Annotated in this window: 52 protein-coding genes and 4 pseudogenes; 34 read left to right on the top strand and 22 right to left on the bottom strand. The window is 60.0% G+C overall.

The window, feature by feature from the left end; translation table 11 throughout:
• Window positions 1-52 precede the first annotated feature (52 nt).
• From NKI79_RS28620 to NKI79_RS28600, 5 genes are all read left to right on the top strand, one after another.
• Window positions 53-1,342 (top strand): RsmB/NOP family class I SAM-dependent RNA methyltransferase, encoded by a 1,290-nt coding sequence (locus NKI79_RS28620; protein ID WP_352806371.1) that lies wholly within the window; start codon window positions 53-55, stop codon window positions 1,340-1,342.
• Between the two features lie 124 nt (window positions 1,343-1,466).
• A complete protein-coding gene (locus NKI79_RS28615) occupies window positions 1,467-1,925 on the top strand; it encodes a PaaI family thioesterase (RefSeq protein ID WP_023677140.1) in 459 nt (152 codons plus the stop codon).
• A 152-nt stretch (window positions 1,926-2,077) separates the two neighbouring features.
• A complete protein-coding gene (locus NKI79_RS28610; RefSeq protein ID WP_352806369.1) occupies window positions 2,078-2,746 on the top strand; it encodes a 5'-methylthioadenosine/S-adenosylhomocysteine nucleosidase in 669 nt (222 codons plus the stop codon).
• 55 nt (window positions 2,747-2,801) lie between these two features.
• Window positions 2,802-4,364: a glutamine-hydrolyzing GMP synthase gene (guaA, locus tag NKI79_RS28605; protein WP_254819336.1), complete on the top strand. Its 1,563-nt coding sequence runs from the start codon at window positions 2,802-2,804 to the stop codon at window positions 4,362-4,364.
• Window positions 4,365-4,658: 294 nt separating this feature from the next.
• On the top strand, window positions 4,659-5,915 hold the full coding sequence (locus NKI79_RS28600; RefSeq protein WP_352806366.1) for a tyrosine-type recombinase/integrase: 1,257 nt from the start codon (window positions 4,659-4,661) through the stop codon (window positions 5,913-5,915).
• Here NKI79_RS28600 and NKI79_RS28595 read toward each other — a convergent pair.
• Window positions 5,869-6,165: a helix-turn-helix transcriptional regulator gene (locus NKI79_RS28595; protein WP_352806363.1), complete on the bottom strand. Its 297-nt coding sequence runs from the start codon at window positions 6,163-6,165 to the stop codon at window positions 5,869-5,871. The two genes, NKI79_RS28600 and NKI79_RS28595, sit on opposite strands and share 47 nt — an antisense overlap.
• Before the next feature lie 370 nt (window positions 6,166-6,535).
• Between NKI79_RS28595 and NKI79_RS28590 the strand changes: the two are divergent.
• Window positions 6,536-6,682, top strand: a pseudogene (locus NKI79_RS28590) (IS5/IS1182 family transposase); the annotation flags it as partial.
• Here the strand turns inward: NKI79_RS28590 and dinB are convergent.
• Window positions 6,635-7,446, bottom strand: a pseudogene (dinB, locus tag NKI79_RS28585) (DNA polymerase IV); the annotation flags it as partial. The pseudogenes NKI79_RS28590 and dinB overlap by 48 nt on opposite strands.
• 236 nt (window positions 7,447-7,682) lie before the next feature.
• Entirely contained in the window at window positions 7,683-9,002 is a 1,320-nt protein-coding gene (locus NKI79_RS28580; RefSeq protein ID WP_352806360.1) for a DUF2130 domain-containing protein, read from the bottom strand.
• A 446-nt stretch (window positions 9,003-9,448) separates the two neighbouring features.
• On the opposite strand from NKI79_RS28580, the pseudogene NKI79_RS33350 reads away from it, so the two are divergent.
• The 4 genes and pseudogenes from NKI79_RS33350 to NKI79_RS28565 form a co-directional block, all read left to right on the top strand.
• A pseudogene (locus NKI79_RS33350) lies at window positions 9,449-9,608 on the top strand (TetR/AcrR family transcriptional regulator); the annotation flags it as partial.
• A gap of 138 nt (window positions 9,609-9,746) precedes the next feature.
• Window positions 9,747-10,733, top strand: a complete 987-nt coding sequence (locus NKI79_RS28575) for a methyltransferase (RefSeq protein WP_352806357.1) — start codon at window positions 9,747-9,749, stop codon at window positions 10,731-10,733.
• Window positions 10,734-11,566: 833 nt separating this feature from the next.
• Window positions 11,567-12,205: a response regulator transcription factor gene (locus NKI79_RS28570; RefSeq protein ID WP_352806355.1), complete on the top strand. Its 639-nt coding sequence runs from the start codon at window positions 11,567-11,569 to the stop codon at window positions 12,203-12,205.
• A 123-nt stretch (window positions 12,206-12,328) separates the two neighbouring features.
• Window positions 12,329-14,170 carry a PAS domain-containing sensor histidine kinase gene (locus tag NKI79_RS28565; protein ID WP_352806352.1) on the top strand — a complete coding sequence of 614 codons (1,842 nt, stop codon included), beginning with the start codon at window positions 12,329-12,331 and terminating at the stop codon, window positions 14,168-14,170.
• 10 nt (window positions 14,171-14,180) lie between these two features.
• Here NKI79_RS28565 and NKI79_RS28560 read toward each other — a convergent pair whose 3' ends face one another.
• The 5 genes from NKI79_RS28560 to NKI79_RS28540 all read right to left on the bottom strand — a co-directional run bounded on the left by NKI79_RS28560 (window position 14,181) and on the right by NKI79_RS28540 (window position 19,859).
• On the bottom strand, window positions 14,181-15,170 hold the full coding sequence (locus NKI79_RS28560) for an ABC transporter permease (RefSeq protein WP_352806350.1): 990 nt from the start codon (window positions 15,168-15,170) through the stop codon (window positions 14,181-14,183).
• On the bottom strand, window positions 15,171-15,911 hold the full coding sequence (locus tag NKI79_RS28555; RefSeq protein WP_352806347.1) for an ABC transporter permease: 741 nt from the start codon (window positions 15,909-15,911) through the stop codon (window positions 15,171-15,173).
• Window positions 15,912-16,033: 122 nt separating this feature from the next.
• Window positions 16,034-17,833, bottom strand: coding sequence for an oligopeptide/dipeptide ABC transporter ATP-binding protein (locus tag NKI79_RS28550; protein ID WP_352806396.1), 1,800 nt, complete (start codon window positions 17,831-17,833; stop codon window positions 16,034-16,036).
• Window positions 17,834-17,882: 49 nt separating this feature from the next.
• Entirely contained in the window at window positions 17,883-19,307 is a 1,425-nt protein-coding gene (locus tag NKI79_RS28545) for an ABC transporter substrate-binding protein (protein ID WP_352806344.1), read from the bottom strand.
• Between the two features lie 351 nt (window positions 19,308-19,658).
• Complete coding sequence (locus tag NKI79_RS28540) at window positions 19,659-19,859, bottom strand: hypothetical protein (RefSeq protein ID WP_352806341.1); 201 nt, start codon at window positions 19,857-19,859, stop codon at window positions 19,659-19,661.
• 359 nt (window positions 19,860-20,218) lie between these two features.
• On the opposite strand from NKI79_RS28540, the gene NKI79_RS28535 reads away from it, so the two are divergent.
• From NKI79_RS28535 to NKI79_RS28520, 4 genes are read left to right on the top strand one after another with little or no spacing between them, the layout of a single operon-like run.
• Window positions 20,219-22,657: a sensor histidine kinase gene (locus NKI79_RS28535; RefSeq protein WP_352806339.1), complete on the top strand. Its 2,439-nt coding sequence runs from the start codon at window positions 20,219-20,221 to the stop codon at window positions 22,655-22,657.
• Window positions 22,654-22,797, top strand: a complete 144-nt coding sequence (locus NKI79_RS28530) for a hypothetical protein (protein WP_352806336.1) — start codon at window positions 22,654-22,656, stop codon at window positions 22,795-22,797. The genes NKI79_RS28535 and NKI79_RS28530 overlap by 4 nt, the downstream gene beginning before the upstream one ends.
• 2 nt (window positions 22,798-22,799) lie before the next feature.
• Window positions 22,800-23,177, top strand: coding sequence for a response regulator transcription factor (locus NKI79_RS28525; RefSeq protein ID WP_352806333.1), 378 nt, complete (start codon window positions 22,800-22,802; stop codon window positions 23,175-23,177).
• Window positions 23,178-23,179: 2 nt separating this feature from the next.
• The gene (locus NKI79_RS28520) at window positions 23,180-23,908 is read left to right on the top strand and encodes a response regulator transcription factor (RefSeq protein WP_352806330.1); all 729 of its coding nucleotides are present in this window, start codon (window positions 23,180-23,182) and stop codon (window positions 23,906-23,908) included.
• A 605-nt stretch (window positions 23,909-24,513) separates the two neighbouring features.
• On the opposite strand, the gene NKI79_RS28515 is transcribed toward NKI79_RS28520, so the two are convergent.
• Complete coding sequence (locus tag NKI79_RS28515; protein WP_352806327.1) at window positions 24,514-25,350, bottom strand: alpha/beta fold hydrolase; 837 nt, start codon at window positions 25,348-25,350, stop codon at window positions 24,514-24,516.
• Window positions 25,351-25,588: 238 nt separating this feature from the next.
• Window positions 25,589-25,906 (bottom strand): hypothetical protein, encoded by a 318-nt coding sequence (locus NKI79_RS28510; protein WP_352806324.1) that lies wholly within the window; start codon window positions 25,904-25,906, stop codon window positions 25,589-25,591.
• 749 nt (window positions 25,907-26,655) lie between these two features.
• Here NKI79_RS28510 and NKI79_RS28505 point away from each other — a divergent pair.
• The 4 genes from NKI79_RS28505 (at window position 26,656) to NKI79_RS28490 (ending at window position 30,420) form a co-directional block, all read left to right on the top strand.
• The gene (locus NKI79_RS28505; RefSeq protein WP_352806321.1) at window positions 26,656-28,059 is read left to right on the top strand and encodes a cytochrome ubiquinol oxidase subunit I; all 1,404 of its coding nucleotides are present in this window, start codon (window positions 26,656-26,658) and stop codon (window positions 28,057-28,059) included.
• On the top strand, window positions 28,056-29,066 hold the full coding sequence (cydB, locus tag NKI79_RS28500) for a cytochrome d ubiquinol oxidase subunit II (RefSeq protein WP_352806318.1): 1,011 nt from the start codon (window positions 28,056-28,058) through the stop codon (window positions 29,064-29,066). The genes NKI79_RS28505 and cydB overlap by 4 nt, the downstream gene beginning before the upstream one ends.
• Before the next feature lie 321 nt (window positions 29,067-29,387).
• Entirely contained in the window at window positions 29,388-29,561 is a 174-nt protein-coding gene (locus tag NKI79_RS28495; RefSeq protein ID WP_352806315.1) for a hypothetical protein, read from the top strand.
• Window positions 29,562-29,598: 37 nt separating this feature from the next.
• Window positions 29,599-30,420: an alpha/beta fold hydrolase gene (locus tag NKI79_RS28490; protein WP_352806312.1), complete on the top strand. Its 822-nt coding sequence runs from the start codon at window positions 29,599-29,601 to the stop codon at window positions 30,418-30,420.
• A 427-nt stretch (window positions 30,421-30,847) separates the two neighbouring features.
• On the opposite strand, the gene NKI79_RS28485 is transcribed toward NKI79_RS28490, so the two are convergent.
• Complete coding sequence (locus NKI79_RS28485) at window positions 30,848-31,063, bottom strand: DUF680 domain-containing protein (RefSeq protein ID WP_352806393.1); 216 nt, start codon at window positions 31,061-31,063, stop codon at window positions 30,848-30,850.
• Between the two features lie 755 nt (window positions 31,064-31,818).
• Here NKI79_RS28485 and NKI79_RS28480 point away from each other — a divergent pair.
• From NKI79_RS28480 to NKI79_RS28455, 6 genes are all read left to right on the top strand, one after another.
• Entirely contained in the window at window positions 31,819-32,577 is a 759-nt protein-coding gene (locus NKI79_RS28480; protein ID WP_352476718.1) for an SDR family oxidoreductase, read from the top strand.
• Window positions 32,578-32,658: 81 nt separating this feature from the next.
• Window positions 32,659-33,060 (top strand): cupin domain-containing protein, encoded by a 402-nt coding sequence (locus NKI79_RS28475; protein ID WP_352806308.1) that lies wholly within the window; start codon window positions 32,659-32,661, stop codon window positions 33,058-33,060.
• A 48-nt stretch (window positions 33,061-33,108) separates the two neighbouring features.
• Window positions 33,109-33,756, top strand: coding sequence for an HD domain-containing protein (locus NKI79_RS28470; protein ID WP_352806305.1), 648 nt, complete (start codon window positions 33,109-33,111; stop codon window positions 33,754-33,756).
• Between the two features lie 59 nt (window positions 33,757-33,815).
• The gene (locus NKI79_RS28465) at window positions 33,816-34,253 is read left to right on the top strand and encodes a CBS domain-containing protein (protein WP_352806302.1); all 438 of its coding nucleotides are present in this window, start codon (window positions 33,816-33,818) and stop codon (window positions 34,251-34,253) included.
• Window positions 34,254-34,469: 216 nt separating this feature from the next.
• A complete protein-coding gene (locus tag NKI79_RS28460; protein ID WP_352806299.1) occupies window positions 34,470-35,204 on the top strand; it encodes a sensor histidine kinase in 735 nt (244 codons plus the stop codon).
• 53 nt (window positions 35,205-35,257) lie between these two features.
• Window positions 35,258-35,689 carry a DUF1810 domain-containing protein gene (locus tag NKI79_RS28455; RefSeq protein WP_352806296.1) on the top strand — a complete coding sequence of 144 codons (432 nt, stop codon included), beginning with the start codon at window positions 35,258-35,260 and terminating at the stop codon, window positions 35,687-35,689.
• Between the two features lie 352 nt (window positions 35,690-36,041).
• On the opposite strand, the gene NKI79_RS28450 is transcribed toward NKI79_RS28455, so the two are convergent.
• Complete coding sequence (locus tag NKI79_RS28450; RefSeq protein WP_352806293.1) at window positions 36,042-36,287, bottom strand: hypothetical protein; 246 nt, start codon at window positions 36,285-36,287, stop codon at window positions 36,042-36,044.
• A gap of 11 nt (window positions 36,288-36,298) precedes the next feature.
• Window positions 36,299-37,327, bottom strand: coding sequence for a PIN domain-containing protein (locus NKI79_RS28445; RefSeq protein WP_352806291.1), 1,029 nt, complete (start codon window positions 37,325-37,327; stop codon window positions 36,299-36,301).
• Between the two features lie 250 nt (window positions 37,328-37,577).
• On the opposite strand from NKI79_RS28445, the gene NKI79_RS28440 reads away from it, so the two are divergent.
• Window positions 37,578-38,171 carry an SOS response-associated peptidase gene (locus NKI79_RS28440; protein WP_352806288.1) on the top strand — a complete coding sequence of 198 codons (594 nt, stop codon included), beginning with the start codon at window positions 37,578-37,580 and terminating at the stop codon, window positions 38,169-38,171.
• 1 nt (window position 38,172) lies between these two features.
• On the opposite strand, the gene NKI79_RS28435 is transcribed toward NKI79_RS28440, so the two are convergent.
• Together NKI79_RS28435 and NKI79_RS28430 are read right to left on the bottom strand one after the other, a co-directional pair.
• The gene (locus NKI79_RS28435) at window positions 38,173-38,448 is read right to left on the bottom strand and encodes a hypothetical protein (protein ID WP_352806286.1); all 276 of its coding nucleotides are present in this window, start codon (window positions 38,446-38,448) and stop codon (window positions 38,173-38,175) included.
• Window positions 38,449-38,552: 104 nt separating this feature from the next.
• Window positions 38,553-39,308, bottom strand: coding sequence for a hypothetical protein (locus NKI79_RS28430; protein ID WP_352806283.1), 756 nt, complete (start codon window positions 39,306-39,308; stop codon window positions 38,553-38,555).
• Between the two features lie 127 nt (window positions 39,309-39,435).
• On the opposite strand from NKI79_RS28430, the gene NKI79_RS28425 reads away from it, so the two are divergent.
• Window positions 39,436-39,927: a hypothetical protein gene (locus tag NKI79_RS28425; protein WP_352806281.1), complete on the top strand. Its 492-nt coding sequence runs from the start codon at window positions 39,436-39,438 to the stop codon at window positions 39,925-39,927.
• Window positions 39,928-40,345: 418 nt separating this feature from the next.
• Here the strand turns inward: NKI79_RS28425 and NKI79_RS28420 are convergent, their stop codons facing one another.
• Window positions 40,346-40,636, bottom strand: coding sequence for a hypothetical protein (locus tag NKI79_RS28420; RefSeq protein WP_352806278.1), 291 nt, complete (start codon window positions 40,634-40,636; stop codon window positions 40,346-40,348).
• Between the two features lie 805 nt (window positions 40,637-41,441).
• On the opposite strand from NKI79_RS28420, the gene hxsB reads away from it, so the two are divergent.
• From hxsB to NKI79_RS28395, 5 genes are read left to right on the top strand one after another with little or no spacing between them, the layout of a single operon-like run.
• Window positions 41,442-42,851 (top strand): His-Xaa-Ser system radical SAM maturase HxsB, encoded by a 1,410-nt coding sequence (gene hxsB, locus NKI79_RS28415; protein ID WP_352806276.1) that lies wholly within the window; start codon window positions 41,442-41,444, stop codon window positions 42,849-42,851.
• Window positions 42,848-43,948: a His-Xaa-Ser system radical SAM maturase HxsC gene (gene hxsC, locus NKI79_RS28410; protein WP_352806273.1), complete on the top strand. Its 1,101-nt coding sequence runs from the start codon at window positions 42,848-42,850 to the stop codon at window positions 43,946-43,948. The genes hxsB and hxsC overlap by 4 nt, the downstream gene beginning before the upstream one ends.
• Complete coding sequence (gene hxsA / locus NKI79_RS28405; protein WP_352806270.1) at window positions 43,945-44,490, top strand: His-Xaa-Ser repeat protein HxsA; 546 nt, start codon at window positions 43,945-43,947, stop codon at window positions 44,488-44,490. Before hxsC ends, hxsA begins: the two co-directional genes overlap by 4 nt.
• Before the next feature lie 35 nt (window positions 44,491-44,525).
• On the top strand, window positions 44,526-45,149 hold the full coding sequence (locus NKI79_RS28400) for a hypothetical protein (RefSeq protein WP_352806267.1): 624 nt from the start codon (window positions 44,526-44,528) through the stop codon (window positions 45,147-45,149).
• 4 nt (window positions 45,150-45,153) lie between these two features.
• Entirely contained in the window at window positions 45,154-46,167 is a 1,014-nt protein-coding gene (locus NKI79_RS28395) for a phosphoadenosine phosphosulfate reductase domain-containing protein (RefSeq protein WP_352806391.1), read from the top strand.
• Window positions 46,168-46,269: 102 nt separating this feature from the next.
• Here the strand turns inward: NKI79_RS28395 and NKI79_RS28390 are convergent, their stop codons facing one another.
• The 6 genes from NKI79_RS28390 to NKI79_RS28365 form a co-directional block, all read right to left on the bottom strand.
• Entirely contained in the window at window positions 46,270-48,489 is a 2,220-nt protein-coding gene (locus tag NKI79_RS28390; protein ID WP_352806264.1) for a S8 family peptidase, read from the bottom strand.
• Window positions 48,486-49,631, bottom strand: coding sequence for an AAA family ATPase (locus NKI79_RS28385; protein WP_352806262.1), 1,146 nt, complete (start codon window positions 49,629-49,631; stop codon window positions 48,486-48,488). Before NKI79_RS28385 ends, NKI79_RS28390 begins: the two co-directional genes overlap by 4 nt.
• Before the next feature lie 176 nt (window positions 49,632-49,807).
• A complete protein-coding gene (locus tag NKI79_RS28380; RefSeq protein ID WP_352806259.1) occupies window positions 49,808-50,713 on the bottom strand; it encodes a HesA/MoeB/ThiF family protein in 906 nt (301 codons plus the stop codon).
• Window positions 50,710-51,213 carry a hypothetical protein gene (locus NKI79_RS28375; RefSeq protein WP_352806256.1) on the bottom strand — a complete coding sequence of 168 codons (504 nt, stop codon included), beginning with the start codon at window positions 51,211-51,213 and terminating at the stop codon, window positions 50,710-50,712. Before NKI79_RS28375 ends, NKI79_RS28380 begins: the two co-directional genes overlap by 4 nt.
• On the bottom strand, window positions 51,210-51,542 hold the full coding sequence (locus tag NKI79_RS28370) for a hypothetical protein (protein ID WP_352806253.1): 333 nt from the start codon (window positions 51,540-51,542) through the stop codon (window positions 51,210-51,212). Before NKI79_RS28370 ends, NKI79_RS28375 begins: the two co-directional genes overlap by 4 nt.
• Window positions 51,539-52,243, bottom strand: coding sequence for a multiubiquitin domain-containing protein (locus NKI79_RS28365; protein WP_352806250.1), 705 nt, complete (start codon window positions 52,241-52,243; stop codon window positions 51,539-51,541). The genes NKI79_RS28370 and NKI79_RS28365 overlap by 4 nt, the downstream gene beginning before the upstream one ends.
• 160 nt (window positions 52,244-52,403) lie before the next feature.
• Here NKI79_RS28365 and NKI79_RS28360 point away from each other — a divergent pair, with 160 nt between their 5' ends.
• The 3 genes and pseudogenes from NKI79_RS28360 (at window position 52,404) to NKI79_RS28350 (ending at window position 56,242) form a co-directional block, all read left to right on the top strand.
• Window positions 52,404-52,808: a helix-turn-helix domain-containing protein gene (locus NKI79_RS28360; protein WP_352806247.1), complete on the top strand. Its 405-nt coding sequence runs from the start codon at window positions 52,404-52,406 to the stop codon at window positions 52,806-52,808.
• The gene (locus NKI79_RS28355; RefSeq protein ID WP_352806245.1) at window positions 52,789-53,700 is read left to right on the top strand and encodes an ImmA/IrrE family metallo-endopeptidase; all 912 of its coding nucleotides are present in this window, start codon (window positions 52,789-52,791) and stop codon (window positions 53,698-53,700) included. Before NKI79_RS28360 ends, NKI79_RS28355 begins: the two co-directional genes overlap by 20 nt.
• Window positions 53,701-54,150: 450 nt before the next feature.
• A pseudogene (locus NKI79_RS28350) lies at window positions 54,151-56,242 on the top strand (ParB/RepB/Spo0J family partition protein).
• Window positions 56,243-56,402: the final 160 nt, after the last annotated feature.

Here is a 56,402-nt window from a genome sequence, read left to right as displayed (position 1 = left end):
AAAGCTCTAAGAGCAGGGCCGGATTTGTTTTGCTGAGTAATGGAAGACGACAATGAGACTGGGCGGGCGGCTGGCGGCAGCCATTGAAGTGCTTGACGACATTGGCCGGCGCCACCGTCCGGTTGCCGATGCGCTGAAGGACTGGGGCCTGTCGCACCGCTTCGCAGGTGGCGGCGACCGCGCCGCGATCGGCAACATCGTCTACGACGCGCTGCGTCGCAAGCGCTCGGCCGGCTGGCTGCTCGGCGAGGACACGCCGCGCGCCATCGGCTTCGGCGCGCTGCTGCTCGAATGGGGCCAGACGGCGCAGTCGCTGAACGAGGCGCTCGAGGGCGACAAGTTCGCGCCGCCACTGCTTACCGCCGACGAACTGGCAACGCTCGGCGGTCGCCGGCTCGCCGATGCGCCGCCGGCTGTCAGGGCAGACATCCCCGACTGGTGCATGCCGCTGTTCGAACGGGCGTTCAGCACGGCCTGGGTGGAAGAGGGTGCCGCGCTGGCGACACGCCCGCCGCTCGACCTCAGGGTTAATACGCTCAAGGCCGATCGCGGCAAGGTGCTGGCCGAGTTGGCGGAGACCGGCGCCAAGCCTGCGCGGATCGCGCCGCACGGCATCCGCATCCCGCCGATCGAAGGCGACGGCAGGCATCCGAACGTGCAAGCCGAGCCGGCCTTCCAGAAAGGCTGGTTCGAGGTTCAGGACGAGGGTTCGCAGATTGCGGCCGAACTGGCCGGCGCCGAACCTGGAATGCAGGTGCTCGATTTTTGCGCCGGCGCCGGCGGCAAGACGCTGGCGCTGTCCGCGGCGATGGACAATCGCGGCCAGATCTTCGCCCACGACGCCGAGAAGGCCAGGCTGGCGCCGATCTTCGACCGCATCCGCCGCTCGGAAAACCGCAATGTGCAGATCGTCACCAGGCCGGCCGAACTCGCGCCGCTCGGCAGGCATATGGACATCGTCCTGATCGATGCGCCCTGCACCGGCAGCGGCACGTGGCGGCGCCGGCCGGATGCCAAATGGCGGCTGACACAGAGGCAACTCGACGCCCGCAAGGGCGAGCAGGAGACGATACTCGATGCCGCCAGCGACTTCGTCAAACCCGGCGGCCTGCTGGTCTACATCACCTGTTCGGTGTTCGACGAGGAAAATGGCGACCAGGTTTCGGCGTTCCGGGACCGCCATCCCGGTTTTGTCCCGGTCGATCACCGCCGGCTTTGGGACAGCCGTTTTGCGAGCCACGAAGCGGCCATGCGGATAGGCGCTGCGGGCGGCATTTCGCTGTCACCGTTGCTGAGCGGCACCGACGGTTTCTATTTCTGTGCGCTGCGCCGCGCCGGTTGAACCATTGCCATGGACACAGAACCGGGCTGAATGCTGCAGTGCAGCATTTGCGATTGCCTGCCGCCCACCCCTCTGCGATAAATGACTGTGCAAAAGATTTGTCGAGAAACGAAGGGCGACGGCCATGGCAGCAAAGATCGTTCCTGCCCCCGATTATGAGGACCGCGTCAGGACGTCCTTTGCGCGCCAGAACGCGATGATGACGATTGGCGCCGAGCTGACGCTGGTGACGCCCGGCATCATCGAGATCGAAATGCCCTATTCGGCGGCTCTGACGCAGCAGCATGGCTTTCTCCATGCTGGCGTCATTTCGACGGCTCTCGACTCGGCCTGCGGCTATGCGGCATTCTCGCTGATGCCGGAAAATTCCGGCGTGCTGACCATCGAGTTCAAGGTCAATCTGCTGGCGCCGGGCCGGGGCGAGCGCTTCCTGTTCCGCGGCTCGGTAACCAAGCCTGGCCGCACCATCATCGTCGCCGACGGACAAGCCTATGCGTTCGCCGTCGATGGCGAGGCCAAGCTGATCGCCACGATGACCGGAACGATGATGACAGTGCTCGGCCGCGACGGCATCGAGGGGTGAGGAGCGGTTCGCGCAGCGGACGAAAAGCCCCTAAATGGGCTTTTCGAGCGACGAACGCCCGGAGCCATAGCGAAGGGCCGGGGGTCGGTGAGGGCACGTCGCCCTTCTGACCTTCCGGCTCCGATGGTAGGGCCAGAAAGGAGTAGATCGTCGTGACCGGTAAAGTGTCTCGCCTGTCCGGCAAATCCGTTCTCTTCGTCATGGCGGCCGAGGCCGAATACGGTCCACACCTGCAGCGGCTGTTCACGCCGCTGATGACCGGCGTCGGACCGGTCGAGGCCGGCGTCGGACTTAGCGCCGAACTGTCCCGGCTGAAGACCGAAAAGGCGCTGCCCGATCTCGTCGTATCGCTCGGGTCGGCGGGCAGCCGGACGCTGGAGCAGACGGAAATCTACCAGGCCGTTTCAGTCGCCTACCGCGACATGGACGCCTCGCCTCTGGGGTTCGAGAAGGGCGCCACGCCGTTCCTCGATCTGCCTGTCAGCGTGCCGCTGCCGTTCAGAGTTCCTGGCATCGGGCAAGCGACGCTGTCGACCGGTGCGGCAATCGTCACCGGCGCCGCCTACGACGCGATCGCCGCCGACATGGTCGATATGGAGACCTTCGCCTGCCTGCGCGCCTGCCAACTGTTCGACGTGCCGCTTATCGGCCTGCGAGGCATTTCCGACGGGGCAGCCGATCTGAGGCATGTCGGCGACTGGACCGAATATCTGCACGTCATCGACGAGAAGCTGGCCGCGGCGGTGCAACTGCTGGAACAGGCGATCGCCTCCGGCGCGATCGAGTTTGATCTGTCGCGTGAAGATGCGGAATCGGAATGAGGGAGAGGCCTCGCAACCCATTGCGCCGACTCGTTTCTTTCTCTAAACGCTCGCCATGAAAACAGCCAATCATCCCGACACCGTCCTGATTGTCGATTTCGGCAGCCAGTTTACCCAGCTGATCGCCCGCCGCATCCGCGAGGCCGGCGTCTTTTCCGAGATCGTGCCCTTCCAGTCGGCCGAGGCGGCGTTCAAGCGCATCAATCCGAGGGCGGTGATCCTGTCCGGCGGCCCGGCCTCGACCGCCGACATCGGCAGTCCGCGGGCGCCGCAGATCGTCTTCGACGCCGGCGTGCCGGTGCTCGGCATCTGCTATGGCCAGATGGCGATGTGCGTGCAGATGGGCGGCGTCGCCGAAAGCTCCGATCATCGCGAATTCGGCCGCGCCTTCGTCGAGATCGCCAAGGACAGCCCGTTGTTCGAGGGCCTGTGGGCGCCCGGCCAGCGCCACCAGGTGTGGATGAGCCATGGCGACCGCGTCATCTCCCTGCCCAAGGGGTTCGAGGTGCTCGGAAAATCGGAGGGCTCGCCCTTCGCCATTTTCGGCAATGTCGAGCGCAAGATGTACGGCCTCATGTTCCACCCCGAAGTGGTGCATACGCCGGACGGCGCCAGACTGCTCCAAAACTTCGTCCACAACATCGCCGGTATTGAGGGCGATTGGACGATGCGCGCTTACCGCGAGCACGCGGTCGAGACGATCCGTAAGCAGGTCGGCAAGGGCAAGGTGATCTGCGCGCTTTCAGGCGGCGTCGATTCCTCTGTCGCAGCACTCCTGATCCACGAGGCGGTCGGCGACCAGCTTACCTGCATCCTCGTCGACCATGGGCTGATGCGCAAGGACGAGGCATCAGGCGTGGTGGAGATGTTTCGCCAGCATTACAATCTGCCGCTGATCCTGGTCGACGCTGCGGACCGTTTCATCGGCGCGCTCGAGGGCGAGTCGGACCCCGAGAAGAAGCGCAAGACCATCGGGCGGCTGTTCATCGAGGTGTTCGAGGAGGAGGCCGAGAAGCTCGGCGGCGCCGATTTCCTGGCGCAAGGCACCCTCTATCCCGACGTCATCGAAAGCGTCTCTTTCAGCGGCGGCCCGTCGGTAACGATCAAGTCGCACCATAATGTCGGCGGCTTGCCCGAACGCATGAACATGCAGCTGGTCGAGCCGCTGCGCGAATTGTTCAAGGACGAGGTGAGGGCGCTCGGCAAGGAGCTCGGCCTGCCCGACAGCTTCATCGGCCGGCATCCGTTCCCCGGTCCCGGTCTCGCCATCCGCTGCCCGGGCGGCATCACCCGCGAAAAGCTGGAGATCCTGCGCGAGGCCGACGCCATCTATCTCGACGAGATCCGCAAGGCCGGTCTCTACGACGCCATCTGGCAGGCCTTCGCCGTGCTGCTGCCGGTGCAGACCGTCGGCGTGATGGGCGACGGCCGCACCTACGAGTTCGTCTGCGCGCTGCGCGCTGTCACCTCGGTCGACGGCATGACAGCGGATTTCTACCACTACGACATGGCCTTCCTCGGTGCCGCCGCTACGCGCATCATCAATGAAGTGCGCGGCATCAACCGCGTCGTCTACGACGTGACGAGCAAGCCCCCAGGTACAATCGAGTGGGAATGATTCACGCCCACTCAAACGCCGCCGAACATACGCCGATCTGCGACGTAACATACTGAAAACAAAAATAAATCCTTTCAAGGACAATCAGCGACAGTCGGTACGCAGAGATTGGCTTTGACGGACCGCTTGACGGGCCTTCCGCATATTGCCCACCCGGATTTTTCTGAGTACCGTCAGAGTCAATGAGGCTCGTGACGGTACTTTTTTGTGCCTTAAGGCATTCAAGAAAAAAGGAATTTCGTTTCACGCAGCCTCGAAATTGTACTGACGGTACTTTTCAGGAGGCAGGCGGGTATGCTGACGGATGCCGCCCTTAAGGCGCTGAAACCAAAAGAAAAGATCTACAAGATTGCCGACCGTGACGGCATGTACGTCCGCGTTATGCCCAGTGGCGCGATCTCGTTTCGGCTGGATTACAGGCTAAATGGCCGCCGTGAGACGGTCTATTTAGGCAGATATGGCAGGGACGGGATCTCGCTCGCGTTGGCCCGAGAGAAGTGCCTGGACGCGAAGCGCGCTATCGGCGAGGGGCGATCGCCGGCGATCGAGAAGCAGCGCGACAAGCGCCGCCTGAAAGAGGCAAAGAGTTTTGGCGAATTCGGTGAGAAATGGCTCACAGCCGCGCCGATGGCAGACAGCACGCGCGCCATGCGACGCGCCATCTTCGGACGGGAGCTTCTTCCGGTCTGGCGCAACCGCCTCCTGCCGGAGATCACGCCGGACGACCTAAGGGCCTTATGCGCTGGGATCGTTGAACGCGGTGCTCCGGCGACAGCTATTCATGTACGAGATATCGTGAAGCAGATTTACGGCTTCGCGATCCTGCATGGGGAGAAGGTCACCAATCCGGCTGACGAAGTCGGACCAGCGTCAATCGCTACGTTCGTGCCAAAGGATCGTTCGCTCTCGCCCTCAGAAATCCGGGTGATGCTGAAGCAGCTTGAGCACATTCCCACACTTCCCACGATCCGTTTGGGAATGCGGCTTTATCTGCTTACGATGGTGCGCAAGAGCGAGCTGCAGGACGCGGTGTGGGACGAGGTCGATTTCGAAAATGCGGTATGGACCATTCCAAAGGAACGCATGAAGCGTTCGAAGGCGCACAACGTTTACCTGTCACGCCAAGCGCTCGACATCATGATTGCTCTGAAGACCTGTGCGGGAAATTCCAGATACCTCCTTCCATCGCGGTACGATGCGGATGCTCCGATGTCGCGCGCCACGTTTAACCGCGTCACCTACGCGGTCGTCGAGCGGGCGAAGGCCGAGGGGCTGCCTCTGGAGCCGTTTACGGTTCATGACCTGCGGCGAACGGGCTCGACCCTGTTGAATGAACTTGGCTTCAACAGCGACTGGATCGAAAAATGCCTGGCCCACGAGGACGGGCGCTCGTCGCGCGGTGTCTACAACAAGGCCGAATACGAGATGCAGCGCCGCCACATGATGCAGGAATGGTCGGACATCATCGACGCCTGGGTGGTTGGCAGGAAGTTCGTCCCGACGCTCATCCCGCCGATGATGCCGCTCCTGCAGCCTGATCCGGCTCTCTAATCGACCGCGCTCTGCGCTGCTTCAGGTCCGGTTTGGGGGCGCGGAGAATTGGCTTTGAGCGGCGTGCCGCGAGCCATGCTTGAACCTCGCCCAGATCCCAAACCACGCATCTTGGAGTCAAGGCGAAGCGTCGCGGGAATTCGCCCCGCTGTTCCATTTCGTAGATCGTACTGTCTGCAAGCGGCACGATCTCGCGCAGTTGCTGCCTTCGGATTGTACGGTTCAGGGGTTGCTCATGCGATCGGGCCATCTCGAACTCCTCAACGATGAGCCAAGATTGAAGGCGATTGTCTTCGATGAGAAAAGAGCTTCAGGCGAGGTGTCGCGTTATCGGCGGTTTCGACCTGCGAGAAGGACAGTCCACCTACGCTGATGTGTCGACTGAAATGAAAGCATGACCGCTTTTTTCGTGATGTTGAGGGGGGATCCCTTCGCCGGTCGGGGGTTGGTAGCGGGAGAGCGCTACGGCCTTTCCCCCCACTCATCAGAGCGGCGGTTCCTGCTCCGTTGTCTTGGATGAAGCTCGAATTTTAATTGGCTCGTATACTACCCAGGACCTACTAAAATGCTTGTGGCGGTCTCAATTGGCTGATTCATTGGCGGCACGAGGAGGCGCTGGGATGAGTGATTTGATCTGGCTGTCGGAGGCTCCGATGCGGCGGATCGAGCCGCATTTCCCGCTGTCTCACGGTGTGCCGAGGGTCGATGATCGGCGGATTGTCAGCGGCATCATCTTCGTGATTAGGGACGGTCGGTGGCGCGACGCGCACGCGATCAGGCTGCACCGGTCGCTCGTCGATGCCACGCGCTATCCAGTAATAATACGGTCCGGCCTTGCCGAAATGTTCCCGCAGGAACGGCAATGTCTGCGCCCGCAGATCGGCGCCGGTGCGGATTCCGAGCCGTTCCATCTTCAAATTGGTGGCAGGGCCGATGCCGTGGAATTTCTTCACCGGCAGCACTTCGACGAAGCTCGGCCCCATCTTCGGCGTGATAACAAATAGCCCGTCGGGCTTGCCCTGATCGGAGGCCATCTTGGCGAGGAACTTGTTGTAGCTGACGCCGGCTGAGGCGGTAAGGCCGGTCTTCGCCTTGATCTTCGCCCGGATCGCTTCGGCGATCTCGGTCGCCGTGGCCATCCCGCGCATGTTTTCGGTCACGTCGAGATAGGCCTCGTCCAGCGAAAGCGGTTCGATCAGCGGCGTGTACTCGGCGAAGATCTCCCGGATTTGCTGCGAGACCGCCTTGTAGACGTCGAACCGGGGTTTGACGAAAATCAGATCAGGGCACTTGCGCCTCGCCGTCACGGAAGGCATCGCCGAGTGAACGCCGAACTTGCGAGCCTCATAGCTCGCAGCTGCAATCACGCCACGTTCAAGGGCGTGCCCGACGGCGACCGGTTTGCCCCGCAGTTCCGGTCGGTCGCGCTGCTCTACCGAAGCGTAAAACGCGTCCAATCGACATGAATGATCTTGCGCTGCAGCGCACGCTTCTCAGCCCCAGCAGCTTCGCTTGTGACGGCGTCTTCCATGACTCGTCCGCCTTGATTACCGGCTCACGTCCACATGCCTCTCATCCACGCGCCGACATCGATCCTCACCTGCCATGCCTCCGCGCGGTCTGGCTAGTTGCAACGATCGGCCGACGACGTTTTCCTCAGGTGCGGCAGGCTTCTTTGCCTACGCCATCCGAAGGAGTTGATGGTTAGGTCTGGGAAAGTCGCTCCAGATTGCCAATCGTTTTCCTGCTGAGCTGCATACCGATTGCCTATTCGGCACCGGGCGGAGCTACTTCAATAGCCAGGACCTCCAAGCCCTCAATTTCTTGCATCACCTTTCCAGCGATGCCTTGCAAATCGCCGTACATCCCGACGGTCGACTCGATCACGCCTTGTATTTGAGCCTCCCGCTTGGCCCACAGGCGTGTTGTGGCCTTGCGTTCCCTGGCGAGGTCCTCCTGCATATCAGAGAACTTCTCGACGATGGCCTCGACGCGATGGCGGAACCTGGGACCGGTCAGATAACCATAGACCTGCTCCATTTTGGTGGCCTGGCCGACCTGCGCGAGGCGGGAGTTCGCCAGCTCGATGAGGGATTGCCGGAGCATGATGGCGATCGGCATCGCGCATTTGGGATGGGCGACATAGACGCCGTCCAGAAGATCGAAGGTTTCCACGCCGGCAGGCAGCGCTTCGGAGATCATCAGCGCGATATCCGCCTTGGCGGCTCGTTGATCTGCCCTGAGCTTGCCCAGCCAACCCTGGCTCCAGTTCTTGGTGCGTTTCGATTCCCACAAAATGGCGCCGCATGGCTGGCCGGCCGGTCCGACCACGCGGTGCAGGACGTCTCCGCCGAACTCACCCTTGGCAACCGGTTCAATGACGTCCATCGGGAACCGGCCGGCAATGAGGGCTTCCAGCTCGAGCTCCAGCACCTCGCCCTGCAGCTGCTGGGAACCCTGTTCCGCACGGCGCTTCAGCTCCTCAATCTGACGCTGCATGCCGGCGATCTGTTCTTCTTTCTCCGCAACCTTCATTTTAAGGCCGTCTTCGGCTTCCGACCTCGCCTTGACGCGAACGGCGTCCAGTCCCTCCTGGATCTTCCTTTCGATGGTCAGCGCCATCTCGCGCTTTTCGTCGTCAAGCGCACGCTGCTTTTTCAGGAATTCCGCCTGTTGCTGCTGGGCCTCGGTGAGCTTTTCGTCGCGCGCCTTCAACGTCGCCTCCAGCTCGGCAAGCTTCTTATCCTTGTCCTCCAGGTCTACCGATAGCAGCAGCCTTGCCTTGCGGGCCTCCTCGACCGCAATTCCGGCACGTTCAAGCTTGATTTGCTCAGCCACCTGGTTGGCGATGTCCTCTTTGGCGGCGGCGATCTCGGCCTGCTGGTGCTTAAGCTCCTCTTCTCTGGCAGCCATCGATGCCTTGTTCTGCGCCAGGCGCATTTCGTATTCTTCACGCGTGGCGGCAATCAAAGGACCCGCGAGCGACTCATTGAGCTTGATTTCCGTCTTGCAGCTTGGGCAGCTGATTGTCGGCTCATTGAGAATCCTGTCCCCCTGCAGCATGGTATTGGTGGGCTGGACGGTCATTGGCGCGCTGCCTCCCTGAGGAATCTGTTCGAGGACACGCCAGACTATATCTCGCCAGGCGTTTTCGGAAAAGAACAAAGAGTGAACTTGTGAGTTATCCCCGCCGCAAGCGAGGAGAGGCGCTTCTTACACTTGTTTTGCGGAATGATCGCCTGCGCGAGCGGCGGCAACTCAGCCTCGACTCGATTCGAGAGAGTATTTTGACCAGTTCTCGGACGGTCCGAGGGCCTGCTAGGTAGGGCGCCAGGGTACGGACGCAAAATCCTGAGACCTGCGTCGAAGGCCCGCAATCTGGCTCCCCGACGGCAGAAGCGGTCAATCCGCAATCGGCCCCATCTCGGATGCTGAAATCGGTTTGGCCGCTTCCTGGAAGCCGACGTCGCAAGCGACCACATTGACAGCCGCGGTTGTGCCCAATTGTGGACCTGGGCAAAATCGCCGCCTTGGACCCGGCAGACAGGCGCCGCGCGGCGATCGGAAGCTTTGCGGCGATGGTGGGGCAGTGATCCTCGCCCGGCGGTTGACGACCCTTCGTTTTCGGATGAAGTGCTGGAACAGACGCGTGCCTGGATTTACGCAGGGCTTGATCAACAGTCAGCCAGCTAGCCCCTCGTCGCTCACGGTCTCGGCTCGAATACCAACTGGACACCTATATCGGTCTGGTCGACCATGCTACTTCAAACGCTCTTCGGTTCCGTGACAAACTTCTGGTCGCCGGCCCTGGATCGCGGAAGGGGATGTGGCATGGTGGATTCTGATCGGATCAACAAGCTGATCGCAGCGGTGCCCGCGGCCTTGGCGCTTCGCGCCGGGCTGGACCTCGCAATCTTCACCCGGCTCGGTAGCAACGCGATGACTGCTGACAGCCTTGGGGCGGCGCTCAAAATCGAGCCCCATCGTCTGTCGCGGCTTCTCTACGCGCTCGCCAGCATCGATCTCCTCGAAGTCAAGGATGGTCAATTTCGCAACGGAGCCGAAGCGGCGGCCTTCCTCGACGCGTCCAAACCAACCTATCGCGGCGGCGATCATGCCCTCCTGCGGGAGCTCTGGGGAGCCGACTTGCTGACGGCAGAGTCGTTGCGACAGAACCGGCCGGCTGCGCTGCACGACTTTTCCGAAGCGGGGCCTGAGGCCGCGGCGGCCTTCAGCCGCATGCTCGCACCGGGCGGGGTGATTTTCGGCCGACAACTGGCCAAGGAAATGGATCTCTCGGCGATCGATTCGGTGATCGACATCGGCGGGGGATCCGGGACCATTCTCGTCGGACTTCGAGAGCGGTGGCCGCAGATTGCGGCGACGCTGATGGAACTGCCAACGGTCGCAGCGGTCGCGCCAGATATCCTGTCAGAATACGGTGCCGACGACGTGGTTGTCGAAGAAGGGGACATAACTGTCGCGCCATCGATCGGTCGGCACGATCTGGCGATCCTGAAGGCCGTCGTCCAGGTCCTTCCGCCGGACCAAGCGCGCAGTTCGATCCTGAACGCGGCGGGTTGCCTCAAACCCGGAGGGGAGATCGCAATTGCGGGGTCGGGCGTCGTCGATAACGACCGCCTTGGCCCGCCTGAGGGTGTCTTTCTGAATCTCACCTTCCTGAACCTCTACCGCCACGGCCAATCGTACACTGAAGGTCAGTATCGCGCGTGGATGACTGAGGCTGGATTCCGGGATGTCTCCAGGTCGCGCCTGACGGACGGCTCCACGTTGTTTCGTGCGCGCCTCCCGGGCTGACCGTGGCTGAATCGTTGATTTCGGACGCAAGGATCTCCGGGGCGCCCCGACCCCACACGCTGCTGACCGTTGTCCCTTGGGGCGGCAAAACTGGCTTCCAGGGTCGGGTAGCAAAGCCGCCTTCGCGTTCGATGTTCACGCTCTGTGCTTCGAAAGTCGCATAAAATTGCAAACCGGAATTCAGCCTGGATTGTCGCCCATGCTGTCAAATCGACATTCGGTTCAGTCTGACGAGTGGCGCGTCTGCTTTTGACCGCTTCGTTGAGCATGGAAGTCGCAGGACATCATCTATGGGAGCGCGACATGCGACATGGGGGTCGCAAGCAAGGACTGCTTCCTCGATACTGGCTGGGTCGACCTTATGAGGTTTCGCCCACGCGTTCAGGTTGGGAGGTCTGCAATATGGACTACCACGCCGCCGCTCGAACGCCGATCCATCGAGTGGTCGAAGGTCTCCAGATGTCGTCGGCAATGAATGGCACAGAGGGTCGAAACTGGGCGAGCTCGTAGTATCCGGCAAGCCGCAGGGCCGTTGCATGTGGAAGGCAGAAGTCGACTGCGCGCGCACCTATACCCAGGTCTAGGTCGGGCACTCAAATTCTCAGGCTGGGACAGCCCTTCGTCATGATTGCGCTGCTAGTTGCAAACCGGCTACGTCAAGACCTAATGAAGAAGCACTATTTTGACCGTGGCGCACTGCTGTGTGTCGCTAGAAGGCTTTCCGGGGGATGAAGGGAGCTCCGCTCCCGATTGACGTCTGGCGGCCGCAAGGTTGATAATTGCCAGCGCGAGCGTGACCAATGTGTCCAGCAGATCTCCCCGAGGCGCGGATCATGGGCGAGGCAAACTTAGGAGTGGCAGACGATCCCCTGGTGGTCTTGGTCGACGATGACGTCGCGGTCCGCGACGCTTTAGAAGAATTGCTAAGTTCGGTTGGAATCGAATCGATATCCTTTTCCTCAACCCAGGAAGTGCTGGACGCAGAGCTGCCGGATCGCCCCGGCTGCCTTGTTCTCGACGTGCGCATGCCTGGCCTGAGCGGCCTCGACCTCCAGCGGGCCCTCGCAGTCAATCGCATACTGACGCCGGTCGTATTCCTCACGGGTCATGGCGATGTCGCCATGAGCGTCCAGGCCATGAAAGCAGGGGCAGTGGATTTCCTCACCAAACCGGTGCGCGATCAAACCTTCCTCGACGCCGTCTCGGCAGCCATAGCCGCTGACATCGCTCAGAGGGCGACCTCCCAGGTATCGCGCAGGAACATGGCGCTATACGAGACGCTTACCCCTCGCGAGCGCGAGGTGCTGAGGCTTGTGATTGCCGGTGCGATGAACAAACAGATCGCATTCGATCTCGGCATCAGCGAAATCACGGTGAAGCTGCATCGCAGCAACATGATGAAGAAGATGCAGGCACGCTCCATCACGCAACTCTATAGCGTCTGGCACTCGCTTCCAGAAAATGTCCGATGAACGGCGGGCCGAGATGCGGTTCAGTGATGTTCAATGTCAGGCGGACAATCAGGGCCAGGGGTCCCTGGGTTGTCCGGGGCGCCTAGCAACGTGGGTGCGGGGCCCTCTCGAGAGGGTCTTGAAATGGAGCTGACATCATCGATACAACGCCGCGCCGTGGCCGGCGCGATCGGCGTGGCGAGCGTCGGGCTGTCACTGTTTGCTAGCGAGCCCTCCGCCCTGCTGGTCGCAATTGCAGTCGTGTGTATCTGCATTGGCTGGAAGGCAGGGTTGGCGGCGGTTGGAGCGGGCGGCGTACTTGCAGCGGCGATCCTGCTGTCGCCGGCATACGAGGCTGAAGATGGAGCAGTCAGGTTTGCCATATTCGTAGCCGCGGCGATGGGGCTGTGGCTCATTGTCAAGATATTCGCGACCGTCAGCTTCTATGGCGGCGTTTACCAGGGTGCGGGGCCTAACATGACGGACATCCCAGGCCTAGGCTGGTCTGCCCATCCCGATGGCCGCCGTCGGTTCGTCAATCGTGCTATGCTCGACTACGTCGGTGTTTCAGCCGAAGAGATGCGTCGGATCATGGACGCTGACGATTATTACTGGGCGCAATTTATCCATCCAGACGATGTCGAAACCAGTATGGCGCGATGGCGTCGCAGCATGATAACCGGGGAACCGCTGCATGATGAGCAGCGGGTCCGACGGCATGATGGCATTTACCGGTGGTTTCGGGACACGGGCGTTGCCTCGCGCGATGACCGTGGAAGGATCATCGGCTGGTATGGCCATACCGAAGACATCGACGATCAGCGGAAGGCGGAAGTAGCGCTGCGCCAGAGCGAGAGGGAGCTCAGGCTTCTGGTCGATACCGTTCCCACCATGATCTGGCTAATGACGCCGGCGGGATTGCCGTACTATTTCAACAAACGGTTCGTCGACTGGGCGGGCGTCGACTCGGCCAATAAGGAGCCGCGAGCTAGGCGGCAATTCGCCTCGCATGTAGACTTGTTCCATCCCGATGACCGACCGGCCGTGCGGGCCGTGTTCGAGAAATCCTTTGCCCGTGGCGAGCCACTCCAGCACAAAGGTCGGCTGCGCCGGAAGGATGGCGAATATCGCTGGATGGATTCGCGCTTCGAACCGCTTCGCGACGAAGACGGCACTATTCTTCGCTGGTACGGGGTGAACTTCGACATCGACGACGAGGTCCGGGCCCGGGAATCCCTGCGTTTGGCGGACGAACGGCTTGCGCGAGCTTTGCGCGCTGCCAGCCTGTCCGAGTTGTCAGTGTCCATTGCGCACGAACTCAACCAGCCGCTGCAGGCGGTCGTGGCCAACGCCGGCGCGTTCCAGAGATGGCTGAACGCCGATCCGCCAAACTTCGATCACGCCAGCCGGGTCGCCCAAAAGATCACCAGAAATGCCGATGCGGCGGCGCAGGTGATCAGTCGCATCCGGGCGCTGTTCAGCAAGACCGAAGGCGAACCGCACGCGATCGATCTGAACGCAATCATCCGAGAAGTGTGTGACCTGCTGGGTGACAGACTCGCATCGAGCTGCGTCAAGCTGGCCCTTGACCTCGATCCCTACCTTCCTGCGACGGCGGCCGATCCCGTTCAGATGGAGCAGCTCGTCCTCAACCTCGTTCGCAACGGCATCGAAGCGATGCAAGACGTCAGCATTAACCTGCGAACGCTGCGGGTCGTGTCGCGGCGTCAGAATGACGGAACGGTCGAGGTCGAAGTGCGAGACTGCGGCCGCGGGCTTAGCAATCCGGAACGAATTTTCGAGGCGTTCTACACAACCAAGCCGGATGGAATGGGAATGGGCCTAGCAATCTGCCGTTCGATTATCGAAGCACACTGCGGACGGCTTTGGGCTGGAAATGTCGAGACAGGGGGCGCATCCATAACCTTCAGCCTCCCGATCCGCGCTGCCGACTCGTCACCTACCGCCGTGACAGCAAGCGCCTGAGTGGACGCCCTCAGAGGCTGATCCTGGAATCAGCCATCGACTGCCCGATCTCGATGAGCGTGTTGACCACGATGTACAAGATTCCGAAGACGATGGCGACGCCAAGCACTGCCGGGAGATCGGCGCTGGCAAAAGCCTGGACCGTGTAAAGACCCAGACCAGGCCACCCGAAAATGCGCTCGACGACAAGCAAATTGCCGAAGAGAAGGCGGACCTGCAGGCCGAGCATGGACAGTGGGGCCGTAGCGGCATTGCGCAGACCGTGATGCAACAGCACCTTCGTCTCGCTGAGACCCTTGCCGCGTGCTGTCCGGATGTATGTTTGTCTCATCACCTCGTGAAGCGCACCGTTCAGGCTTCGCCCAACCGCGACCCCGATGGGCAACGCCAGTGCAAGGGCAGGCAAGATCATGTGCAGCAGCGCGTCGACACTGATTTCGGGCCGACCGACCAGTATTCCATCGATGAGGTTGAGTCCCGTAGGGCCTGCGAAGTCGCGGTAGGTAAGCCGTCCCGCTCCGGGAAGCCAGTCGAGTCGGAACCAGAAAAAGTAGGCGAGAAGTAAGGCCGACAGAAAGATCGGCGTCGAGCCCACCCCCACCAGAGCTAGTCTTATGCCGCCCGATCCCGGAACAAGGAACTGAAGCGCCGCCATGACGCCGGCGAGCGCCACTCCCAAAGCAATCGAGGCCAGTCCGAGTTCAAGCGTAGCGGGAAGATATTGCTTTATGTCCTCAGACACCGGCCGCCGGGTCCTTACTGACGTCCCCAGATCCCCATGCGCGAGGCGCATCAGAAAGCGCCCGTACTGAACGACAGCCGGGTCGTCCAGTCCGAGCTGCTCGCGCATCAATTCGACCGTTTCCGGCGGAGCACTCGGTCCGGCAATGGCCCGCGCTGGATCAGCGGGGATAATGCTTTGAAGACCGAAAACGATCAAGCTCATCACCAGGAGAACGACAACAGCGCCGACCACGCTTTTGGTCAGATATGCCAGCACCTACGCCCCCCTCAGTGCGGCGCGGATGCCATCGCCCGCGAGGTTGGCGAGGAGGCAGAGGAAAAAGATGATCGCGGCCGGCAGGATCGGCAGCCACCAATGGACGGTGAGACTGTCGAGGGTACGCGACGTCATCGCTCCAAGTTCAGGCGCCGGTGCAGGCAGCCCAAGGCCGAGGAACGACATCAGCGATAATGTCATGATGACATTTGCGACATCCAGCGAGGCCCCGATGAGCAAGGCGGGAACCACTCCCGGCAACAAGTAACGCCACAGGAGGCGCGGACCGCGGACCCCGGCGATACGCGCCGCCTCGACATGCGGGCGGGCCTTGAGGCGGCGAATCTCATCACGGGATATGCGCGCGTACCATGGCCACCAGAAAATGGCGAGCGCGATCATCGTGTTGATGAGCCCGGGGCCAAGCGACGCCACGACAGCGAGCGCGATGAGCGTTGATGGAAGGACTAAGAACAAGTCAACGATGCGCTCGATGACCAGATCGACCTTGTCGCCCATCAGGCCAGAAACCAGTCCGACCAGGGAGCCCACAGCGAGACTGAGACCGATCACGGCAAGCCCTGGCAACCACGTATATTGAACGCCGAGGATGACGCGGGAGAAAAGGTCGCGGCCGATTTCGTCGGTGCCGAACCAATGTCCGGCCGAAGGCGGCAGATAGGCCTCGGAGACGCGCAGTTGTGGGTCGAACGGCGTGATCCAAGGCGCCAGCACGGCCACAAGGGTGACCACAGGTACCCCGACAATGCCGACGCTTTCAAGCCAACCGGCACGGCGGAAGAAATCGCGCCAGTTGAACCGAGGCCGCGCAGGCAGCGTGTCCGGTCTTGGCCTGCCGGTCATCATCCGCCTCCCGCCTGCAAGGTCGGCATCGCCGCTACGAGAGACCGCGTGTAGGCGGACTGCGGGGCGGCAATGATAGCATCTGGATCGGCAACCTCGACCAACTCGCCATCCTTCAGCACCGCGACACGGTCGGCGATGATCCGGGCGGCCGCCAGATCGTGGGTTACGAAGAGCATCGCCATGTCGAGGCGCCGCCGAAGGTCGTTAAGAAGGTTCAAGGTGGTAGCAGCCAGCGACACGTCCATGGCGCTGATCGGCTCATCGCAGAGCAGAAGCCTTGGAGGGACAATTACCGCGCGAGCCAAGACGGCGCGCTGGCACTGCCCGACCGACATCTCGGCCGGAAGCGCGTCCATCAGGACCGGATCGAGGCCGACCAGCTTTATTGCCTCTCCGACGCGACGGCGGCCGTAATCACTGTCCAAGGAAACGGCCCGCAGTCGTTCTCCTATCTGCTCGCCAATCGTGAGCCACGGCGTCAACGCAGCCACTGGGTCTTGAAACACGACTTGAGGGGGATTCTTGTCGAAGCGTGTAACGGAGCCGCTCTCGGGTGCCACGAGCCCGGCAGCAATCCTGAGAAGGGTGGACTTGCCGGCGCCACTCTCGCCCACCAGGGCCACGCACTCGCCAAGCTTGATCGAGAGGTTGACCGACCTAAGAACGGGCCGCGCTCGACGCCGTCCCCAAATCGATCGGGCGCCTGTCGGAAATGTTTTTCCAACGTTGGACAGCCTCAAGGCGGCGGTTTCCTGGATCACCTGGGCCGGCCATGGTTCCGCACCGGCACGCTGCGCTGAGAGAAGCGGGGTTTGTTCGTGGTGAAGGCAGGCGACTGCGCCACCGTGGGCGGAAGCAGCCTCCAGCGGCGGGCGGATCGCCGTGCAATCTGGCTGGGCGATCGGGCAACGTGTCGCGTAAGCGCAGCGGTTCTCAACATTTATGAAGGGCGTGCGCTCGGACGGGAGAGTGGGAAGGGGGCGCCGTCGATCAGAGTCCAGATCGAATCGAGCGGCGAGTAGGCCGGCGGAGTAGGGGTGCGCAGCATTGCGGGCAACGTCCTGTATGCGGCCCATTTCAACGATGCGCCCGGCGTAGAGGACCAGGACGCGGTCGGCCAGCGAAGCCGCCACAGTCAGGTCGTGCGTAACGAACAGAATTGCCGTCTGCTGCTCGCGGGCGAGATCGCGCAACAGGTCGAGGATCTGCGCCTGCGTGGTGACGTCGAGCGCGGTAGTCGGTTCATCAGCGATGAGTAGCTTCGGTCTTGCCATCATCGCCATGGCAATAAGCACACGCTGACGCTGTCCCCCCGACAGGCGATGCGGAAGCGCATCGGCGATGCGCTCCGGGTCAGGCAGGCCGGTCCGGCTGAGCCAGTCGTCGATCGATCCCGCGGGCCCCGCATTGGATTCTCGCATCTGGCGGCGGATCGTCATGGTGGGGTTTAGCGCGCCCATCGGATCTTGCGAGATGGCGCGGACGAGGTGGCGGCGGGCGGACTGCCACGTGCGCCTTCCCGCGCCGATAAGCTCGATGCCGGCAAGCCGAATCGAGCCCGCAACCTGCGGCAGGTATTCACGCGGCAGGAGCCCCTGAAGCGTCAGCCCGATGCTTGTCTTGCCGGAACCGCTTTCCCCGACCAGCGCGATGATCTCGCCCGGAAACATGTCGAAACTGATGCCATCGAGGACCCGGGATGGACGGCCTTCGCGGCTGAGAATGACTGAGAGGTCTTTGACGGCGAGGACGGACTCGGTCACGGGTTCGGACATTTGGTGCAAAAGCTTGACCATCTGCGGCACGAGCCTGACCTGCTTTCAGAATGGACCGGACGGCCCGGTTTTAGGGTCGCCAGCGAACGGTGCCGAAGTCGATGTTGCCGGGCGGGTACACGGGACGGAGGCCAAGGTCTTTCAGACCCTCGGCGTGGACAACCACATCATTGACGTCGACAAGCGGGATGACGATGCCTGCATCGAAATACATCTGCCCCGCTCTCTCGTAGAGAGCGTCGCGTTCTTTGACGTCTGTCAATCGCCCGGCCTGGTCCACGATGGCATCGGCTTCCGGTAGGACCCGGCCAAAAAAGTTGAGGGGACCATCTTTTGTGAAGAACACCTTGGCCTGGCTCTCCGGATGAGCGGCGTCCGGGCCCGCGATCGTGAGCAGCAAATCGGGAGGATTTGGGTCGTCCTTCAAAGTGTAAGCAGCGCCGGAGGGCAGCACGTAAGCCGTTGCCTTTACGCCGATCAATGCCAGTTGCGCTATCATCAGGTCGGCGATGCGGCCGTAGCTTGGGGCCGCGCTATGGAGGCCAATGACTAAATTGACCGGGCCATGCTTGGCGATCGCGGCTTTCGCTGCCTCGAAGTCGGTCGGGAACCGGATCGGATTCACCGGGTCGAGCATCACGTTCGGATAGACCGACTTCGACGGGCTTGCGAACTCTCCAAAGGCGTCCTTCACCCACAGCGCCGGGTTGATCGCTGTCAAAACGGCCGTGCGGACCTCCGCGTCCTCGAGCGGCGAGTTCGGCTTAACGAAGAGATCGTACGGTATCATGCTCGGGGCGGCGGTGATCTCCAGCCCCCCCGGCAGGCTGGTGAGTTGGGCGAACGGATAGTTGATCGGCACGGCATCGATCGAACCCGCCTGCAATTGAAGTATCTGCTGGCTGATATCGGGAACGAGCGAAATTTGGATCTGCCGGAAGAACGGTTTGTCGCCCCAATAGTCGTCGTTGCGTTCAAGCACGTAGCGCTGACCGCGTTTGAATTCAGCCAGTTTGAATGGGCCCGTGCCGACCGCATGCTCATTGAGCCAGGTCTTCGCGAAGTCGCCGTTGTCATGCTCGGCGAGGGCTACGGGGCTGATGATCTTTGGCCCCCACGGACTGGAAAGGGCATCGAGGAGCGAAGGCTGAGGGTGACCGAGTGTGAGCACAACCGTCGAATCGTCGGGCGCCCTCATGTCCTTCACGTTGGCCAGGAAGTAGCTCAGAATCAGCCCACGATCGCGGCGGCGTTCGAAAGACTTTAGGACCGCCGCCGCATTGAGCGGCGTGCCATCATGGAACTTGATACCGTTGACCAGGTGGAAGGTGTAAGTCAGCCCGTCGTCCGATATCTCCCAGCTCTTGGCGAGCAGACCAACGATCCTGGTCGTACCGGGCTCATATTCGACGAGGCCCTCGTAGACGTTGTTGATCGCGCTCATCGCGCCGGTCTCGAACCCGTTGTCCGGATCGAAGGTGCCGATATCGGTCACGTAGGGTACTCGCAGCACCTCTTGGGCACTGGCCATCGTCACGGAGGCCAGCAGGCCGACCGCTATTAGCAAGACGCGTAGACCGAAGCTCCTCGTGGGAGATGGTCTGGTCAGGCAAAGGTATGATTTCTGCATTGCGCAATTCCGTCGGCCTGGTCTTCAGTCAGTACTGCGGGACGGCCACCCGCAGCGAATTCGTTGGCCAACAAAAGCATCTCAGGCACTTGTCCGACCAAGTGCCCCGCCGATGCCTCAGGTTCCTTCCTTCGCTCAGCATCGATACCCGGTCACCACACCAGTTTATATGGTAGATGAGCGCAGCCGTGGTGGTCCATGAGCCGAAGGCACGGGTTATCCTATGCTTAGGGCATAGATGACGCCGTCGCTGAAGGTTACCGTCGCATCCGCGCCGGCCACATCCGCGTCGATCCCAGAGACCGTATTCTCCGAATTGTTGATCGTCGTGTCGGTGATCGACGGCGTCAGCGGGGCGCCCAGATCCGCCGATGTGTCGAGGTCGATGGCGGCGCCGTTATCGCGCTGTCCCGGCACGCGAGATCGCGCGCTCAGGCTCCCGTAGCCTGAGGTCGCGATATCGCTCCGGTGCTCGTGTCTATCCGCGGCGAGACAACAATATGTGGGCGTCGGGTGGCCCGGCCCGAGCCATCGGACGTCGACGAGGTCTCTGCGCGGTGGTCTAGGCAACACCATCCCCAAGGCTAGCTATTTGGACCACTCCGCCATCGGCTAGGGTTGCCACCTCGATGCAATGCATGGATCCGCGCGAGGTCGGACTGGGAGGTTAGACCGGTGTGCATATGACGTGGTCGGCCCTCATCCAGACAGCCAGTGTGGCCGCTATGGGAAGTAGCAGCAGTCCTGAGGCTTTCTTTGTCCGGCAGGAGAAGCCGATGATGCGAGTCTGGTCGCACCGCCCCCAAATCGAGCATCTAGGCTTATTTGTTGCGGCCTACGTGCTGGGGTGCGGATTCGCTCAGGCGCTCGCAATCGTTCCAGGAATAACCGTTTCCATTTGGCCTCCGGCCGGCGTCTTCATCGCGACGCTAGCTCTCACCTCTCGGTACAGTTGGCCGTGGTGGATATTGGCGGGCTGCCTTGCGGAGATGTTCGCGCAGCTCGTGTGGTACCACAGTCCGGTGCCCGCTGGCCTTTTGATCTATGCCGGCAACGTGCTTTGCGCGGTTGTCGGTGCCATGCTCATAAGGTGGACGAATGGTCGCGCGGTTCGGCTGGATACCATGCCAGAGGTTCTCGCATTTGTCGCACTGGGCGCAGGGGTCGCCCCGCTCGCAAGCGCGACGGTGGGAAGTGCGACACTTGCGTGGTTTGACGTAAGGTCCCAAACCTTCACAGACGTATGGCCGCTATTTTGGATTGGCGACGCCACCGGGATCTTGCTCGTAGCTCCATTGGCACTAGTCGTTATCCAGCACTGGCGCAGCGGAACCCAGTTTTCTGCCGCGCAGTGGACGGAGGCCGGCATTCTGGGCCTGATCTTTCTGGGAGTAGCCGCACTTTCCTTAAGCAACGACTATCTCCCCACCCCATACATCATCATGCCGCCCCTTCTTTGGCTCGCAGTGCGCTTTGAGTTCAGGGGCGCCGCCGTCGCTTTGACACTCCTGGCCCTGATTACTATGGCGCTCACGATATCCGGTGACAGCCAGTTTGTCGGCGATGCCGAGTCACAGAGAGAACGGCAGGTGATGCTGCAGCTTTTTTTGGCCATCTCGGCGTTTTCATCTCTCCTCGTGGCCGCAATATCGCGGCAGCATCAGTTGGCGGTGCTTACATTGCGCCGAAGCATGGAGGCACTGCGCGATCGAGAGCAGGAACTCTCGCAATTGGTTGATCTGATTCCGAGCCACGTCTGGCGTCTGACAGCGGATGGTGAACCGGTATTCTTCAACAAGCGCATGGTTGACTTCCTCGGCTTGAATCCCGGCGATATGGACAAGCCGGGCGTGGGTCGCGTGGAGGCTCTCACTCAAACCGCCCACCCGGACGACTCTCCAGCCTTCGGAAACGCGCTCCGCCATTGCCTCGCCACCGGGGAGCGATTCTCCATGAGGTACCGCCTGCGCCGCGCTGATGGCGCCTACCACTGGATGTCAAGCCGGGCGGAGCCTTTGCGGGACCAGGACGGGCATATCGTTCAGTGGTATGGGATTTGTCACGACATCGACGATCAGGTGCAGGCGGAAGAAGCGCTACGACGGAGCGAGCGCCAGCTTCAGGAGATGATAGACGCGGTGCCGGTTCGCATCTGGAGCGCAACGCCGGTAGGCGGCCCGGTCTACTTCAACAAGCGATACCAGGACCATTTCCGCTCCGTCATCCCGAACTTCGAAGCTATCCAAGAGCCGCGCATCGAGCATCTATTGCAAGAGCTCGTTCACCCGGAGGACGCCCCGGGCGTAGAGCGCGCCTTGCTGGCCTGTTTCGAAACGGGCGGCGGCTCCGCGATGCGGTTTCGTTGGCGTGAGAGAGACGGCGACTTTCGGTGGGCAGAGTGCAGGGTCGAGCCTCGGCGCGATCATGATGGAAGGATACTGCAATGGTACGGTGTTTCACTCGACATCGACGGGGAAGTTCGGGCACAAGAACAGCTGCGAGTGGCGCAACAGAGCCTTGCGCGAGCAAGCCAGGCGGCGAGTCTTGCGGAGCTCTCGGCGTCCATAGCCCACGAAGTCAATCAGCCGTTGGCTGCCATTGTCGCCAATTCTGATGCATGCCGTCGATGGCTGTCCGCCGAGCCTCCAAATCTGGAGCGCGCAAAGATCACGGCCGAGCGCATCACGCGGGACGCGAACTCGGCAGCCGATGTCATCAATCGCATCCGTGCGTTGTTCAAGCGTTCAACTGAGAAGAGGAGCGAGGCGGCGCTCGAGAGCGTAGTTATCGAGGCGCGAAACCTTATGGCTGAGGAGGCATCACGTCGCAACGTCCGTTTGGACGTCGACATCGACGGCGAGTTGCCGCTCCTCACGCTTGATCGGGTCCAGATTCAGCAAGTCCTGGTCAACCTTATGCGCAACGGCATGGAGGCGATGGAGACCGTCTTTAATGACAAGGTTCTCTCCGTGCGCGCGCGGCGGATCGCCGATGTCATCGAAACCGAAATCACCGATCGTGGCTTGGGTTTCACAATTTTCGAGCGCATGTTCGAGCCGTTCCAAACAACGAAAGCCCAAGGGATGGGCATGGGGCTCGCGATCTCGCGTTCGATCGTTGAATCCCATGGTGGCCGGCTGTGGGCGAGGAAGAACGAGCCGCAGGGAGCGACGTTCATCTTCACATTGCCTGTCGAGGGGAAGGCTGCATCATGACGATGGACCACCGGATTGTCTTCACCATCACCGACGAGCGTTATGCAGAAAATGGCGGCGGTGCTGGTCGCCGGCCCGTGCGCATCGCAGAGCGATTGGAGATACCGGTCTATCACTCACGTCGGTCTGGAGGGGGCTGAAAGTGCATAAGCCAAGACCCGTCGTGGCGGTGGTCGATGACGATCCAAGGGTCCTGGAATCGCTGCAGGACCTTCTGGAGTCCGCGGGGTACTCAGTCCGAAGCTTCTCGTCGGCGAGATCGCTGTTAGAGAGCGGGCTGACAAAGGTGGATGCGATCATCACAGACATCAGCATGCCCGGGACGGGTGGCTTCGAACTTCGTGACACAGTGAAGCAGGCGCGCCCGGAGCTGCCGGTGTTCCTGATCACAGGCCGCCACGAGATAGCGGATCAGGATCGCGCGCGGGGCGTCGCAGGGTTTTTCCAGAAGCCCTTCAACGCAAAGATCCTGCTTGCCGCCCTAGGAGACGCATTGCGCGCCTCAAGAGAAGGAGGATGAGCATGGCAGTTGACCAGCCGTTCCAGCGGAGATCGGCGCCGCTATCACCGAAGGAAGCGGAGCAGCCCGTCGTCATGATTGTCGATGACGATGCGTCTGTTCGAGAGGCTCTGTCGGAGTTGATCTTGTCGGCGGGCTGCAGCCCGATCTGCTTCGCCTCGACCCACGAACTGCTTGATGCCGACGTGTTGGACAAGCCCGGCTGCTTGATCCTCGACGTGCGCATGCCAGGATCGAGCGGCTTGGATCTCCAGTATCAGCTTTCCCAAAACGGCAATCGCAAGCCAATCATTTTCCTGACCGGGCACGGCGACATCCCGATGACAGTCCAGGCAATGAAGGCCGGCGCTGTGGACTTCCTGACCAAGCCGGTGCGGGACCAGACACTCCTAGACGCCGTGATGGCGGGGGTTGAGATGGATGCGGCGCGGCGCGCGGAAGCCGTGGTCGTTAAGCGCAACGTTGAGCGATTTGAGATGCTGACGCCGCGTGAGCGTCAGGTTTTGCGCCAGGTCGCTCACGGGCGGCTCAACAAACAGATCGCATTCGAACTCGGCATCAGCGAGATCACGGTCAAGCTCCACCGTGGAAACGTCATGCGCAAGATGGAAGTCCTTTCCATCGGCGAGTTGATCCGGGCATGGGAGACGCTACCGGCGCCAATGCGCGAGCCCGGTGGTATGTACGCTGGAATAACCCGAACTCCGCATAGGGCCGACAGGTTGGACTAGGGCGCCGGAACGTGGCCATTCGCCGACCGCGGTGAAGTGCTGAAGCTGAATTCGTCTGGTGCGACGAATTCGGCTGACCTGAACTTTAAAGATGCCTGTTCCTCGAAGGCCAGTTCGACACGAAGTCGACCGAAGAAAGCGCTCGGTATGAGGCACGTAGCGTTCACCGAAATCCGGGGCGAAGTTGTGGCAGGTCGTTTCCGGTCTCGTCTCGGCGATGTGGAGGCCGATCGACAACGTCGAGTTCAGGCGTTGCGTATCACAGATCAACTGGGCTCTACGAGTGTCGACGCCGCCCTGCCTTCTTGTTAAAACCGAATCGGGGAATCCTCCACTCTATTCCGAGGTTGAATGACTGTGCGCGGGAGAATTGCCGCCCGGCTCATACCGGACGCCGCGCATGCTCTTGCCCGGCACGTTGCGGCTCGCGATTGGTCGGAGACTAGAGTGACTTTGCCGGCGGCGTTCGCCGACTCGGGGCACTAATAGGGCAGCGGTGCAGAGGATGGTCTTGATCATCGCCTTGGCACCAGTTTGGGTTTGGAGATCGCCGGCCGGAGGGGAGGACGGCCGGCGATCGGCTCTCGCCGGGGCAAGGCGCGAGCTTATGACCTGATGAATGCGAGCAGGTCTGGATTCACTGTGTCGGCATGGGTGGTGCACATGCCATGCGGGAATTTCTCGTAAACCTTGAGTGTCCCGTTCTTCAGGATCTTTGCTGACAACAGTGCCGAATCCGCGATCGGAACCACCTGGTCGTCGTCTCCGTGCATCACGAGAGTCGGTACGGTGATGGCCTTCAGATCCTCGGTGAAGTCCGTCTCCGAGAAGGCCTTAATGGAGTCGTACTGCGCCTTGGCGCTCCCCATCATTGCCTGCCGCCACCAGTTCTGGATCACGCCTGGGATAGGCTTCGCGCCCGGCCGGTTGAAGCTGTAGAAGGGACCACCCGCGAAATCGAGATAGAATTGCGCCCTGTTGGCGGCGAGCGCCTGGCGCGCGGCGTCGAACACCTCGATCGGCTGCCCGCCCGGGTTGGCTGGCGTCTTCACCATGATTGGCGGCACGGCGCCAATGATCACGAGCTTCGCTACGCGGCCCTGAGGCTGACCATGCCGCGCGACGTAGTGAGTTGCTTCGCCCCCACCCGTAGAGTGACCGATATGAATGGCATTTCTCAGGTCAAGGCGTTCGACCACGGCGGCAGCGTCGGCGGCGTAGTGATCCATGTCATGACCCTCGCTCACCTGCGCCGAGCTGCCATGCCCGCGCCGATCGTGAGCGACGACGCGATAGCCGTTCTGCAGGAAGAAGAGCATCTGCGTGTCCCAATCATCGGCGCTGAGGGGCCACCCATGGTGGAATACGATCGGTTGGGCATTCCTAGGCCCCCAATCCTTGTAATGGATTTCCGTGCCGTCTTTGGTCGTGATCGTGCTCATGGTGGTTGCTCCTTTGCTTGAGTTGGAAGAGGTGATGCTTTGCCTATGTTTCGCCTCTGCGTGAGCAGCCATTGGTAGGCCGGCCGCAGCTGTGGCTGCGAGCGCGGCCAATAAGATACCGCGGCGCGATGGTCCGGAGGGGAAAGGAAGGTCTTCTTTCATGTTTTGCGCTCCTTTGGTGTTTGATTTCGTGGCCCACGCGACATCCTGGAACGCGCGGGTCGTTGGCGGCTGCGGACTAGTAGTGCCGGATCGAAGCGTGACTGAACCAGTCGACGAGGCGGATTGCGCTGATGCGCGGGGTGACGCCCGGCACGAGCGAACGGTCCCTAAGCTCCGCGCCGAACCGCGGGTTTGGATCCGGGAGCACCTTGCGGGGATCGTTGGTCGGCTTCAGGAAGCGCGCGACGAGGTCGCTCATGCGGACCGGTTTGGCCCCAGCGATCTCGATCTCGCCGTGTACGAGCACGATCGTCGGCTTGCTCTCGGCGGTCTGAGCCGTCACCCCGCCGGCAATAGCCATGGATGCACCAGGCATTCCCATTCGTTTGTACATCGTCTTCTCCATGCGGGGCCGGGGTGCCCCATGCATGGAGAATGCGACGGAGCCGCCGCCCAAACTATCGAACGGAAGCGTTTATGATGCGATGCGAAGGTCTAGGACCGATGCGCCCATCGACTGGACTGGACTAGTCGGGGCCGAAGGACCCGTCCGCACATCGCGACGCCCTGGCAGGTTTGTGATAAGCCATTCTATCCCGCGCGATGCGTCGTCCGGGACCTTCGATCCGATCGACCGCAGCAAGGCCGTCGCTGTGGACTTCCTCACCAAGCCAGTGTGGGACCAAAAGCTCCTGACGCAGTGATCGCGGGCATTGCGATGGACGCCACGCGGCGGGCGGATGCCGTGGATCGCCAACGGCGAGCTGATCGGGGCCTGGGAAACACTGCCCGCTCTGATACGTGGGGTCGGCGCTACCTAGACTCTGGCATAAGCCGACCCATGCTTTCCTCCAATAGCATCGCATAGTCCCTCGGGCCATTCTTCGTGGCGCTCAGGAATAGGTTGACGTAAAGGACATAGCCATACGCTGTAGCGAACTTATCGGCGTCGAAGACTATTGAGCGACTTCCTGGAAAGAGAGATGATCTCATTTGTAAAACGGCTCCAAACTGACCTCTGATCGATGCCCATTTTTCCTCTGATCAGACGTTGAAAGAGGGCCATGACAATTTGCGGCGGCTTTACCAACAGTTGGATTGAGGCCGCTCTTGCCACCTCCTTTGCGCCTAGGGAGACAAGCGATGGATTTCGATCCTGTATTCCTGTCGCGACTGCAATTCGCCTGGGTCATCGGCTGGCACATCCTGCTGCCGGCCATCACTGTCGGACTGGCCGCCTTCATCGCGATGCTGGAAGGCCTCAATTTGTTCACCGGGCGGGACGTCTATCTCCGTATCTCCACGTTCTGGATTAAGATCTTCTCGATTGCTTTCGGGATGGGCGTCGTCACCGGCGTTGTCATGCCTTTCCAGTTTGGCACGAACTGGAGCCGCTTTTCCGATGCCACCGCCAATGTCCTTTCCCCACTTTTCGCCTATGAGGGCCTGACGGCGTTTTTCCTGGAAGCGGCATTCCTCGGCGTCCTACTGTTTGGACGGCAACTGGTGCCACGTTGGGCGCATTTCATTGCCGCGCTGATGGTGGCACTGGGAACTTTGCTTTCGTCCTTCTGGATCCTGTCGGCAAACAGCTGGATGCAGACGCCCGCCGGCTACGAGATCATCGATGGCCGGTTCTTCCCGACGGACTGGTTCAAGGTGGTTTTCAACCCTTCCTTCCCCTACCGCCTGGCCCATACCGTCGTCGCCTTTTTCGTCACAACCGGCTTTGTCGTCATGGGCGTCGGCGCCTATCTGATGCGTCGCGAGCGGTCCCTAGCGGAAGGCCGAACGATGCTGTCGATGACGCTCTGGCTGCTGACCGTGCTGGTCCCGCTTCAGATTTTCATCGGCGACCAGCACGGTTTAAATACGCTCGAGCACCAACCGGCCAAGCTCGCTGCGATCGAAGCGCGCTGGGAAACCGCGCAGCGCGTGCCACTGACACTTTTCGCCATTCCGGACGACAACGGCGAGCGCAACCTCTTTGCCATCGACCTTCCCTGGCTTGGGAGCCTCATCCTCACCCACGAGCTTGACGGGGAGGTCAAGGGCCTCAAGGACTTTCCGGCCGACCAACGCCCACCTGTCGCGATCCCCTTCTTCGCATTCCGGCTCATGGTCGGCTGCGGCATTCTAATGCTGGGCATCGTCCTTTTCGGCGGATGGCTGCGTTGGCGCGGGCGGCTGGAGACCTCGCGGACCTTTCTCGCGATAGCTCAGATCGCGGCACCCATCGGTTTCGTGGCTGTCATCGCCGGATGGATGACCACGGAGGTCGGACGCCAGCCTTGGACAGTTTATGGTCTTCTGCGCACGATGGAATCTGTGTCGCCTTCCCTGACAAGGTCTGACGTGGTGGTCTCGTTGCTTGGCTACATAGCCGTCTATCTTATAATTTATCCGGCAGGAGTCTTCCTGATGCTGCACATCGTGCGCAAGGGGCCGGCAGTCGCCGCCGAGGCGGATGCGCAGATCGAGGGGGGAAGGCCTGAGGCGCCGGTTCTTGCCGGGGCGGTCGAACTTCAAAAGGGGGAAGTGCGATGACCCAGGTGCTTGATTTCGTGCCGATCTGGACTCTGATCCTCGGAATGGCAGTGTTCTTCTACGTGCTTCTGGATGGTTTCGATCTTGGCGTTGGTATACTCTATGGCTTCGCTCGTGATACCCCGTCGCGCAATACGATCATGAATTCGATCGCACCGATCTGGGACGGCAACGAGACCTGGCTGGTGCTGGGCGGCCTCGGACTTCTTGCAGCGTTTCCGCTTGCCTTCGCAATTATCATTCCAGCGGTGTATTTTCCGATCCTCCTGATGCTGCTTGCGCTGGTGTTCCGTGGCGTGGCGTTCGAGTTCCGCTTTCGCGACGTCGAGCACAAGACCTTCTGGGATCATGGTTTCTGCTACGGCTCGGCCATCGCCACCTTTGCTCAAGGCGTTGTGCTCGGCGCCTTCATCCAAGGTTTCGAAGTTGCCGGCAGGCAGTTCTCCGGCGGGTCGTTCGATTTTCTCACACCGTTCTCGCTTTTGATCGGCTTTGCCCTTTTGTTTGGCTACGGCCTTCTGGGCGCCGGCTGGCTGATTCTGAAGACAGAGGGCGAGGTGCAGGCGGCGGCGCGCCGCCAGGGCCGTGTGTGCCTTGTTGGCGTCCTCATCGGCATCGGCATCGTCAGCATCTGGACGCCGTTCATGAGCCAGGCCATCGCCGCGCGATGGTTCGCCTGGCCCAACATCCTAATGTTGGCGCCGGTGCCTGTGGCGACCGCAGCGGTGGCTTTCTTCACCTGGCGGGCTTTGGAGACTTCGAGTGAGACGAAGCCTTTCATCGGCGCCGTCGGCCTTTTTGTGCTTTCTTATGTGGGGATCGCGATCAGCCTCTATCCGATGATCGTTCCCTACCATTTCACGCTTTGGGAATCAGCTTCGTCCGAGCGCACTCAGGCGTTCCTGCTTGTCGGCACGCTCGTGCTGCTGCCAGTGATCTTGATGTACACCGGTTGGTCCTATTGGGTGTTTCGCGGCAAGGTCCGTGCCGATATCGGCTATCATTGAAGCGAACTCTTTGAAGTGCAGGGCTGCCAAATGCTCGACACAAATCGTGCGAGCCTACGCAGCCCTACTGCGCTTATGCAACGGTATTGACGACGCCTGCCGCGCCGTGCCTAAACGTCCCACCTGCCGTTTCGGCTCTAACGTCGGCTGAGACCCGTTATCTCAGCGTGCTTGCCCTACACCTTGGCATCGCATGACAGACCCTTCCGTAGAATAGGTTTGTGAACCGGCTCGGCGCATTCTTTTCCTCGCCATCACGATCATCGAGCGTTGCCCGCTTCTTCGCTCGCCCCTCCCCGAGTGGGACGTGTAGGTCACCCGATGATCGTGATGGAGAGCCGGTTTTCAAAACCACACTTCAAGATGGACACGGTGAGTATAGATGGACTTTTCACTGCTGGCGCCTCCCGCCGCGACTTCTTGCTGGCTGGCCTCGCTGTCTCCGTCATCGCTGAAATGCGGGTTGATCCGTCGGCTCTGGTGATCGGAAGCTAAGCCTTCCACCCCTTAATCTAGCAAAGGTATCAAAACGATGAGCACCATCACGACCAAGGACGGCACCGAAATCTACTACAAGGACTGGGGCGACGGCCCGGCTGTAACCTTCTCGCACGGCTGGCCACTGAGCTCCGACGCCTGGGACGGCCAGATGCTGTTTCTCGCGCAGAACGGCTTCCGCGTGGTTGCGCACGACCGGCGCGGGCATGGCCGTTCCAGCCAGGCCTCCCAGGGTAACGACATGAATGGTTATGCCGACGATCTCGCAGCCGTGATCGAGGCGCTTGATCTCCGCGACGCCACGCTGGTCGGCCATTCCACCGGAGGAGGCGAGGTCGCTCGCTATATCGGACGGCACGGGACGAAGCGGGTGGCCAAGGCTGTTCTTATCGCCGCTGTTCCGCCGATCATGGTGAAGACGCCGGCCAATCCGGAAGGCCTGCCGATCGAGGTATTCGACGGCATAAGGGCTGGCCTCGTCAAGGATCGTTCGCAGTACTACCGGGACCTCGCACCGTTGTTTTATGGCGCGAACAGGCCGGGCGCCAAGGTTTCCCAGGGGACTCTGGATCAGTTCTGGCTCTGGAGCATGCAGGCGGGTCTCGTCAACGCGTACGAAAGCGTCAAGGCGTTCTCCGAGACCGATTTTACCGAGGACCTCAAGAAGTTCGACGTACCAACCCTGGTCCTGCATGGCGAGGACGACCAGATCGTCCCCGTCAAGGACTCGGCAGTCAAGTCGGCCCGACTGATCAAAGGCGCAAAGGATATCTATTACCCCGGCGCGCCCCACGGGATCACGGCCACACATCAGGATCAGGTCAATGCTGACCTGCTCGCCTTCATCAAAGGATAGTGTCCTTCACCACGATCGCGGGTCGTCTGTAACTCCTAGGAGCCGACAATGACCATTTTTGGAAACCTTTCGCGGACCATGAACCGCTTATTAGGCGGCCCGCGAGGACAAACGTTATGTGCTCGAATAGCAGAGCGGTGGCCCGAATGCCTGTTCTGTCGGCTAATGTCGAAGATGGTAGAACCGAACCACTGCGCAATGGAACTAGCGCGCTGGCATCGTCGAGGAACAAGTGCCGCGGCACGGCTGCCATTCGGCTAGCTCAAAACAGCATATGGAACTGATGCCGAACTGGCAGAAGTGCCTACGCCTTCGCATCGCAGGGGCTCAATCCACCAAAAAGACGTCGGCCCCCAGCGGGCAAAAGAAGTATTTTGATCCATATCCGGAAGGACCGCGGTTGCGCCCCGGTCCTTCCAACGTCATTTTAAGGCTTAATGACCCCAGATGCCCTGGCCGTAAGAGTCGTTCGGCCTGGGAACGGTTTGCGGCCGCCGGCATCCTGGTCTGGCTTCTTGGTCGAGGCAGTATGCATGGTATCAGTGGTGGTTGCGGACTGTTGATCCCCGCCTGACCCATAATGGTCGCTTCCGGCAGTGGCTCCGCCCACTAAAACGAGGAGTGCGGCGGCAGCAAGGATCATTTTCATGTTGGTAACTCCGAGGTCCTTTTGATGTTTGACCCCGGCAAAATAACGGCCGGCCCCCGACGATCAGACTAGCTGGCTGGGTGATCCATATGAAGACATCGGGCTGAGCGGTCCGAGGTTCAGGGCAAGCTGTCGTTGACGAGAGTCCCTGTTGCCTATGCGCACCCGCAGTGCCGGTACCCTTCTTCGCTGCTAGAGCGTATTCGCCGCTGGATGCAGGAAAATGGCTGCCGTCTCGCGTACGACCTGATCGTCAAGCTGAACCACCCTGGACCTTGGCATCGTATGACGGACCCTTCCGCACAATAGATTGGCGAGCTACGCGGGTGCATTCTTCTCCGCATTGGCCACGAGCCGCAGAGGAGAACAGCAAATGCAGCCCACTGATTTCTTGGCGCTGGCCGTTGCGCTTGCAATGTCAAACCGCGCGATGACCGCGGGTCTTCAGTTCAAGCCCGCGATCACACTGGTGTGTGGCGCCTTAGAGGACTCGCCGAGTGGAACGCTGCTATGGCTGACCTCCGCGCGTACGCACCCTCGAACACTATTCTCGCGCGTTTGGCCATGAGGTGCTCCAGCGGGGCGCATACGGCGTCGCCGTCGGGCAGCTCCGAAGCCCCCGCGCCCCGGCAGCTGTCATGAGCTCACTTCGTTCATCGAAGATGCCGCATCTGCGCAGTGAGTAGCTGACGCGTTCGCCTCGAGCATTAAGCAGTGCAATTGCGACCTGCAACACCAGGAGACCAGACATGAAGATCGTCGTCATCGGCGGAACCGGGCTGATCGGTTCAAAGACCGTGGAGAGGCTGCGAAACAAAGGACACGACGTGCTGGCGGCGTCGCCGAATTCGGGCGTCAACACCGTTACGGGAGAGGGTCTGGCGTCCGCGCTTGCCGGTGCGCAGGTCGTCGTCGACCTGGCGAACTCGCCGTCGTTCGAGGAAAAGGCTGCCCTGGAGTTCTTCGGGGCATCCGGGCGTAATCTTTTTGCCGCCGAAACGGCCGCCGGCGTCCGTCATCACGTGGCGCTGTCGGTCGTCGGTACCGACCGGCTGCAGGGCATGGGCTATTTCCGCGGCAAGTTGCTTCAGGAAAAGCTGATCAGGGAGTCCGGAATTCCCTACACCATCGTTCACGCCACTCAGTTCTTCGAATTCACCGCCGCCATCGCAAACACGGGCGCCGTCGGGGATACCATTCATATGTCGCCGGCCTACTTCCAACCCATGGCGGCTGATAATGTTGCCGATGCGATGGCGGACGTCGCGCTTGCCGCGCCGTTGAACGGCATGATCGAAATTGCCGGCCCGGAGCGTGTTCGCATGAGCGAACTTGTCGAGCGCTTCCTGAAGGCTACCAACGACCCGCGCAAAGTCGTCCCGGATCCCGGCGCGCTCTACTACGGCCAAGTGGCAATCGACGACCGAACGCTGGTGCCCGGCGAGAATGCGCGCATCGGCGCCGTGCGTTTCGATGATTGGCTCAGCCGATACACGCCACCGAAATAAGCAAACAAAAGCGACCGCCGATCCTCTGATCCATCAGATCAGCACTCTCTTACCATTCGTATTTCAACAAGGAGACCAGACATGATCAAAACACTTCTCTGCGCAGCGCTCACCGCCGCTCCCTTCACCGCGGCAATGGCCAAAGACGCGGACAGCGTGAAGCTTGTCTACGACCAGGCCCTTCCAAACGTGCCCGGCAAGAGCATGAAGGCCGTGCTCGTCGAGTACGCGCCGGGGGGTACGTCGCCGGCCCATACCCATCCCAAATCCGCGTTCATCTATGCCACGGTTCTGGAGGGGGCGATCCGAAGCCAGGTCAACGATGGGCCGGTGAAGACTTATCGCGCCGGCGAGAGTTTCTCCGAATTCCCGGGCGACCGTCATGCCGTTAGCGAAAACGCCAGCAAGACGGAAGGTGCTCGTCTGCTTGCCGTCTTCGTCGTCGATACCAACGAGACGAACCTGACGACGTACGGCAAATGAAACGAAAGGCGTCCCCGTCAATGAGGGCTGAGGAGAAAGGCCACTGACATGAACGAGAGTGATGATCATATGATTGCGGGGGTTTCGGTCCCCGATACGCCGCTGGTTGGCCGAGCGATTGAATATGCCCGCCAGCGATGCGAACCCTACTTGTTCAACCACGTGGTCCGATCCTGGCTTTTCGCGGCCCGGATCGGACAGATCCAGAACATCGAGCACGACTCGGAGGTAGTTGCCGTCGGAACCCTGTTGCATGACATCACTCTCAATGAACACTTCGCCGGCCCGCGCCGTTTCGAAGTGGAGGCCGCCGATCTCGCTCGCAGCTTCGTTCGGGAAGGCGGCTTCGATGAGCGTCGTGCTCAGCTGATATGGGACAGCGTCGCCCTCAACTCGACGCCGTCGATCGGCCTTTACAAGGAGGCTGAGGTGGCGATTTGCACAGCCGGGATCTGCCTTGACGTCGTCGGCCTGCAATACAGTGTCATTCCTGCCGCCGAGATAGCAGGGATCGTGGGCGAATTTCCGCGCCTCCAGATGAAGGGGCGGATGACGCGCTGCTTTTGCCGCATCGCCGAGGTCAGCCCGGAAACGACCTATGACAACTTTGCCCGGGATTTCGGTGAGCGCTTTGTACCCGGCTACAAGGCCCCATCTTCCGTCGATTTTGTGATGAACACTCCCTTTGAAGAGTAAACGAACCTCGAACCCCAGCTCTCCCGGCTGCGGCCGCGAGACGCCCTTGGAGTAGTGTCATGCGCGTTGACAGTCTACATGCAGCGACATCGGCGCGTCTTGCGGCGATCGACGTCGAAGCTCCACTGCGGACAGCTGCGCTGTGGCTGTCCAAACCCGGCATAGGCCTGGTCGTAGTGTGCCAACGCAGTGGGGAGGCGGCAGGCGTGCTGAGCAAGTCCGATCTTGTCCGTCATCTGGCGAATTCAGGGCCGACGGAAGCGTCCGCAGCGGCATTGATGAGCCGGTCTGTCGTATACTGCGGTCCCGATGACGATCTCCATTCCGTGTGGCAGACCATGACCGCACAACGCCTGCAGAACGTGCCCGTGCTCGGCGCCGGCCCGAAACTGCTTGGCGTACTCGACATCCGCGATGCGATGAAGGCGCTCTACGAGCAGGAGGAGCTCCAGGAGCGGCTGCTCGTCAACTATATCGGGGGAGTCGGCTACCAATAAGAGAGGGATTTGCGCGTCGATTCGCTCCATGGCCACTAGAGGCCCATCTCATGAGATGTTTCTTTCGAAACGTTCAAGACGCGGCGCTCCTCGCGCTGAAGATCCCAAGGTATAAACCTGCAGTATTGCACGATTACTCGCTCAGCCAAACATCAACGCATGTCTTCTTACACGGTTCAACAAAGTTATTGTCGCCTCAACAACAGGGGGAATAAAATGTTTCGCCCAGAAATGAAAGAGGATGTCTTCGACGGCCCACCCGAGATTGCCCGAGGTGGCCTGCCCGTGCAGCTATCGACCGCCGGCGTCGTTCATGATCTGGGCAATCTCATACAGGTCGCTTCATCGGCCTTGAACCATCTGGCCCGCGACCCAAGCGTGTCAGCGGCTTCAGCAGTTGGGCCTGTAATTACCGGCGCCCAAACAGCCTTGAAACGGGCAGGCGCCCTTGTCCGACAGACTGTCAATTCAGCCCGAGAGAGCCGGACAGAAATCGAATATGCAGACGTAGGCGCCTGCCTGGCTGAAATCGAAACCCTCATCCGAAGCGCATGGGATCCCAATATTAGTCTCGAGGTTCGGGTCAGTTCGGACTTGCCTTCGGTAAGATGCACTCGCCTTGGTTTGCAAAACGCGATACTGAACCTGGTGGTCAACGCGCGCGATGCATTACCAAACGGCGGCTTGATCTCAATAGATACCGCCCTTGTCTTTGATGGCCTGTCAGCCACTCAGGTAGATGTCAGCATCACGGACAACGGTATTGGGATGACCGCCGAGACGATTGTCTGCGCCTTCGATCCCTTCTTCACCACAAAGAGCGAAGGCCTGGGCGGCGTTGGACTGCCGATGGTGAAGCGCTTTGCAGAGGAGTCCGGTGGAAGCGTCGATATTCAGAGCATCCTCGGGGCAGGCACAACCGTCAGATTGCGACTGCCTGCGATAGGATAGGATCGGTCCTTCCATAATCCAACACAGGCCAACGTATAAAAGGTTCTGAGCCAATGCACGACGAGTACAACTTGCAGAGGTTCGTCAGCGCACAGGATCTGGTATACGACGACGCGCTTGCCATACTGCGTCGAGGAATGATGTGCACTCCCTACATGGAGCTCATTTTCCCAAGGCTGGCTACCGGGCGAACCGGCGCTGCGCCTGAGCCGTACGCCATCACATCGCTCGACGAAGCGAGCGCCTATCTCTCATTTCCGATCCTCGGAGGCCGTTATCGGGAATGCGTTGGCACCGTGCAACGGCTCTCCGGCCTGAGCGCTCGCGCTGTCTTCGGTGACGTTGATGCGAAGAAGTTGCACGCGTCCCTCACGCTGTTTTCCGAAGCAAGCAACGAGGAGTTCCTGCTCGAGACAATCTTCGACGTCTGGTTCGACGGTTTGCTCGACGAGGAAACGATGAACGATCTCTACTTGATGTCGTAGCGCCATCAATGAAAGGCGCTGTTGCTGGCCCCGGTGGGCTAGGGAATATCTGCAGCTAATCTGGCCACCCTCACAGGCTCATTCTCGCGCTCAGGATTCTCATCGCAGAGGCATGAATTCCCGTTCGCCTGGAGCGTCCTTTCCGCCGAACCAACCCGTCGGACGCACCTGCGATAAATGTGAACTCGACGCCGTCGGCCCGGATGCTGGGTATCTCGGCAGCGCTATAATTCTCACAAAAATCGGCGGATTATTAGTAAGGGGGAGCGGAGGGCGGCCCAAGGAACACCCACTATCGAAGGCGCTCTTCTGCTATCGGAGGCAGGCGGCTTAGTCCAAAACTTTCAAGGACTTACCCCTTGCCTTTATAGATCGCCGTGTTGAAACGGTACGATGCCCAGGCGGCGGCGCCTGCCGACACGACCGTCGACAGCGACAGAAACTGGTATGCGACTGCGATTTTCTCGCCGCAGGAGAAGACGCCGCACGAGGCTTCGACGGCCTCGTAGAGCGTCGACAACGCCGACTGTAGCAGCCAGAGCGCTATGAAGAAAACGGCCGTCGGGATAACGGTTGCCCAGTTAATTCCCAATCTCATGTATTGTCCTCTCACGTATCCAACATGTCCCAATCATCGCCCATGACCCAGCGCAAGGCGCTGAGCTTGCCGTTGATCATCCCCCACTCAAAACTCGTCCAGGGACCGAGGTTCTCCTTGCCGATTTCCTCCTCGGTCTGCCGCGCAGCCTCGAGAGCGCCCGCCCAGATCGTGTCCAGTATCTCGTGCGGACTGTAAGGATCTCTTGAGTACTCCCCTTCCGGCAGGACCTTCGTCTTCCCTTTTGCGATGCTGTCCGCCCGCATGGAGTGACGATCGTACCAGACCTGCTGCACCAGCCTATCCTCGGCCTCGACGATATCTGACAGACGCCGCGGCTCCATGGAGAAGTTGTGCTCCTCCTCCTGGTCTTCGAGAAGCTCGGGGTCCACGGTCTTCAGCAGGTCCACCAGCGACGTCCAGTAAGTGGAGGACTCGGTGCCGAAGAGCGGCGCAAGGTCAGCGTGCGGTGCTCTCAAGTCTCCTCTCTCGTCGCTGAAGTCGCGCGTGTTGTGGGTGACGAAGGCATGCCTAGCACCGTCCTTAGCCGCCTTAACGATCCCGGAATACGTCTCGACGAGGATGGCATCGCCAACCGAATTCTTCGAGCGGTGGTAGGGTGCGAGCCTGGCAATGGCGCGGTCGGACACGCGGGCCTTGATGGCGTTGGTCGCCTTTAGCGGCCGGACCGGTCGCAGAAGCATCTCGATTCGGTCGACGGACTCGTTCACCGCGTCACCCGATACCGCGATCTTGTGGCCCACCTCGTTCAGCGCCTCAAGAGTTTTCGCCCGATAGTCGTCGTCGGCGAACTGGGCGACGGCCTCGCGGACGATGCGGAAATGGGAATTGAGGCTGCGCTGCGTCTCCGCGATGACGCGTTCCTTGTTGCGTGCGAACTCATCGAGAACGACCTTCGGCACCAGCAACTCGACCTCGCCTGCCCCAATGAGGGTCTCGAGCGCGCCGATGAGGGGCTGCTGCCTATAGTCCTTGGCGATGTCCAGCCAGACGCACGTGTCGACGAGAACCCTGAGCATCGAATCCGCCCCCCATCCGGTAGCGTAGACGTCTGAGACCGCCGACGAAAGGACTCGTTTACAGCGTCGGTTTGCCGCCCCCCTTGCGGTCCGGCGGCTCCATGCATTATGGCCCCTTGCGCGGGGCGGGGGCCGCAAAAGAGGCTGACATCTTCGTTGAACGGGATCCGTTCAGTTGAGCGCCGCGCCGCTTTTCATCGTGCCGCTGATAGCCTTACTGTAAGCAGGTCGCCGAGGTCCGGAGCCTGCCATGTGCAACGATTATGAACAGCATGTACTCTGGGATGAATATTGTCGGATGATGGCGTCGCTCGCGCTCAAAATCCCCAGCCACCAAACCGAACTTGATTTGCCCCAGGCGGGTGACGTCCACATCAATGACCCGGCGCCAATAATGCGTGCCGCTGATGACACGATCGAACTGGCATTGATGACGTTCGGATTTCCGCCGACCGGACCAAAAGGCGGGCCTGTGTTCAACTTCCGATCCGAGGGTCGGCAATTCGGAAACAGTAACCGCTGCCTCGTTCCTGCGTCCGCGTTCTTCGAATTCACAGGCACGAAATATCCGAAGGCGAAACATCGTTTCACGCTCAACGGCTCGCCGTTCATGGCTGTCGCGGGGCTTTGGCGTGAGCCAGTCGGCAACAAGCCGCCCACCTTCACCATGCTGACGACCGATCCCGGACCGGATGTCGCGCCGTATCACAATCGGCAGGTTGTGGTCCTTCAGCCGGAGAATTGGGAGGCCTGGATCAATCTGACAACGCCTGAGGCTGAGTTGCTGCGTCCGCTTCCCGCTGAATCGCTCTCGGTGGAGACAGTTCGCCCCGAAAGCTCGTGACTTAGCTGCGCAGGATCTCTGGTACGCTGAGCGGACCGAGATCGAGAACCGGCGCGTATTCGCCCGTGCGGCGCCAGACGCCTCGCACCTTTCCATTTTCCCGATCCCGCCTCGGATCGAACATCAGCCCCTCGAAGTGATCAAGGAACACCTCTGCAGATGCGGCGTCGCTGAAGCAATGGAGTCGATAGGTTTCACATTTGCCGTTCGGCCATATCGCCTGCACATGCCGCGTCTGATGCTTAAGCCCTCGTTCCTGGCAGAACTTCGCGATCATGGTGAAATTCCGGTCCGTGCAGAGGTCATCCGGCAGCGCAACTTGGTGTGGCCAGTCGCGGTCGATGACCGATGGCGTTGGTGAGCTCCGGCTGCGTTTGACCACTATTCGAAATGCATGGATTGGCCGCGCATCATTGCAAGCGTCAGCGCGATTGCAGGATTTGCTGGCGGCTTCTCCATATGCAACGAGCCGTCGAAATCACGCCATGCCGCCATGCGCAATTCATCACCATCATCGCTGGCCGCAGGGTCGAAAACGTGGGCATCACAGGGATCTCGGTCAATCTCGATTGTCCAGTCCTTGAGCGCCTTGCGAGCCATCTCTTCGACCTGGGCAAGGTCGCTGGTGAAGAAGGGGATACGGTCTCCATCTTCCGAAAGCGGCTCAACCCGATCCAGCGTCGGCCGCTCGGGAACCCAGCCGAGAACAAAGGCAATATCGAAATCGATCTGGCGGTCCGGGCCGGCCGTGATCTCCAGCCGCTTGATGACCTCAGGATAGAGCTGCTTCCGCTCCGGCCATGTATCTGGAGCCGCCTCAGCTTGCAACCGCGTCCGGGCAACGTTGATCAGTTCCATGACCTGATCGCGTGGAACTTTTTCCTCCGGCCAGTCCGCACAACATGCCGCCGCCGCAGCCTTGTCGGCCTCCATCCAGACTGCCGCAGCTAGGTCCTCGTCCTCGGTAGGCTTGTCGTCATCGGGAAAGCCCTTGATGTCCCAGCCTTCCAACGCGAACAGTCCTTCCGCGCCTTGCAACGCGGTAATGCCGGCGCGCGCAAACACTGCTTCGGCTGCCGCGATGCCAAGTGCGAGTTCTTGGGGTGTTGCGCCCTCAATGTTCAAGCGAAGTTCCATGGTTCGCCTCCTATGGCTTCATCCTGCCAATGTGAACAAAAAGAGAACAATGAGTCAAGAGCGCCCTTGACGAGACAGGAATATGTTCCTTATTTCAGCAGGATCTTGGGCAGCAAAGGACCATGGCTTGGCGTCAATCGCGCTGGCCGGCGAAGCTATGGCAAAAACAGCGGAAGACAATTTTCGGATCGAGGTTTGGGATCGCGAGGAGCAGGCTTTGGCTGAAACCATTTCGCGTTCCCCCGATTCAACGGTGAGTCAGGCCGCATGGCATGCTGCCATCCGGCGCCGGCCGGGCATGTTGCTGATCCACTACAACAGTCGGCATGTGATGGAGAAAATCCTGACACCGGGCGAGGTGAAGATCCCGCCACAGGCCATCATAGAAGGCAGCGTTCACGCCGGCCTTGATGTCGCGCTTGGCGATCTTCGCGAATGGCATGTATTGCGGGCCTGGTGCAGATCCTGCTCTCACCATGCAACGGTAAAGCCTGCCGGTCTCATCAACCGCTATGGAAAAGGCGCTCTGTTCAGTTCGGTCGAGCGAGCGCTTTTCTGCACGAGTTGTGACAGGGGTGGGCCTGTCAGGCTGGAAATTCACAAGCTGCCACGCAATTGAGAGGGGCCGAAAGGGGCAAAACCCGATCGATTTCTTTGAGGCCAACCCGGCGCCGGCCCTGGCCAATCAATCGCAGCTTCGCCGCCGGACTGTCGATAGCCGGAACTGCGCGCGATCGCGGCCGGTCGACTTCCATTCTGACACAGAAACATGCGGACCGCCGCGGACGGGGACAGTCGGTCCCGCGTCCCGTCCTGCGGCCGGCGCTATGCTGACGCTCCTACGGCTGTCCCGTTCACCGCCCACGGCGGGGGCGAATTTCCTCCGTCCTACGCACGACGACCGTCCACTGTTGCGGACGCGCGTAGGACTGCGGTTCATACGCCGTTTTTCTTAGAGCGCCGACGGTCGCCGGCGCGGAGACCAACGAGGAGCGGCGCGTCGTTTGGAAAGACGAATGAGGACGGCGTAATCGCTACTATGCGCTCCCGTCGGTTTCGCTCTCCTCTTCCATGGTACGCACCGGGAGATAGGCGTTCGTCTCCAGCCACTCGCGCAATACAATCTGTATGAGGTCGGATCGGCCCACTTTCATCTCAGCCGCTATTGCGTTGAGTGCATCTTCAGTCGCAGGCTCCAGGGGCACGCCGGCAACATTCCTGAGCATCAACGCCGCGCGACGAAGAATTATCTGCAGATCCGGGCGCGACAAGTCCGCTATCCGATCCGCGGCGCTTTCAAGCTCTTCAGCAAAGGACATGCGGGTCATGGTCGGCCGCGGCGCCGATCTCTGCGCTCTTTTGCCTTTTCCAACTCAGCGGCGATGTAGGCGGCGGCGTGCTCGATCGCTCGCCTCGTGTTCTCACGCCGCCGTGCCAACTCCTTTGGCGGGTAGTACACCTCAGGGACAGTAGCGGCCGTCGACAGCGGTATCCATTCCTCCGTCCCGGCGGAAGACTTTCGAGCCAACCGCATTTTTGCCAAGGCCAGCACAAATCCAAGAGGCGAACGTCTCATCTTGTCAGGATTGCGGAAACCGTAGGCAAGCGCAAGCCTCGCGGCCTCGATGCTTGTTCGCCCGTCAAACGGTTGCCAAAACGACTCCGTTAGCCTTCGGCCACCGATTATCAAGACGCCGAGCGCTCAGCAGCCAACCTCGGCCAGCCAAGTTCGAATGACATTGGGTCTTCGCAGCATATGGACTAATTTCGTCAAATGCGATCGACGGGCAAATCCGACCCAGTCGAATTGCATTGATGTCAACCGAAAATTCAAAGTATAGTCCCGACGGTCGGGAGGACCTCGGTCGGGGTGGGAGAGCGCAATCTAGAGCGGGTTACAATCGCAGTTCCACGGAACTTTCGAAGTTTTGTGGAAGGCGCATTGCTTCGCATTCAGATCCAGTATCCGTCGCTTCGCTTTTCAGTGTCAGCCGAGGGCTTAGAGGTAGCTTCTCTTCCGCCGGACCAGTTGGACGATGTGCGCAAGAGCATCCTGCATTCGGTTTATCGAGAAAAGATTTATGTCGAGACCCTTCCACTTCGACAAGCGCTGATCACTGCGGTCACTGCGAAATGAACGTTTGGCCGCTTAAGTTTCGAGAGCGTTCAACCGGCGAATTTCTGTTCACCGATGATGCCGGTGGATTCTTCGCGGGAAGTCGTGACTTTCTAGAGAGGTACGCAGGTGACGCTCTGTCAGTTGTCGATCGCCATTTTTTCCGCGAAAACGGTCACACGTTCGAACGCGAAGGCGATCCCGACTGGATGTCATTTGCCTATCGATGGGCACGGAGGCAGTCGAAGCAGCAAGATCTCTCCTATCTTATCTTGGTCCCCACACTTCGCTGCAATTTGACCTGCCGCTATTGCCAGGTTTCGCGCGCCCCGGAGTCCGCACGAGGCTTTGACTGGAATGATGAAACACTAAAGGCGGTGCTCGGCTTCATCTACGGGATGAAGGGTCCGGAGATAAAAATCGAGTTTCAGGGTGGAGAACCTTTGCTTCGGATCGATCTGCTTGAGCAGGTTCGCGCCTTCACCCGCTCAAAGTTTCCGAACAGCCAGTTTGTTGTTTGCACAAATTTGCAGCGCTTGGGCGACCGCGAGTGGACTTTTCTTGACCAGCCGGACACGTTCGTCAGCACGTCGTTGGACGGAAACCACGAGACCCACACGCGTCAGCGCACGCATGATCCTCTGGTTACTGACACATTCTTTGGCAACCTGGCAGAGGCCGTGCGACGCCTTGGCCCCGGCAAGGTTTCAGCGTTGCCGACGATAGACGTTGACCGACCGCCAGATTTCAGTGACCTCGTCGACAATTTCGAACTTCACGGAATACGATCGATCTATCTCCGCCCGATAAATCACCAAGGTTTCGCACGACGTCGAAAGAGCGATCCAAATTCAATAGCCAAATGGAATGCACTCCACTCCGATTTCATCGACTACATTATCGACCGCAATCACCGTACCGGCCGATTTGTCGAGGAGTATTATTTCAGCCAGTGTTTGCGCCGGTTTCTTAGATCGGGAGCCGATGACCACGTCGACCTGCGCAATCCAAATTTTTTCGCCTCGGACTACGTCGTCGTCGATCACGACGGGCAGTTGTACCCGACAGACGAAGCTCGGATGCTTTCGCGCATAGGACGCGTTGATCTGTCGATTGGCACGGTTGCCGAGGGTGTGGATCAGACGAAAGTGCGGCTCCTGAACCACGCGTCGATCAACAATTTCGACGCCGACTGCATACACTGCGTCTATCAACCTTTCTGCGGAACAGACGTCGTCGATGACCTGTCGCGGGACGGACGAGTTGATGTGGCTCGCAGCGAGACCTGGTTCTGCAAGAGACACATTTCTCTTTTCGACAAGGTCGTCGAGATAATCACTCGCCGCGATGATGCGGCGATGCAATCGCTGGCGAGGTGGGCCCGCGTGCCATCGTGGGGGGATCACATGATCCCAGTGCATGTATGATCCCGCTTCGTCTCAAAATCGAAACCGATGTCGTAGATCCCTACGTTGTTCGCCTCAGATCGTTCGAAGGATTGTCGGAGGACCGCAGCGACGTCGGTTCGCTGGACGCAGCGTTGGAGAGCGCCAGCGCGGAGAACGCGGACTTCACCGGAGCGATGGGCAAGCTTCGTGTATTTGGCGTCGATCCGAGCGAGGTGAACGGTGACGTGATTTTTGTCGTGCCTTGGCGAGGAACGGCGCACCGCCTGATCCGAGCGAATTCCCGACACAACACCCTTTTGATCACGGAACGGTGCGATCAGCTCTGCGTGATGTGCTCGCAGCCTCCGAAAGAGCGGCACGTAGACATGTTTCCATTCTTCGAAACGGCCGTGCTCCTATCACCAGAAAACTCGACCATCGGCATATCGGGAGGGGAGCCCACTCTCTTCAAATCGGAGCTGTTCGAGTTCCTGGAAAGAACAATGTTGGCCCGCCGCGATATCGATTTTCACGTGCTGACCAACGCTCAGCATTTTGACCACAATGACCTCGCTAAGCTTTGTCGTCTGGATCTGACCCGTATCCTTTGGGGCATCCCTGTTTACGCGAGCGATCGCGACATCCATGATCGCATCGTGGCGAAACCAGGTGCGTTCGACCAAGTTAGAAAAAGCCTGTCGCTCCTTTGCGAGGCTGGCGCAAAAATTGAGCTGCGCACAGTGCTTATGAAACCCAATGCTCCCAAGTTGTTTGACCTAGCGAAATTTGTGACGACCGCACTGCCGTTCGTCAACAAATGGGCAATCATGCAGCTCGAAAACATCGGCTACGGTCGACAGAAGTGGAACTCCTTATTTTATGACAGTTCCGTGGGCTTCGACGTAGTCGGCAAGACACTGGATTTTGCCATTAGCCGCGGGATCGAGACTAAGCTCTACAATTTTCCGCTATGCACAGTTCCGCCCGAGTATCGGATGTTTGCACCTTCGACGATCTCGGACTGGAAAAGAGCCTACGTTTCAGATTGCGCCGACTGCGGTCTCCGGAACGAGTGCGGCGGCTTTTTCGAATGGCATCCGAAGGCACACGGATACGGAAGGTTTGGCGTCGCATGAAAAAGCGGCTCTTCGCGATCCCATCGTTGCTCGCTGCCGGGTTCATGCCGATCGAGAGCGTCGCAATGCCTCTTGCGCTTCCCAGCGATGGCGGCAAGACAAAATCGCTATTCGATATTTTCAAGCTCGACCACAAGTTCACGCTGGCAGGCCATCGCTCACATAGCAGCCACAGCAGTCACAGCTCCCACAGTAGCCACCGCTCGTCAGCGGGCGGCACCTACTACCCGCCTCCTCCAGCGCCAGTCTATCAGGCGCCGGCACCGGTATATCAAACACCGACCTACCAGCTGCCCACAACTGCGCCGTCGGCTCCGGCGCCTTTAGTGGTGCTTCCCGGTAACGCCAACAAATTCAAGGAAATCGTTCTCCAGGTCCAATTCGCCATGCTCTCGTTTGGGTACTACAATGGGGAACTGGACGGCAAGATGAGCCCGGAAATGAGGACTGGCCTCCAAAAGATGCAGTCCGACTACAACCTGAAAGTCACAGGCACTATTACACCCGAGACATTGAACGCTTTGCGAATTACCGCAGAGTGACCTGTGCGGCTACGTTTCATTGGATGTAGGAACCCATGACTCTCAACACCATGCAGATCTGGCGCTTGCTCGTACCTGCAGTGCTCATCATCGTCTACGGCGCTGCAGCGTGGAGCATTCTTATGGGGAGATTTCTGCAAATGCCGGATTTTTCGAAAGCGCCTTATCTAGTCGGTGTCGTTGTACCGGCTGCACTCTACTACGTCACCCCACTTAGAACGTGGGTCAACAAGGGTCAGCATGAGCGGATTGCCGAAAACCTGCGAGCCGGCATGGTGAGAATTGCCGGCTACGAGGACAAGCCCGACAAATACACATGGGTCAATCTGCGGTCATTGTTCTTCAAGCTGGTGGATGACGACAAGAGCCTATCGACGAAGGCCTCGATCGCCTATTTCAACGGCCTCTTGTGGACAGGATTCGCCGATTCGATGGTAATCGCCGCCGGATACAGCCTCGTATCTATCGGATTGCTATATTTTGGCACGCCCCATGCGCCGATTGCGCTGATTTCTTTCGTCGCCATTCTGATCGTCTCATATTTTGGAAACAGGGCAACGACCGATCGCCAGATCACGATCGGAAACGAGCAGCTTGAGCACATCAGATTCGACCATCAGGCGGCGATCGAAAGGCGCCTCAATCAGCTTGACAAATGACCGGGTGCTGACAGCAGTCGAAACGTCGGTCGCTGCACTTCAGGCGCGTCCACACGCACATTGGTTGCTTGCCTTCTCCGGTGGCAAGGACTCAACATCCGCCCTGAAAATTATCTTGGCAGCCTATCGAAGATCTGGGCTCACTAGCCTCAACCTCACGGTGGTCTATTGCGATACTGGGGTCGAGAATCCTATCCTCGACGCATATGTGAAGTCGATGTTGGCGGCCATTGGCGCGGAATTCGAGAGCGAAGGAGAAAGATTCGCAACGAAGATCTTACGCGCCCCAGTGCAGGACCGGTTTTTCGTGCGCAGCATTGGACGCGGATATCCTCCGCCCACTAACAGTTTGCGGTGGTGCACGCCCGGTCTGCGAATTCGTCCAGTTTCTCGTTTTATCGAGGAGCAGGATCCAAAAAACACCGTGGTGGTACTGGGACTCCGTCGGGCTGAAAGCCAGCAACGAGATCGGAGTCTTGCGAAAACTCCGGAGGGGCATTGGCAGAAGCAGCGTGAAGGCAATCGCGATTACGACCTGTTCCTGCCAATTCTTGATCTCCAGGTCCCCGAAGTGTGGGATTCCATTTTCTGGCTGTCCGGACCGAGGGCGATCCGACCCAAGGTCCTACAAGATCTATATCGAGACGCGTCCGGAGAGTGTCCTGTAATAAAGGCGCCCACTGCCCCGCCATGCGCTTCTGGCCGGTTCGGATGTTGGACGTGCACTGTCGTTCGACACGACAAGTCTGCGAGCAAGCTGATCGAGGCAGGGTACGACCAGCTGCGGCCGTATTTTGAGTTCAGAAATTGGCTGTCGGAAATCCGCAACGATCCAAGCATGCGTTGGCCGCAGAGGCGTAGCGGATCAGCCGGCATGGGTCCGTTCACACTTGACGCACGCAAGGCCATTCTGCATCGCATAGACCGGCTGAGCAGATTACGAAGTCTGAAATCCTTGACGCATCCGAACGCGGTACGATCGCGAGCCTGTGGCGCCTTGATGGGTACAAGAGACTGAGTTTCAGGTAGCGCGATTTCGTCGGCGTGTAGATCTCCACACACGGGTGAAGCTGTCGTCGTCGGCGTGTCCCGAGAAGTATACGCTGCCCGTACGGCTGGCTTAAGTCGTGACTGGAATTTCGATCACAGGACGCAGGGCTTCGAGTTGCTGCGCATATTTTCTCACGACTTTGTCGTAGAGATCACCCAGATTCTTTGCATGTACGGTGATCACCAACGCGTACGGTAATTCTTCCTTCGGCGCGAAATTACGCCCGCCTTGGCGGGCATTGTAGTGAATGTCGAGAACGGGATTGCGCAGCGTGTCGCCCTTAAACGAAACACGCGTATGCAGGCAATTTTCCCACTTCCAGGCGTCGCGGCGCAACTCGTCCTCGAACAGTCCACTTTGGCTTTTGCCAAAGAAGCTTTTGCTGTTGGCGTGCACCTGTTTGGTTTTTTTGCGCTTCTTATCGTGCGGTCGAAATGTCGGTTCAAGGCCTGCGCGGGTGTAGTTGCTAGGGTGATGAGGGTCGACACCGGTCGGGTAACAAAGTGTTGCGGTGATCGTCACCTTGCCCGGGATGATTTCGGACGGAATTGGAATGGGCGCACGGATATACCGGGTGGGCGCGATAGTACCTTGATAAACGACACGCACCGTATCGTCGTCGCAAAGAACGATATCTTCGACGGACCGTGCGACACGGCCACGCCCAACCTCTTCGCAGGGCTGGTCACTCGGCTCCGTCGTGTGAACTAGAAGAGCCCGTATTGCCAGCATGCTCAAGGTGTCGCCGAAATGCGCGCGCAGCCCGGCGCCCAGACGCAACACCGACGGTGCGGAAAACGATGTGCCTGTCTCTTTGCGGATATCGTTGCTTTTGTTGAGAACAAAAAACGGGCGCGTGTCGCACCCGCCGAACGCGACGAGATCTGGCTTTACTAGACCCGGGCTACGCCCCGGTCCTATGGAGCTATAGGCGCATCGCCGCCAGGGTTCGCCATCGTTGTCGCAAGCGCCAACGGCCAGCGCGTTTACACAATCGGATGGGACCAGGATACGCTTCGAGCTTGTCGGATCGGGGTCATCAGCTCCATTCCCCACCGCGATTGTTGCAAGCGTAGAACCTCGTGAGAGACGCTCGTCTATGACAGCAGTCCACGCATGCACGTCATCATCCTCGACAACAGGTCGCGGTCCAATGCTTAAGTTGATGAAGTCATAGGTTTTCTCGACGAGAATGCGGTCGATCCGATCAAGCACCTCATAAAGTGCATACTCATTCTCGTTCGGCGTGTTGGTGTCGAATACCCTATAGTGATCAACCGAGGCATAGGGACGCCCGAGCGCCTTGGTTGGATTTATGTGACCAAACAAGAATGCCGAGGTAACTCCGACACCGTGTTCTCGGAGTCCAGTGAGCGCGTTGCCGATACCGGGAGGATCAATTGCCTTTGCCCACCTTGTGATTGGATGTCCCGTTGGAATGCCGCCGTCGAAGATTGCAACACGGATGTTCGGGTCGATAGGTCCTTTCTCCGGCAACTGGACGACTTCGGCAGTATCGCCGACAGACCTGAGACTCGGACGAAGGATGCGGAGACCTGGCATTTGCCGCAATGCGCGGACCGGCGTGAAGGTCGCAATGCGATCAGCAAGTTCAACGGGCGCTTCGAGCGCGACGAAGCAAAGACCACCTGCGGCAAAGCGACGGTCAAGTGGCTGGTCTATTCCGATTGTCTTCAGATAGTGCCTGAATTGCGTTGTAACGCCCTTTGTTCCGGTGCCGCCGTCACTGTGAAGGACGACTTCAAAAACGACATCTCCCTTCTTGGGTAACTGGCCCTTGATCTTGTCGCGTATGGTCGGCGCTGCCACTTCCTCGATTGCCGGCAGATCTTTGGCGCCTGTAGATTCCTCCTGCCAGCCCGGCAGCGACGCGCGCCACGCGCGAAAAGCCGAGCGCGGACCCATGACGAACAATTCCGTCGTGATCGTTTCTTCGGGCTCACGCCCCTTGGAGCGCTTCTCAGGCTTAATGCGGCGCGGACGGCTGCCGATAGGCTCAAGGCCAAGAGTTTCGAAAAGCCGTTCAGGAAAATACGACTTGGCGATGTATTCGGGATTGAGGGTGACCGTTGCAACCGCGCGGTCGTTCGGACAAGCCTCGTCGGGTAATTGATCAATGCCCCTCACCGCGCGCGTCAGCATAGGAGCGATACGGTCGCGGGCCTGGGTGAAGGTGTATGGATGGCTTTTGGGGGCGCCACCTCGGACCCCGGCGACATCCTCGACAAGGCGCTCGCCCTTGCCGAGCAAGAAATTGCGCTTCGTCATGTGGTCTCTTTCGCGCTCCGGCCCTTAGGTTTCGTTTTCTTTTTTGCTGCGCGGGTGCGGATCGCATCACGCGAGATTCCGGTCAGTTCGCGTGCCTTGCGTTGGGAAAATAGCCCTTGATTGACGATCGCCGCTGCGAGATGGATACGGCGGGTCTTGGGGATCGATGCACTGGTCATCAGACCCGCAAGCCGCTCTTCAAGGGGCGCATGCCCCAGGGCCGCGGTTCGACGCGCCGCCGACAGCTCGCGCTCAATATCGCTGAACGAGTGTCCCGCGAAGGCAACTGCCAACAGGCGGCTCCACTCCGACGTCGCAGGGAAATAAGGTCGGAGTTGACCTTCGATAAAACGCTCGATGGCATGCTGGTCCGGAAGCGGAAACTCGATGTGCAGCTCGAAACGGCGCCAGATGGCGGGATCAAGAAGATCCGAGTGGTTGGTGGCTGCAAGCAGAATGCCCGATGACGGCCAGTCGTCAATTTGCTGAATGAGCACCGTCACAAGGCGCTTCAGCTCTCCGATCTCGCCCTGATCGTCGCGGCGCTTGGCGATGGCGTCCAGTTCGTCAAGCAGCAGAACACAGTCAATTTTCTTGGCATATTCGAGAACATAACGAAGATTGCTGCCGGTGCGACCCAACAGGCTGCTCATCACCGCCGCCAGATCGAGAATGAGAAGCGGGCGCTTGAGTTCGCGCGCGAGCCACCGCGCCGCCATAGTCTTGCCGACGCCGGGCGGCCCAAGGAAGAGAGCGGCACGTGTGGGATCAAGACCTGCCCGGCTCAACGCCTGCACGTTACTGCGTTCCTCAATGATCTGTGTAAGGGATGCGGCGAGTTCAGCTGAGAATACCGGCTCATGGTCAAGCACGGGCTCTGCTTCGACGCGTATAAGATGCATCCGGGAGTCCAGATCGACCGGGAGTGGCACTTCTGCCTGTTTGCGCAACGGCGAAGCCGATGACGGCGATTCATGCAGAAGCGCGGTTAGCGCATCAGCGAGTTGCGGCACCACAGGATGATAGCGCTTGACGGCTCGGCGCAAAATAAGATGCACGTCTTGATGCCTGCCGGTCAGGGCAACCCTTGCGAGTTGCAGGAAATCGGCTTCGATGCCATTTTTATTGTTATCTCGGGTCATGTTACTCGCAAGGCACGGGAATTGATCGGGCGCGTCACCGTAAGAGCGCGCGGACGAATTCTCAACCCGGAATTTTTTATTCGTCCATATTCCAGAATAAACCATTACAATCATGGGTTTGCATATGGACGAACGCTGCCGGCTATACCTCTGTGATGTGCCCTCTCCTGCTTGCATCAGCGCCCACCCCGCCGCACCCGGTTCCAGACACGCGACCACCAAGGCGCAGGTGGCGGAGGTGGTGCAGCGACAGCAACCGGCCTCGCGACAAACTTCTGCTTGCGAATGTCAAAGAGCGGATCGCCGGTCTCGTCGGCCGGATGATGCGGGCAGACATGGTTTTTCAGCAGTTCCATGCGCGGGTTACGCGAAAGCGTCCCCTTGTTGCCATCATAGTCCAGGAAAACGAAATTGGGCGGGTTCGGATACCACGGCGTCAAAATCTGCGTCACCAGGCCGACGGCGGTAGATGCGAGGACGCCGTTTGACCATACGACCTGGGGACGCGAGCCGGCCGCGCCGTACCGCTTGGCTTCCTGTTCCAGCCGCTCGTCGGTGATGAAACCGCAGCACCGCATGCAGGGTGCGCCCGGCATGGACAAGATCACCTGTCCGCTGACAAGAAAGCCATTCTTGCCAAGGTCATGAACATCCATCCCGATGTCGACATAGGGGATCAGGTGCCGGCGCGCGAAGCGCTCAAGCTGCTCGCGCTCCTTGAACCCGTCGACGGCTCCCAGAATGACGTCGCAAAGCTTGAGATCCTCGACGGCATTATGCCAGTCGTCTTTGATCGAGATAATCCGGGCGATCGGCTGAAGCCCGCGTATCAAGCGCTCGGCAATCGCAACCTTGGGCAAACTGACCGCAACATCGGCGGGCGTGCCGCCGATCAGCCGGTTCGTGTTGGTGTCCTCAATGACGTCCGGATCGGCGTTGACATACCCGCCTATTCCCATATGCGCGGCCTGCTGCACAATGTGCGAGCCACCGCCGCCAAGCCCGACAATGCCGATAGTGGCGGCATTGAGGATTGCGTCGCTCTGGGCGCCAAGAAAACTCTGTCGGTCAAGGCGGCTCATGCGGCGCTCCACTGGCGAAGAGGCATGCCAATTTCAGCGAAACGGGCAATGAAGGGTTGAGCGGCGGCGCGGCCGAGCCACACCTGGCCAAACGCGGCGGTGTCGCTCAGTACAATCGCGCCATGCACGGCATGCGGAGCGACGGACACGAAATTCGGCACGAATTTCGCATTCTCCCGCGTGTCGACGCCGCTAAATCCCGGCACGCCGCGACCGCCATGCGTATGAACATGAAATATCGCTGCGCGTTCATCCATTGCCCATTGACGCGCACGGCGAATGGCGGCTGCGCTCATCATGGCACCGACGCTTGGATCTTCCAGATACTCGTCGTCGTGCAGCGGGCGATATTCGCGGGCAAGAATAAGAAGGTCGTCACGCGCGGCCGCAAGGCCAGCCGCGATAAAGCCGACGCGCTCATGCGCAAAGCGATGAGGCCGGTGTAGATCGGCCCGGATCGCGCCCAGCAGCGCGCTTGTAATCTTGAAGCGAATGTTCATGCCACAGCCCTCAAATGCGCGCTGAGCATCTTGGTCCACGGCATTGTCTCAGGCACATGGTTCCAGGACGGTGCCCACCAGTTGCGCTCGACCACACGGTGTTCGTTCCAGTTGGAAGCCCGGTTTTCGATTTTGCGCTCAAAGAACAGCCGCGTGATGTAACCGGTGTGGAAGAACGGCACGAGCAGAAGGTCCATCACGTAAGGTTGGTCACCGGCCATAAAGCGAAAGGCCGGCAACAGGATCACCGGCTGGCCGCCCTCCTTCAGGAGAACGGCCTCCGGATGCATCGCCGTGACGTTGGCGAAGTTGTTGCCGGCATCGCTCACGACGAACCCCCGCACGGCACCTGCTCGAAGAACTTCATGCCCTCTTTCACCCGAAGCTTGCCTTCGGACTTCAGCGGCGTGAGGTGGCCTTCTTCGTTGATGTATTCGAGAACGTAACCCTCCTGCACCCCGAACAGCTGCTTGAGCTGCGCGGTGGAATAGGTGCCGCGAGGAATTTCGCGCGGGTCGTTTTCGAAGAAGACGGTGATGAGCCGCTTTTCGGTGTAGAGATGCTCGGTGCCGACCTTGCCGAGATCGAGCACATCGTTCGGGCCAAGATCGATGTCTTTGCCGTCGCGTTCCAGCACCAGCACCTCGTCGCCATGGACATGGGCAATGAGGCGCAGTTCCGGCTCGGGAATGGCGCTGACGCCCCATTCATAGCCGTGACCGTTAAGGGTAAAGCGGAAGATGCGGTCGCTCTTGAACGCACGAAACTCCTCCGTTCCCTCGACGCGAAGATTGACCGTCTCATCGAGGCCCACCGACTGGCTGCTGTGGCGCAGAAGCTGGATGAGCACATAATCACCCGTCGGCTTCAGGCCCGCCTTGTCAAGGACGTGATCGCCCTTCGGCGTCGGCTCCTTGAACGTCACCGTTGCACCATTCGCGCGGGTGAAGAAGTGCCCATCTGGGCCAGGGCCACGCGAGGCTTGGGGCTGGGTCTGATGGCTTTCGCCACCGGTTACGACATTTTCCATTGAGATCACCATTTTTTCAGCTCCGGCCCGATGCCGGTGCCTGATTGATAAGATATGGTGGCATGCAAAGAATATCAAGCATTTTCTGAGCATGCTTGACATTCTTTGCGCTGGCGACTAAAATATTCAGATGAATCAATGCCTTTGAAGGAGAACTGCCATGGCTAAGAAAAGCGTGGGAGCGAATGTCGGGCTCACGCTGGGACAATATCTCGCTTCAATTCGCGAGGACCGTGACCTCTCGCAGCGCGATGTTGAGAAAGCGACCGACAAAGTTGTGTCCAATGCCTACCTAAGCCAGATCGAGAACGATCTGATCAAAAAGCCGAGCCCGAATGTGCTGCACGCCCTCGCCGAGGTTTACGCGGTGAGCTACGAAAACCTGATGGAACGCGCCGGCTTCGTCTTCCCGACGCGGGTGCGTGCCGGCACAGAGCAACGGCATGGCCGGGTCGCAACTTTTGCCGACCACAATTTGACTGCCGAGGAAGAAGCGGAACTCGTTAAATTCCTCGGCTATCTAAGAAGCAGCAAGAAGAAACCCGGTGGCCAAAGCGGACGATAGCAGCCTCGATCCCGAGCAATTGCGCGCCGTGCAGGCGACTGCACGGCGCGCCCTCGACCGTGCTTCCGGCTGGGGTGTCTTACCCACTCCCATCCCGGCCATTCTTGAGGCGGCCAAGATTAAGGTTGCCCCCGCGAGTGCCTTCGATCCGCGCCGGATCATGGACTATCTTGTCGGCAAAACGGAGCGCGTGGCACGCGCCATCAAATCGGCGATCTCCAAGACGTTCGGCATTCTGGATGCTGACGAATCCCTGATCCACATTGACCATACGGTGCATGAATCAAAGCAGAATTTTCTGAAGCTGCATGAAACCGGCCACCACGAGATTCCCACGCATCGAAAACTTTTCCGATTCTTCCAGGATTGCGAGAAAACCCTCGCCCCGGACATCTCCGATCTGTTCGAGCGTGAGGCCAATAACTTTGCCAGCTTCGTCCTCTTTCAAGGAGACGGCTTCCGCACGATGGCTGCGGATCATTCGTTTGGCATCAAGACGCCGATGAAGCTGGCCAAAGAGTTTGGCGCATCAATTTACGCGTCGTGCCGCGAATATGTCCGATCCAATCACCAGGCTTGCGTGGTCTACGTGCTCGAGCCCATAACCTTTTGCGAACGGTCTGGCGCACGAGCGGACGTGCGCAGAATCGAAACCTCCCCGCTATTTCGGCAGCAATTCGGACAACCCTCCGAGCAGGTGATCACGCTCGATCATTCATTGGGACGTGTGCTGCCGGTGGGCAGACGCATGACCCGGCCAACCACCGTTTCTATGACTGACCGGAATGGCCAGGCGCACGAGTGCATCGCCGAGGCCTTCGATACGACGTTCAACATTTTGATCCTGGTTTATCCGGTGAAGGCTCTGACCAAGAAGACCATCATCTTCTAGGGCCTGACCTACGTCCGATCAGACACCCACGAACATACGTCGATATCTGCATACGTTGGGTCTGGTCGACCCGTGGCGATCTCCGCACCGAGGCGACCCTGCACGCTGACAGCTATCGGCAAGCACTGTGCGTAGGCGAAAGCGCCACCTCAGGTGCGTCAAATCCAATCGCCGTCTATTCCAATCACAATGCAGCTTCCATCGCCTCCTTGAGGGAGAGATGGTCTTGGCCATCTCTCCTCCGCGAATGCCGCCTGCGCAGAGCGGGGCCGCCCCGCTCGCAAGGCCGCACGTGACTATCATCGTCTGAACTGACAGATCCGCCCCGCTCGACGCGCAGCCCAGCTCCGCTCGCCGGCATTCGCCCCCCTCTCTGCCGCGCGCTCACGCGCCCCCGGAAGGCATGCCGAGGGGCATGGCTTCGGCATATAACGGGAAAGGATCAGAACCATGACGATCAACGTGACATATGCGAAGACCACAACTGCCGGCGAGAGCGGCACAGAGGTTTTCATTCCACTGAACAAGCTGAAAAAGTCGCCCCGCAATGCGCGCAAAACCCCGCACAGCGAGGCGATTATCGAAGCCTATGCCGCGAGCATCGCCGCCAAGGGCATCCTGCAAAACCTAGTGGTGGAGCCGGAGCTTGACGGCGAGGGCGCGGAGACCGGCTTCTATTTTGTCAGCATCGGCGAAGGTCGCAGGCTGGCGCAATTGCTGCGCGTGAAGCGCAAGCAGATCAAGAAGTCCGAGCCGATCCGCTGCGTCATCGACACGGTCAATGATGCGCATGAGATCAGCCTGGATGAAAACATCACCCGCGAGAATATGCACCCTGCGGATCAGTTCGAGGCCTTCCGCGAGCTTCACGAGGAACGCGGATGGGGTGCTGAGGAGATTGCCGCCCGCTTCGGCATTACCGCGCATGTCGTGCGGCAGCGCCTGCGTCTCGGCGCGGTCAGCCCCAGGCTGATGCAGGTCTACCGCGACGGCGATCTGACCCTCGACCAGTTGATGGCCTTCGCCATCACCGACGATCACGCCTGGCAGGAGCAGGTTTTCGAAAGCCTCACCTACAATCGCGATCCCTACATCATCCGCCGCGAACTAACGCGGACGCATGTTGCAGCGAACGACCGGCGAGCCGTCCTCATCGGCGCGGAAGCCTACATGGAAGCTGGCGGCGCCATCCTGCGCGACCTGTTCACCGAGGATCGTGGCGGCTTCTACGAAGATGCCGCGTTGCTTGACCGCTTGGTGATCGAGAAGCTGCAAGGCATCGCCGAAACAGTCAGGCAGGCCGAAGGCTGGAAATGGGCAGATGCCCATATCGACTTCCCGCACGCCAACGGCTTGCGCCGCACTTACCCGCAGCCGGTGGATTTGTCGGAGGAAGACAAAGCTGCCTTCGCAACGGCATCGGACGAGTTCAACCGGCTGACGGAAGAATGGGAGAGCGCCGAGGAATTGCCCAACGACGTCGATCGGCGTTTCGGCAGGCTCGAAGCCGAGATCGAGCGCATCGATGCGCTGCGCCACGCCTTCGATCCTGACGTTGTTTCCCGTGGCGGCGTGTTCGTCGTGCTTGCCTATGACGGAACGGCGCGCATCGAACGTGGCTTCATTCGCGCCGAGGATGAGCAGCCGAGACCGGAAGTGGAAACGCGGGTAGACGGCGAAGACTACGCCGTCAACGATGATGGCGAGATCATCGGAGCCGGCAGCGATTCGAATTCAGATGGCGACGAAGAAACGGAGGATGACGGCAAGCCGCTGTCTGATCTTCTCATTCGCGACCTGACCGCCCACCGGACGCTTGGTCTTCGCCTCGCGCTTGGCGAGGAGCCGGACATCGCCCTTGTCGCGGTCACCCATGCGCTGGCCGCGCAGACCTTCTACCAAGGCACGGAAGCCCACTGCCTCGAAATCCGCCCAACCAGCGTGTATCTCGCCGGTCACGCGGACGGCATCGAGGATACGGCGGCAGGCAAGGCACTGGCAGACCGACATGCGGGGGTGGGCTGCGGATATGCCTCGCAATGTGGCTGACCTGTGGGGCTTCATCGCCTCACTCGACCATGCCAGCGTCATGGCGTTGTTTGCCCATTGCGCCTCGCTCACCGTCAATGCCGTAAAGCAGCCTTGGGAGCGCAAGCCTGTCGCCCATGAGACTGCGAACAGGCTGGCGACGGCGGTCAACCTCGACATGACGGCACATTGGACGCCGACCGTTCGGACGTATCTCGGGCGCGTCACCAAGGCACATATCCTCGACGCTGTGCGCGATGCTGCCAGCGAAGAGGCGGCAGAAAGGCTGTCGGACCTGAAAAAGCAGCCAATGGCGGAAGCCGCCGAGCAGTTGCTCGCCGGGACCGGATAGCTGCCTGCAGTCTTGCGGACCGCAGAACCTGCGGTGTTCGCTGAGCGGCAAGACGAGGAACGTGCGGACGCCAGATCGGCGGATGCTGCCGAACTGGAGCCGGAACCAGCTCAACAGATCACGGCCGAGGAAGCCGAGGTATTCAACGTCGCCGCCGAGTGACCCGCGACAGGCCGGAACCGCTACGCGGCTCCGGCCTGCTTTCCGCGAAATTGTCCGGGCGCCGCCATGGGGGGGGCCGGCCCCGCCGCCGAACGAAGGTTTTGAAGCGGGGGGGACCCCCCCCAGGGAGATTATACCCAAAACCCGCCCCCCCCGCCCG

Source organism: Mesorhizobium sp. M0340 (genome assembly GCF_040321535.1).
In the GTDB taxonomy this organism is placed as follows: Bacteria; Pseudomonadota; Alphaproteobacteria; order Rhizobiales; family Rhizobiaceae; genus Mesorhizobium.
The sequence above is the reverse complement of the archived record's forward strand: the minus strand, read 5'-3'. Positions and strand labels throughout refer to the sequence as shown.

Excerpts from the sequence above, each read along its gene's own strand:
- NKI79_RS28620 (WP_352806371.1), top strand. The coding sequence starts at position 53 with ATGAGACTGGGCGGGCGGCTGGCGGCAGCCATTGAAGTGCTTGACGAC.
- NKI79_RS28615 (WP_023677140.1), top strand. The coding sequence starts at position 1,467 with ATGGCAGCAAAGATCGTTCCTGCCCCCGATTATGAGGACCGCGTCAGG.
- guaA (WP_254819336.1), top strand. The coding sequence starts at position 2,802 with ATGAAAACAGCCAATCATCCCGACACCGTCCTGATTGTCGATTTCGGC.
- NKI79_RS28600 (WP_352806366.1), top strand. The coding sequence starts at position 4,659 with ATGCTGACGGATGCCGCCCTTAAGGCGCTGAAACCAAAAGAAAAGATC.
- NKI79_RS28595 (WP_352806363.1), bottom strand. The coding sequence starts at position 6,165 with ATGGCCCGATCGCATGAGCAACCCCTGAACCGTACAATCCGAAGGCAG.
- NKI79_RS28580 (WP_352806360.1), bottom strand. The coding sequence starts at position 9,002 with ATGACCGTCCAGCCCACCAATACCATGCTGCAGGGGGACAGGATTCTC.
- NKI79_RS28575 (WP_352806357.1), top strand. The coding sequence starts at position 9,747 with ATGGTGGATTCTGATCGGATCAACAAGCTGATCGCAGCGGTGCCCGCG.
- NKI79_RS28570 (WP_352806355.1), top strand. The coding sequence starts at position 11,567 with ATGGGCGAGGCAAACTTAGGAGTGGCAGACGATCCCCTGGTGGTCTTG.
- NKI79_RS28565 (WP_352806352.1), top strand. The coding sequence starts at position 12,329 with ATGGAGCTGACATCATCGATACAACGCCGCGCCGTGGCCGGCGCGATC.
- NKI79_RS28550 (WP_352806396.1), bottom strand. The coding sequence starts at position 17,833 with ATGGTCAAGCTTTTGCACCAAATGTCCGAACCCGTGACCGAGTCCGTC.
- NKI79_RS28535 (WP_352806339.1), top strand. The coding sequence starts at position 20,219 with ATGATGCGAGTCTGGTCGCACCGCCCCCAAATCGAGCATCTAGGCTTA.
- NKI79_RS28530 (WP_352806336.1), top strand. The coding sequence starts at position 22,654 with ATGACGATGGACCACCGGATTGTCTTCACCATCACCGACGAGCGTTAT.
- NKI79_RS28520 (WP_352806330.1), top strand. The coding sequence starts at position 23,180 with ATGGCAGTTGACCAGCCGTTCCAGCGGAGATCGGCGCCGCTATCACCG.
- NKI79_RS28515 (WP_352806327.1), bottom strand. The coding sequence starts at position 25,350 with ATGAGCACGATCACGACCAAAGACGGCACGGAAATCCATTACAAGGAT.
- NKI79_RS28510 (WP_352806324.1), bottom strand. The coding sequence starts at position 25,906 with ATGTACAAACGAATGGGAATGCCTGGTGCATCCATGGCTATTGCCGGC.
- NKI79_RS28505 (WP_352806321.1), top strand. The coding sequence starts at position 26,656 with ATGGATTTCGATCCTGTATTCCTGTCGCGACTGCAATTCGCCTGGGTC.
- cydB (WP_352806318.1), top strand. The coding sequence starts at position 28,056 with ATGACCCAGGTGCTTGATTTCGTGCCGATCTGGACTCTGATCCTCGGA.
- NKI79_RS28495 (WP_352806315.1), top strand. The coding sequence starts at position 29,388 with ATGATCGTGATGGAGAGCCGGTTTTCAAAACCACACTTCAAGATGGAC.
- NKI79_RS28490 (WP_352806312.1), top strand. The coding sequence starts at position 29,599 with ATGAGCACCATCACGACCAAGGACGGCACCGAAATCTACTACAAGGAC.
- NKI79_RS28485 (WP_352806393.1), bottom strand. The coding sequence starts at position 31,063 with ATGATCCTTGCTGCCGCCGCACTCCTCGTTTTAGTGGGCGGAGCCACT.
- NKI79_RS28480 (WP_352476718.1), top strand. The coding sequence starts at position 31,819 with ATGAAGATCGTCGTCATCGGCGGAACCGGGCTGATCGGTTCAAAGACC.
- NKI79_RS28475 (WP_352806308.1), top strand. The coding sequence starts at position 32,659 with ATGATCAAAACACTTCTCTGCGCAGCGCTCACCGCCGCTCCCTTCACC.
- NKI79_RS28470 (WP_352806305.1), top strand. The coding sequence starts at position 33,109 with ATGAACGAGAGTGATGATCATATGATTGCGGGGGTTTCGGTCCCCGAT.
- NKI79_RS28465 (WP_352806302.1), top strand. The coding sequence starts at position 33,816 with ATGCGCGTTGACAGTCTACATGCAGCGACATCGGCGCGTCTTGCGGCG.
- NKI79_RS28460 (WP_352806299.1), top strand. The coding sequence starts at position 34,470 with ATGTTTCGCCCAGAAATGAAAGAGGATGTCTTCGACGGCCCACCCGAG.
- NKI79_RS28455 (WP_352806296.1), top strand. The coding sequence starts at position 35,258 with ATGCACGACGAGTACAACTTGCAGAGGTTCGTCAGCGCACAGGATCTG.
- NKI79_RS28450 (WP_352806293.1), bottom strand. The coding sequence starts at position 36,287 with ATGAGATTGGGAATTAACTGGGCAACCGTTATCCCGACGGCCGTTTTC.
- NKI79_RS28445 (WP_352806291.1), bottom strand. The coding sequence starts at position 37,327 with ATGCTCAGGGTTCTCGTCGACACGTGCGTCTGGCTGGACATCGCCAAG.
- NKI79_RS28440 (WP_352806288.1), top strand. The coding sequence starts at position 37,578 with ATGTGCAACGATTATGAACAGCATGTACTCTGGGATGAATATTGTCGG.
- NKI79_RS28435 (WP_352806286.1), bottom strand. The coding sequence starts at position 38,448 with ATGATCGCGAAGTTCTGCCAGGAACGAGGGCTTAAGCATCAGACGCGG.
- NKI79_RS28430 (WP_352806283.1), bottom strand. The coding sequence starts at position 39,308 with ATGGAACTTCGCTTGAACATTGAGGGCGCAACACCCCAAGAACTCGCA.
- NKI79_RS28420 (WP_352806278.1), bottom strand. The coding sequence starts at position 40,636 with ATGACCCGCATGTCCTTTGCTGAAGAGCTTGAAAGCGCCGCGGATCGG.
- hxsB (WP_352806276.1), top strand. The coding sequence starts at position 41,442 with ATGAACGTTTGGCCGCTTAAGTTTCGAGAGCGTTCAACCGGCGAATTT.
- hxsC (WP_352806273.1), top strand. The coding sequence starts at position 42,848 with ATGATCCCGCTTCGTCTCAAAATCGAAACCGATGTCGTAGATCCCTAC.
- hxsA (WP_352806270.1), top strand. The coding sequence starts at position 43,945 with ATGAAAAAGCGGCTCTTCGCGATCCCATCGTTGCTCGCTGCCGGGTTC.
- NKI79_RS28400 (WP_352806267.1), top strand. The coding sequence starts at position 44,526 with ATGACTCTCAACACCATGCAGATCTGGCGCTTGCTCGTACCTGCAGTG.
- NKI79_RS28390 (WP_352806264.1), bottom strand. The coding sequence starts at position 48,489 with ATGACGAAGCGCAATTTCTTGCTCGGCAAGGGCGAGCGCCTTGTCGAG.
- NKI79_RS28385 (WP_352806262.1), bottom strand. The coding sequence starts at position 49,631 with ATGACCCGAGATAACAATAAAAATGGCATCGAAGCCGATTTCCTGCAA.
- NKI79_RS28380 (WP_352806259.1), bottom strand. The coding sequence starts at position 50,713 with ATGAGCCGCCTTGACCGACAGAGTTTTCTTGGCGCCCAGAGCGACGCA.
- NKI79_RS28375 (WP_352806256.1), bottom strand. The coding sequence starts at position 51,213 with ATGAACATTCGCTTCAAGATTACAAGCGCGCTGCTGGGCGCGATCCGG.
- NKI79_RS28365 (WP_352806250.1), bottom strand. The coding sequence starts at position 52,243 with ATGGAAAATGTCGTAACCGGTGGCGAAAGCCATCAGACCCAGCCCCAA.
- NKI79_RS28360 (WP_352806247.1), top strand. The coding sequence starts at position 52,404 with ATGGCTAAGAAAAGCGTGGGAGCGAATGTCGGGCTCACGCTGGGACAA.